The organism is Pseudomonas putida NBRC 14164 (assembly GCF_000412675.1).
Taxonomy (GTDB): domain Bacteria; phylum Pseudomonadota; class Gammaproteobacteria; order Pseudomonadales; family Pseudomonadaceae; genus Aquipseudomonas; species Aquipseudomonas putida.
This window is the reverse complement of sequence record NC_021505.1, coordinates 894,545-952,215: the sequence shown is the minus strand read 5'-3', so window position 1 is coordinate 952,215 and position 57,671 is coordinate 894,545. Positions and strand designations below refer to the sequence as shown.

The following is a 57,671-nucleotide window of genomic DNA, read 5'->3' as shown; positions in this document are numbered from 1 at the left end:
CGCGAGATGGCGTCTTTCATGTCCTTGGCGCTGGTGAACAACGGGATGGTGTTGTCATAGCTCTTGGACATCTTGCGCCCGTCCAGGCCTGGCAACGTGGCCACGCTTTCCTCGATCACCGCCTCCGGCAGGGCGAAGAAGTCCCGGCCCTGGCCGAACAGGTGGTTGAAGCGCTGGCCGATGTCGCGGGCCATTTCCACGTGCTGGATCTGGTCACGGCCGACCGGCACCTTGTGGGCGTTGAACATCAGGATGTCGGCGGCCATCAGTACCGGGTAACTGAACAGGCCCATGGTCACGCCGGCATCCGGGTCTTCGCCGTTCTCGACGTTCTTGTCCACCGAGGCCTTGTAGGCATGCGCGCGGTTCAGCAGGCCCTTGGCGGCAACGCAGGTCAGCAGCCAGGTCAACTCGGGGATTTCCGGGATGTCGGACTGGCGGTAGAAGGTCACCTTGTCCGGGTCCAGGCCACCGGCCAGCCAGGTGGCGGCGATTTCCAGGCGCGAACGCTGGATACGCAGCGGGTCGTCGCACTTGATCAAGGCGTGGTAGTCGGCCAGGAAGTAGAACGAGTCGGCACCGGGCTGCTGGCTGGCACGGATCGCAGGGCGAATGGCGCCGGCGTAGTTGCCCAGGTGCGGAGTGCCGGTGGTGGTGATACCGGTAAGAATGCGCGTGGTCATGGGTGTTCGCTTATTCAGGCTTGGCTCAGTTCGAAAGGCGCGGCAGCAGCAGATCCTTCAGATCGGTCAGCTTGCCATGGAAGAAGTGTCCGCATTCTGCCACTTTCAGCAGCTCATGGGGGCGCGACAGGCTACCGGACCATTCGTAAACCAGCTGCGGCGCGACCACTTCGTCGGCATCTGGCTGCACCACGGTGATCGGGCAGTGCTGTGGCAGCGGGAATTCGACGGTCAGGCGCATGACTGCCGGGGCAATCATGAACAAGTGTTGCAGCGTTACCCCGGCGGCTTCCAGGCGGCCGGCCAGGCTGGTGGCAACGAAACCGCCGAACGAGAAGCCCATGAGCACCAGTGGCAGGTCGGGGTGCCTGGCACGCAGCCAGGCGGCGGCGGCCTCGGCATCGGCCACTTCGCCGGCCCCCATGTCATGGCTACCGGCGCTCTGGCCGACACCACGGTAGTTGAAACGCAGGGTCACATAGCCGGCATCGCGGGCGGTGCGTTGCAGGGTCGAGACCACCTTGTTGAGCATGGTGCCGCCCTGGACCGGGTTGGGGTGGCAGATCAGCACCGCGCCACGGGCATCGGCCACGTCCAGGTACAAGGCTTCCAGCTGGCCGCTGGGGCCATCGATGAACAAGGGGGTTTCGCGGACAAGCAAGGCACTACTCCGTGACCTCGGGAAGGGTCGATTCGTCTAGGTGAGGAATTCTGTTCTGATTTGCGATCGCTCGCGGTATACAGCGCAGGTCTGAGCCGTTAACGTAAAGCAAAGCCGTTTATAGAGGAAGGACTCGTGGAACTCTCGCTCCTTGTTTGGTTGTTGCCAACCCTGGCCCTGGTCATCGGTGTGGCGGTCGGTTTCATTGTTGCCCGCCTGCTGCCCAACGCGGCGCCGAGCAACACCCAGCGCCAACTGGATGACATCCAGAAACGCTTCGACAGCTACCAGAACGAAGTGGTCACCCACTTCAACAGCACCGCCATGCTGGTCAAGAAACTGACCCAGAGCTACCAGGACGTACAGGATCACCTGGCCGAAGGCGCCAACAGCCTGGCCCTCGATGAAGTCACTCGCCAGCGCCTGCTGGCTGCATTGCATTCCGAAGCGCCCCAAGGCCCGCGTGACCGCCTGACCCCACCGAAAGACACCGCCGAAGTGCCGCGCGACTATGCGCCAAAAGCGCCAAATTCGCCGGGCATGCTCGATGAGAGCTACGGGCTCAAGCGTTGATCTGCTGAACATGAAAAAGGCCTCGCAAGAGGCCTTTTTTGTGCTTTGAATCGCCAAGAGAACCCCGCCAGTGCAGGGTTCCCGGTTCAGATCAAGGCTTGCGCCAGGACTGGCCACCCTCATCATCGTCACCGCCACTGCGGCAAATGAACAGGTCGATGTATTTCGGGAATACGGTCATTTTCAAACTCCTCTTGGATAAGCCGGCCAATTCACCAGCTCATCCAAAGTGCCATCGCCTGATCCCGTGAGGCATTGGGCAAGTGTTCCCGATCCTGCAAGGCAAGTTCATGCACACGCCTCCAACGCCACCTCGATATCTGCCAGCAGGTCCTCCACATCCTCCAGCCCCACTGACAACCTCACCAGCCCCTCTGATATCCCGTGATGCGCCCGCTCTTGTGGCGTGTAACTGGAGTGCGTCATGCTCGCCGGGTGCTGTGCCAGCGACTCGGCATCCCCCAGGCTCACCGCACGGGCAAAAAGCTGCAGGGCATTCATGAAGCGCCGCCCGGCCTCGATACCGCCCTTGAGCTCAAAGGCAATCATCCCGCCCGGCAAACGCATCTGCCGCTGTGCCAGTTCGTACTGGGCAAACGACGGCAAGCCCGGGTAGTGGATCAGCTCCACCTGGGGCTGCCCGGCCAGGAACTGCGCGACCTCCAGGGCGTTGGCGCAATGCCGGTCCATGCGCAGCGCCAGGGTCTTGATGCCGCGCATCAACAACGCAGCGTCATGCGGTGACAAGGCTGCCCCGGTCATGTCTTTCAGCCCTTCCAGCCGAATGCGGTCGACCAAAGCCTTGCGCCCCACCACCAGGCCCGCAGTGATGTCGCCATGGCCACTGAGGTACTTGGTCGCCGAATGCACCACCAGGTCTGCCCCCAGTTCCAGTGGCCGCTGCAGGTAGGGCGTGCAGTAGGTGTTGTCGACCACCACAAGCACATCACTCCCCCGCACTGCCTCGACGACCGCCGCTATATCCACCAGTTGCATGTTGGGGTTGGCCGGTGTTTCGAAGTAGATCATCCGCGTTTTGCTGTTGATCGCCGCTTTCAGGGCCTTGGCATCGTTAAGGTCGACATGGTGGATCTTGACCCCGAACTCGCCAATGCCATGGTGCAGGAACGCAAAGGTGCAGCCATACAAGGTGCGCCCCACGATCAGCTCATCACCAGGCCGCAGCAGGGTCCAGAGGGTCGAAGTAATGGCTCCCATCCCCGACGCCAGCGCCAATCCCGCCTCACCACCCTCCAACGAGGCCATGCGTTGCTCGAGCAAGGCCAGGGTGGGGTTGGAGATGCGGCTGTAGAAGTGCCCCGCCTCCTCCCCGGCGAAGCACGCAGCGCCGTATTCGACAGTCGGGAAGGCATAGGTCGCGGTCTGGTACACCGGTGGCACCAAGGCACCACCGTGGGAAAGCGGGTCGTAGCCGTGGTGAATGGCCCGTGTGGAAAAACCGGTGTTGTTATGGGAGTCGCGCATGGCAACAGCCTCTTGTGGTTTGTTATAAGCTTATGCCACCGAGCTGCCCGATTTTTTCCAAAATTGCCCACGCATCTGCGTGCTTGCTGGAACAAAAACAATAATTAACGGACCAGGAGGGCAAAACATGCCTTCAAGCCTCGACCGCACCGACCGCGCCCTGCTCGCCGCCTTGCAGGACAACGCCCGCCTAACCGTCGCCGAACTTGCCGACCAGGTGGCATTGACCACCTCGCCCTGCTGGCGCCGGGTCAAGCTGCTGGAAGACAACGGCTATATCACTGGCTACCAGGCCATCCTCTCGCCCAAGTCGCTGGGGTTCGGCGTGACCGCATTCGTCAGCATCATGATGGACTCGCACACCAAGGACATGGCGCTGGCGTTTGAGCAGCGGCTTATGGAAATCCCCGAAATCGTCGCCTGCCACAACATCTCCGGGCGCTATGATTTTTTGCTGGAGATCCTGGCCCGGGACCTGGAGTCGTTCGGGGAGTTCACCCGCGAAGTGCTGCAGCGGTTGCCGGGGGTGAAGGAGATCTATTCGAGTTTTTCCTACAAGGCGGTGAAGGAGCGGCGGGTGATTCCGGTGTCGGAAAAACATATCTGAACCGGATACGCAGCACCTGCGGGAGCGAGAAATAAAAAACCCCGCCGAAGCGGGGTTTTTCCTGCTGGCCAGCGCTTAGATAGCGCCACGCTGGCGCAGTACGTCCAGCACCAGTTTCACACCTTCGTCCACGCTAGTGGCCTGGGTGTCGATCACAAGGTCTGCATCCAGCGGCACATCGAACGGGAAGCTTTCACCCGGGATGTTTTCGCCACCGGCAGCGTACAGGCCTTGCGGGTCGCGCTCGCGGCAAGCCAGCGGCGAGGCCTGGACGTAAACGGTCACCAGGCGCTCTTTGCCGATCAGGGCCTTGGCCTGTTCGCGGCCTTCGGCATCCGGGGCCACGAACGCAGCCAGGGTCAGCAGGCCGGCTTCGTTGAACTGGCGCGCCACATGGGCGGCGCGGCGCCAGTTTTCGGTGCGACCGGCGCGGTCTTGCGGCAAGCCCTTGTTCAGGTCGTGGCGCAGGTTCTGGCCGTCGAGCACGTATACCGCACGGCCCATGTCGAACAGCTTGCGCTCCACGGCATAGGCCAAGGTGCTCTTGCCAGCGCCGGACAGGCCGCTGAACAGCACGGTGGCCGGCTGCTGGCCGAAGCGCAGGGCGCGCTCTTCGGTAGACACGTGGGCCTGCTTGCCATGCTGGCCGGTGCTGCCGTGTGGCAGAACAGGCGGAGCGATGATCATGCCGGCGCCGACGGTGCCGTTGGTCAGGCGGTCGATCACGATGAACGCACCGGTGGTGCGGTTGCTGTCGTAGCCGTCCAGGGCGATCGAGGCGTCCAGCGCAACCTTCACGCGGCCGATCTCGTTCAGTTGCAGTGCGCTGGCAGCACCCTGCTCCAGGGTGTTCACATCGACCTTGTGGGTGATGCTGGCAATCGAGCCCGGCACGTAGCTGGTGGCGCGCTTGATGTCGTACTTCTTGCCCGGGAGCATTGGCTCTTCGGCCATCCACACCAGCATGGCATCGAACTGGTCGGTCACCGGCGGTACGTTGTCGGCATGTACCAGCAGGTCGCCACGGGAGATGTCGATCTCGTCTTCCATGGTCAGGGTCACGGCCTGGCCTGGGCCGGCGTTTTCCAGTTCACCTTCGTAGGTGACGATGGACTTGACGCGGCTGCTCTTGCCCGACGGCAGCACGACGATTTCATCACCCTTGTGCACTACGCCACTGGCAATGGTGCCGGCGAAGCCGCGGAAGTTCAGGTTCGGGCGGTTCACGTACTGCACCGGGAAGCGCAGGTCGGTGAAGTTGCGGTCGGCCGCAACCTCGACGGTTTCGAGGATTTCCATCAGCGTCGGGCCGGTGTACCACGGCGAGCGCTCGCTGTGGTTGACCACGTTGTCGCCCTTGAGCGCCGACATTGGCACGAACTGCAGGCTGCTCGGGGTCAGGTTGATGGCCTCGGCGAACTGCAGGTAGTCGGCCTTGATCGACTCGAACACGCCCTCATCGAAGCCCTTGAGGTCCATCTTGTTGACCGCGACCACGATGTGCTTGATGCCCAGCAGCGAGGCAATGTAGCTGTGGCGACGGGTCTGGGTCTGCACGCCATAGCGGGCATCGACCAGGATGATCGCCAGGTCGCAGGTGGACGCACCGGTGGCCATGTTGCGGGTGTACTGCTCGTGGCCCGGGGTGTCGGCGATGATGAACTTGCGCTTGGCGGTGGAGAAGTAGCGGTAGGCGACATCGATGGTGATGCCCTGCTCACGCTCGGCCTGAAGGCCGTCGACCAGCAATGCCAGGTCGATTTCTTCGCCGGTGGTGCCGACTTTCTTCGAATCACGGGTGATGGCTTCGAGGTGGTCCTCGTAGATCATCTTCGAATCGTGCAGCAGGCGCCCGATCAGGGTGCTCTTGCCGTCATCCACGTTGCCACAGGTGAGGAAACGCAGCAGTTCTTTGCGCTCGTGCTGAGCCAGATAAGCGAGGATGTCTTCGCTGATCAAATCGGATTGGTGCGACATGGAGTAACCCTGAAAATTAGAAGTAGCCCTGACGTTTTTTGTCTTCCATGGAACCGGCGCCATCGTGGTCGATGACCCGGCCCTGGCGCTCGGAAGTGCGCGTCAGGAGCATTTCCTGAATGATGTCGGTCAGCGTTTCTGCTTCCGACTCGACAGCACCCGTCAACGGGTAGCAACCGAGGGTACGGAAACGCACCTTCTTCTTGACGATACGGGCCTTCTCTTCCTCGGAAAGGTGCTCGAGGATGCGCTCGTCGTCGATCATGATCAGGGTGCCGTTCTTCTCGATGACTTCCCGCTCGGCGGCGAAGTACAGCGGCACGATCGGGATGCCTTCAAGGTAGATGTACTGCCAGATGTCCAGCTCGGTCCAGTTCGACAGCGGGAAGACGCGGATCGACTCGCCCTTGTTGACCTTGCCGTTGTAAACGTTCCAGAGCTCGGGGCGCTGGTTTTTCGGGTCCCAGCGGTGCTTGCTGTCGCGGAACGAGTACACACGCTCTTTGGCCCGCGACTTCTCTTCGTCGCGGCGCGCGCCACCGAAGGCGGCGTCGAAACCATGCTTGTCCAGTGCCTGCTTCAGGCCCTGGGTCTTCATGATGTCGGTGTGCTTGGAGCTGCCATGGGTGAACGGGTTGATGCCCTGCGCCACACCCTCAGGGTTGACGTGGGTGATCAGTTCCAGGCCCATTTCCTCGACCATCTTGTCGCGGAAGCTGTACATCTCCTGGAATTTCCACTGGGTGTCGACGTGCATCACCGGGAACGGCAGTTTGCCCGGGAAGAAGGCCTTGCGCGCCAGGTGCAGCATCACGGCGGAATCCTTGCCGATCGAGTACAGCATCACCGGGTTGTCGAACTCGGCGGCCACCTCGCGGATAATGTGGATGCTTTCCGCCTCCAGCTGTTTCAAGTGCGTCAGTTTGTCGACCATGGCTACTCACGAAAAACGATCTTATGGACGGCCTGCGGGCCGTGTTCGAGCGAGCCACTTTATCACAGCGGCTGCTTCTATTTAGGAGGCGGGCTAGATCGAAAAGGTCTAACGATATGACTGCGGGTTTGGGCTGCCAGGCCCGGCCCTTTCGCGGGCAACGCTGATATCAGATGGGATTGGGGCAATCGATGAACAGGTGCTCAACGGCAAACCGCCGCGCCAGGTAATCGCCCAGCGCCTGCACGCCGTAACGCTCGGTGGCATGATGCCCGGCAGCAATGAAGCTGACGCCATTCTCGCGCGCGCTGTGGTAGGTCTGCTCCGACGCCTCGCCGGTCAGGTACAGGTCCACCCCGGCGGCAATCGCCGTCTCGATGTAACCCTGCCCGCCACCGGTGCACCAGCCGACCCTGCGGATCATCTGCTCGCCGTCCACCAGCAACGGTTCACGCCCCAGCACTTCCTGAACCCGCCGGGCAAAATCGCGCGCAGTCACCGGTTCGGCCAGTGAGCCGACCAACCCCACCACCTTGGGGTTCTCCGGGTCCAGCGGGCCTTCGACGGTGATGTCCAGTTGCCGCGCCAACTGCACGTTGTTGCCCACCTCCGGGTGCACATCCAGCGGCAGGTGAAACGCCAGCAGGCTGATGTCGTTGTTCAGCAAGGTTTTCAGGCGACGCTGGCGGATACCGGTAATGCACGGGTTCTCACCCTTCCAGAAGTAACCATGGTGCACCAGCACCAGGTCGGCCTGGGCCTCGACCGCAGCATCCAGCAACGCCTGGCTGGCAGTAACGCCGCTGACGATACGGCTGACCTGCGGCCGGCCCTCCACTTGCAGGCCATTGGGGCAATAATCCTGGATCTTCGCGCTGCCCAGGTAATGCTCGGCTTCCTCGACCAGGATGTTTAGAGCGACGGCCATGAAAATCTCCTCGAAAACTGCGCTTTTCTCGGGCACAACACCAATGGAACGCCCGTATAATGCCGGCCATTATGGGCCGTCGCCGGCACTGGGGGAACCGGTGTATGATCCCGCGCGCTCATGCCCCACTGCGCGGCCACTGGCCCTCGCTCTTTCCAGGATTCGTTCATGTTCAAGGCTTTGCGTTACTTTGGCTGGCCCCTGCTTACCGGCGTACTGATCGCCATGCTGATCATCCAGCGTTTCCCGGAATGGGTCGGCCTGCCCAGCCAGGACGTCAACCTGCAACAGGCACCGCAGACCACGCGGATCATGCAGGGCCCGGTGTCGTATGCCGACGCCGTGACACTGGCCGCCCCCGCCGTGGTCAACCTGTACACCACCAAAGTGGTGAACAAAAGCGCCCATCCGCTGTTCGAAGACCCGCAGTTCCGCCGTTTCTTCGGCGACAACCTGCCCAAGCAACGCCGTTGGGAATCGAGCCTGGGCTCGGCGGTGATCATGAGCCCCGAGGGCTACCTGCTGACCAACAACCATGTCACCAGCGGCGCCGACCAGATCGTCGTGGCCCTGAAAGATGGCCGCGAAACCCTGGCCCGCGTGATCGGCAGCGACCCGGAAACCGACCTGGCGGTGCTGAAGATCGACCTGAAGAACCTGCCGGCGATCACCATCGGCCGTTCCGACACCATTCACATTGGCGACGTGTCACTGGCCATCGGCAACCCGTTCGGTGTCGGCCAGACCGTGACCATGGGTATCATCAGCGCTACCGGCCGTAACCAGCTGGGCCTCAACAACTACGAAGACTTCATCCAGACCGACGCAGCGATCAACCCCGGCAACTCGGGCGGCGCACTGGTCGATGCCAGTGGCAACCTGGTCGGCATCAACACCGCGATCTTCTCCAAGTCCGGCGGTTCGCAGGGCATCGGCTTCGCCATACCGGTGAAGCTGGCACTGGAGGTGATGAAGTCGATCGTCGAGCACGGCCAGGTGATCCGTGGCTGGCTGGGCATCGAGGTGCAGCCGCTGAGCCAGGAACTGGCCGAATCGTTCGGCATGAAGGACCGCCCGGGTATCGTGGTGGCCGGTATCTTCCGCGAAGGGCCGGCGGCCAAGGCCGGGTTGCAACTGGGTGACGTGATCCTGAGCATCAACGGCGAACCGGCCGGTGACGGGCGCAAGTCGATGAACCAGGTGGCGCGGATCAAGCCCACCGACAAGATCACCATCGAGGTGATGCGCAATGGGCAGCAGCTGAAGCTGATTGCCGAGGTGGGGCTGCGGCCGCCACCGGCGCCGGCTGCCAGCCAGGAAGAGAAATAAACCCAGGGCCGCGTTGCGGCCCTTCGCGGGCACGCCCGCTCCCACAGGAATTACGCAGGCTCCAAAGCCAGCGCTAAACCTGTGGGAGCGGGCGTGCCCGCGAAGGGCTGCCGCGCAGCCCAAACAGCATCAATGCAGGATCTGGCTCAGGAACAACCTGGTCCGGTCACTGCGCGGCCGGTCGAAGAAGTCATCCGGCGCCGCCTGCTCCACGATCTCCCCCTTGTCCATGAAGATCACCCGGTTCGCCACGGTGCGGGCAAAGCCCATCTCGTGGGTCACGCAGAGCATGGTCATGCCGTCTTCGGCCAGGCCCACCATGGTATCGAGCACTTCCTTGACCATTTCCGGGTCCAGCGCCGACGTCGGCTCGTCGAACAGCATGATCTTCGGCTTCATGCACAACGCACGGGCAATGGCCACACGCTGCTGCTGGCCACCCGACAACTGCCCCGGGTACTTGTGTGCCTGCTCGGGAATACGCACACGCTCCAGATAATGCATGGCAATTTCCTCGGCCTTGCGCCGCGGCATCTTGCGCACCCACATGGGCGCCAGGGTGCAGTTTTCCAGAATGCTCAGGTGCGGGAACAGGTTGAAGTGCTGGAACACCATGCCCACTTCGCGGCGGATGGCCTCGATCTGCTTGAGGTCGTTGGTCAGCTCGACGCCATCGACCACGATGCGCCCCTGCTGGTGCTCTTCCAGGCGGTTGAGGCAACGGATGGTGGTGGACTTGCCCGAGCCGGACGGCCCGCACAGCACGATGCGCTCGCCCTGGCGCACGTTCAGGTTGATGTCCTTGAGCACATGGAACTGGCCGTACCACTTGTTCACACCCTGCATCTGGATGATGCCTTCGGGGCCGGCAGGCTGCTTGATCGCTTCACTCATTTCGAAACTCCTAACGCTTGTGGCCAGTGTCCAGCTTGCGCTCCAGGTGCATGGAGTAGCGGGACATACCGAAACAGAAAATCCAGAACACCAGGGCGGCGAACACATAGCCCTCGGTAGCCATGCCCAGCCAGGCCGGGTCGGCGGCGGCTTGCTTGACGCTGTTCAGCAGGTCGAACAGGCCGATGATGATCACCAGGCTGGTGTCCTTGAACAGGGCAATGAAGGTGTTGACGATGCCGGGGATCACCAGCTTGAGCGCCTGCGGCAGAATCACCAGGCCCATCGAGCGCCAGTAGCCCAGGCCCATTGCCGCAGCGGCTTCGTACTGGCCCTTGGGGATGGCCTGCAGACCACCGCGCACCACCTCGGCGATGTACGCCGACTGGAACAGGATCACGCCGATCATTGCCCGCAGCAGCTTGTCGAAGCTCATGCCTTCGGGCAGGAACAACGGCAGCATCACCGACGACATGAACAGCACGGTAATCAACGGCACGCCGCGCCAGAACTCGATGAAGGTCACGCACACCACCTTCACGGCCGGCATCCTCGAACGCCGGCCCAGGGCCAGCAGGATGCCCAGCGGCAAGGCGCCGACAATACCCACGGTGGCGATCACCAGGGTCAGCATCAGCCCGCCCCACTGGCTGGTCGGTACGCTTTCCAGGCCCAGGTACCCTCCGTGCAGCAGGGTGTAGGCCAGTATCGGGTACAGCACCAGGAAGCCCAGGCCGTAGAACGCCTTGCGCGGGAAGCGCTTGATGAACAGCGGCGCAGCGCCGATGACGGCAAGCCACACCGTCAGGTCCACGCGCCAGCGCAGCTCGGCCGGGTAGTAGCCGTACATGAACTGGCCAAAGCGCTGCTGCACGAACACCCAGCAGGCGCCCTCCTTGGTGCAGTCGGCGCGGGTGGTGCCGACCCAGTTGGCGTCGATCAACGCCCACTGCAGCAGCGGTGGCACGATCAGCCATACCAGGTAGATGGCGAGCAGGGTCAACAGCGTGTTGAGCCAGCTGGAGAACAGATTGGCACGCATCCATGCGAGCACGCCGACGGTTTTCACCGGTGGCGGCATATCGGGTTTGAAAACATGGGCATTCACGGGCGTATCCTCACCGCTCGATCAGCGCTATGCGCTTGTTGTACCAGTTCATCAGCAGCGAAATGCTGATGCTGATGGCGAGATAGACACTCATGGTGATCGCAATCACCTCGATGGCCTGGCCGGTCTGATTGAGCACGGTGCCGGCAAACAGCGAGACCATCTCCGGGTAACCGATACCGGCCGCCAGCGACGAGTTCTTCGCCAGGTTCAGGTACTGGCTGGTCAGCGGCGGAATGATCACCCGCAGTGCCTGGGGAATGATCACCTTGCGCAGGGTCGGGCCCTCGCGCAGGCCCAGCGACCGCGCGGCTTCGGTCTGGCCATGGCTGACCGAACGGATGCCGGAACGCACGATTTCAGCAATGAAGGCTGCCGTATAGATAGTCAGCGCCAAGGTCAGCGCCAACAGCTCGGGGATCAGCACCCAGCCACCGACGAAGTTGAAGCCCTTGAGCTGCGGCACTTCCCAGCTGACCGGGCTGCCGAACAACAGCACACTCAGGCCCGGGATGACCAGCAGCAGGGCCAGCCCCACCCAGAACTTGTGGAACGGCACGCCAGTCTCGTCGAAGCGCTTGTTGGCCAGGCGCACCATCACGACAATGGCGACAATGGCCACCACCAGGGCAATGATGAACGGCCAGAAGCCATCGGCCATGGATGCGCCAGGCATGTTCAGGCCACGGTTGCTGATGAAGAACATATCGTCGATGTTGATGCTGCCCCGCGGTCCCGGCAGGGTCAGGAACACGGCGAAGTACCAGAACAGGATCTGCAGCAACGGCGGGATGTTGCGGAAGGTTTCCACATACACGGTCGCCAGTTTGTTGATCATCCAGTTCGGTGACAGGCGAGCCACACCGATGATGAAGCCCAGAATGGTCGCCAGGATGACGCCGATGAAGGTCACCAGCAGGGTATTGAGCAGGCCGATGACGAACACCCGCGCATAGCTGTCGGATTCCACATAGGGGATCAGGTGCTGGGCGATGCCGAAGCCTGCACTGCGGTCGAGGAAGTCGAAGCCTGAGGTGATACCCCGGTGTTGCAGGTTGGTTTGTGTGTTGTGGAACAGGTACCAGCCCAGGCCGACCACGAAGACGATCGTGAGGATCTGGAACAGCCACGCGCGCACACGCGGATCGTTAAGGGACAAGCCCTTGGGTGCGCCGATTTGATTTTGCATGAAGTGCCCCGGACAGTAGGGATTCGAACAGCCTGCGGCGGCGGGATGCCGCCGCAGGGTGCAACCATCAGCGCACAGGTGGCGCGTACTGGATGCCGCCGTTGTTCCACAGGGCGTTCATGCCACGGTCGATCTTCAGGTCGGTGCTCTGGCCCAGGTTCTTCTCGAACACTTCGCCGTAGTTGCCGACCTGCTTGACGATCTGGACTACCCAGTCTTTGGGCAGCTTGAGGTCCTTGCCGTACTCACCATCCGCACCCAGCAGGCGGGCGACGTCCGGGTTTTTGGTGCCTTTGGCTTCGGCCTCGACATTCTTCGAGGTGACGCCCGCCTCTTCGGCGTTGAGCATGGCGAACAGGGTCCACTTGACGATGCTGAACCACTCCTCGTCGCCTTTACGCACCACCGGGCCCAGGGGCTCCTTGGAGATGGTTTCCGGCAGTACCACGTAGTCGGTCGGCGCGGCCAGCTTGGAACGCTGGGCGAACAGCTGCGACTTGTCCGAGGTCAGCACGTCGCAACGGCCCGACTCCAGCGACTTGGCGCTTTCGTCCGAGGTGTCGAAGGTGATCGGGGTGTACTTGAGGTTATTGGCGCGGAAGAAGTCCGACACGTTCAGCTCGGTGGTGGTACCGGCCTGGATACAGATGGTCGCACCATCGAGCTCCTTGGCACTGGAGACACCCAGCTTCTTGTTGACCAGGAAGCCTACACCGTCGTAGTAGGTGACCCCGGCGAACACCAGGCCCATGCCGGCATCGCGCGAGCTGGTCCAGGTGGTGTTGCGCGACAGCACGTCGACCTCGCCCGACTGCAGGGCGGTGAAGCGTTCCTTGGCGTTGAGCTGGCTGAACTTGACCTTGGTCGCATCGCCGAACACGGCGGCGGCCACGGCGCGGCAGACATCGGCGTCGATACCGACGATCTTGCCCTGCGCATCAGGTACCGAGAAGCCCGGAAGACCGTCGCTCACGCCACACTGGACGAAGCCCTTCTTCTTGACCGCATCATAGGTGGCGCCGGCCTGGGCATTGCTCACGGCGCCCAGTGCGGCGGCAGCGGTCAGGACTGCCAGGGTGGTTTTCAACATCTTCATTCACAACCTCCAAATCGCTCTTGTTGTGTCGAGCCGGAATTGCACCGCACCCTTTTGAGGCGTATCCGACCCGTATTGGCTTGTTATTGGGTCAATTGGCGCAATGGACTGTTCTGTGACAGCCTTCGCGTACAAAGGGTGTTACCGTCTCGGCCTGCCCTTTGCATCACAGATTGAATTGCAAAGCGCGTACCAGATTCTGTGGCTGTAGCGTTTAAGCGCTCGTCAAGTAGGGAAAGTTGTATCGTTGCGACATTCTTTTTCCGACAATCATTTCCAGCGCCTTCTTTTCACGCACGCCATAACAAGACCCGCACACTTTCGGAGCAGTCATGACCAACCCGCTGATTCTCGAACCACAGAAAACCGCTGACGCCTGTGTGATCTGGTTGCACGGTCTGGGGGCCGACCGTTACGACTTCCTACCTGTGGCCGAATTCATGCAGGAGCGCCTGCTCAGCACCCGGTTCATCATGCCCCAGGCCCCGACCCGTCCAGTCACCATAAATGGCGGGTATGCCATGCCCAGCTGGTATGACATCAAGGCCATGACCCCGGCCCGCGCCATTGACGAAGCGCAGCTGGAAGCGTCGGCCGAGCAAGTGGTTGCCTTGATCAAGGCCGAGCAGGCCAAAGGCATCAACCTGTCGCGGATCTTCCTGGCTGGCTTCTCCCAGGGTGGCGCGGTGGTGCTGCACACTGCCTATATAAAGTGGCAAGAAGCACTGGGTGGGGTGATCGCCCTGTCCACCTACGCCCCCACCTTCAACGACCAGCACCAGTTGACTGCCTGCCAGCAGCGCACCCCGGCCCTGTGCCTGCATGGTGTGCATGACCCGGTGGTGATCCCGTCCATGGGGCGCACCGCCTTTGAGTACTTGAACACCTGGGGCGTCGCCGCCCGCTGGTACGAATACCCGATGGAACACGAAGTGGTGGTCGAAGAACTGAACGACATCCACAACTGGCTCAGCGAGCAGCTGCAATAGGCTGGCTCTCTTGTAGTTGTGGGAGTATTCCCCTACGCCGCGCCCGGATCTTGCATTACACTGCCCGGCGTACATTCCTTAATCAGTTGATGAGACGATCGTGCTCAAAGCACTCAAGAAAATATTCGGCAAGGGAGACGCCGCGCCACAGGCCGTCGCTCCTGCTGCCAGCGTGACGCCGCCTGCGCGCGCACCCGCCAGCGAGGCCCGGCCCGCAGCAAAACCGGCCGTACCGCGCGCCAACACCGCCCCCGAGGCTGAACAACCCGCAACCGCTACCGCTATGCCACTTGCCGACAAAGCGGCCAAGGACAAACCGCGTCGCGAGCGCAAGCCCAAGCCGCAGGCCAGCCTGTGGAAGCCGGAAGACTTCGTGGTCGAGCCGCAGGAAGGCAAGACCCGCTTCCACGACTTCAAACTGTCCAACGAGCTGATGCACGCCATCCACGACCTGGGCTTCCCGTACTGCACGCCGATCCAGGCGCAGGTGCTGGGTTATACCCTGCGTGGCCAGGACGCCATCGGCCGCGCACAGACCGGTACCGGCAAGACTGCTGCGTTTTTGATTTCGATCATTTCCCAGCTGCAGCAGACGCCACCGCCCAAGGAACGCTACATGGGCGAACCGCGTGCGCTGATCATCGCGCCTACCCGGGAGCTGGTGGTGCAGATTGCCAAGGACGCCGCTGCGCTGACCAAGTACACCGGACTGAACGTCATGAGCTTTGTCGGCGGCATGGACTTCGACAAGCAGCTGAAGGCCCTTGAAGCACGCCACTGCGATATCCTCGTAGCCACCCCAGGCCGCCTGCTGGACTTCAACCAGCGCGGCGAGGTGCACCTGGACATGGTCGAGGTGATGGTGCTGGACGAAGCCGACCGCATGCTCGACATGGGTTTCATCCCCCAGGTGCGCCAGATCATTCGCCAGACACCACCAAAAAGCGAGCGCCAGACCCTGCTGTTCTCCGCCACCTTCACCGACGACGTGATGAACCTGGCGAAGCAATGGACCACCAACCCGGCCATCGTCGAGATCGAACCGGAAAACGTGGCCAGCGAAACGGTCGAGCAGCACGTGTATGCGGTGGCTGGCAGCGACAAGTACAAGCTGCTGTACAACCTGGTAACCCAGAACAACTGGGAACGGGTGATGGTGTTTGCCAACCGCAAGGATGAAGTGCGGCGCATCGAGGAAAAACTGGTGCGCGACGGCATCAATGCCGCCCAGCTGTCGGGCGACGTGCCGCAGCACAAGCGCATCCGCACCCTGGAAAACTTCCGCGAAGGGCGCATCACCGTGCTGGTGGCCACCGACGTGGCCGGGCGTGGCATCCATATCGATGGCATCAGCCACGTGATCAACTTCACCCTGCCGGAAGACCCGGACGACTACGTGCACCGCATTGGCCGTACCGGCCGGGCGGGGGCAAGCGGCGTGTCGATCAGTTTTGCCGGGGAGGATGACTCGTATCAGCTACCAGCGATCGAAGAGCTGCTGGGGCGCAAGATCAAGTGCGAAATGCCACCGGACGAGCTGTTGAAGCCGGTGCCGCGCAAACACCACTGACGCTGGGGCTGCTTTGCAGCCCAATCGCCGGCAAGCCGGCTCCCACAGGTACTGCAAGGCTTCAGTAGCTGCGGATTAGCTGTGGGAGCGGGTTCACCCGCGAACCGGGGCGAAGCCCCGGCCATCAAACCCTCATTTACCAGCGCCCCGCCGCATCCTGGTCACTCTGCTTGCCTTCAACCCACCGCGGCCCTTCCTCGGTATTCTCCTTCTTCCAGAACGGCGCCCGGGTCTTCAGGTAGTCCATGATGAAGTTGCAGGCATCGAACGCCGCCTGCCGATGGGCACTGGCCACACCGACAAACACGATCGGTTCGCCCGGCTCCAGCGCCCCGATGCGGTGCAGCACCTCCACCTTGAGCAACGGCCAGCGCTGCTCGGCCTCGACCACGATCTTGGCCAGCGCCTTTTCGGTCATGCCCGGGTAGTGTTCAAGGAACATCCCCGCTACTTCACGGCCATCGTTGAAATCCCGCACATAGCCGACAAAAGCAACCACCGCGCCCACGCCAACATTGGCCGCATGCATGGCATTCACCTCGGCGCCCGGGTCGAACGCGCCTTGCTGCACTCGCACTGGCATGGTCAGCCTCCAGTCACCGGCGGGAAGAACGCCACTTCATCACCCTCCGCCAGTGGCTCATCAAGCTTGCACAGCTCTTCGTTGCGCGCGCACATCAGGTTCTGCTCAGCCAGCAGCGCATAGTGCCCACCCTTGCCCACCAGGGCCTGGCGCACATCGTCCAGCACCTTGAACGTGCCTTCTACATGCTCGCCATCCACACCCAGCAGTTCGCGGTAGCGGGCGAAGTACATCACCTTGACCTTCATCATGCCTGCACCTTGTAGTGGCCACTCTTGCCGCCGAGCTTTTCCAGCAGGCGCACCTGTTCGATGACCATGCCCTTGTCCACAGCCTTGCACATGTCGTAGATCGTCAGCGCGGCAACGCTGGCAGCGGTCAGTGCTTCCATCTCCACGCCGGTCTGCCCGGCCAGCTTGCAACGGGCGACAATACGCACGGCGTCCTCGCCCTCGGCGCTGAGCTCGACCTTGACGCTGGTCAGCATCAGCGGGTGGCAAAGCGGGATCAGGTCGCTGGTCTTCTTCGCCGCCTGGATCCCGGCAATGCGTGCCACGGCGAACACGTCGCCCTTGGGATGTTCGCCGTCGACGATCATCTGCAGGGTCTGCGGCAACATGCGCACTCGCGCCTCGGCGATGGCCTCACGCTCGGTCACGGCCTTTTCAGTGACGTCGACCATGTTGGCCCGCCCCTGGGAATCAAGATGTGTCAGCACTGCTCTGCTCCTGTGAAGGGAACAGCCAGTGTAAACCTGTGGGTCAGGTTTGAGCAGAGGTATGAGGCATGCACATCACCTGCAGGAGCAGCCTTGTGATGCGAAAGGGCCGGCATGACTGGAAAATAGCTATGCCTGTAATGGCCTCTTCGCAGCACAAGGCTGCTCCTACAAGGGAAGGCCGGGCGGCGAACCGCCCGGCAGTGAAGGTTACAGATGCGACTCGGCGTACTCGGCCAGCACCGAGCGTGGCACGCCCTGCAGGGTGATGTGCACGCCATGGGGGAAGTCCTTGAAGCGCTCGGTCAGGTAGGTCAGGCCCGAGCTGGTCGCGGACAGGTAGGGGGTGTCGATCTGCGCCAGGTTGCCCAGGCAGACCACCTTGGAACCGGAGCCGGCACGGGTGATGATGGTTTTCATCTGGTGCGGCGTCAGGTTCTGGCACTCGTCGATCAGGATCAGGCTTTGCTGGAAGCTACGGCCTCGGATGTAGTTCAGCGACTTGAACTGCAACGGCACGCGCTCAAGGATGTACTCGACGCTGCCATGGGTGCTTTCGTCATCCATGTGCAAGGCTTCGAGGTTGTCGGTGATGGCGCCCAGCCAAGGCTCCATCTTCTCGGCCTCGGTGCCCGGCAGGAAGCCGATTTCCTGGTCCAGCCCCTGCACGCTGCGGGTGGCGATGATGCGCCGGTAGCGCTTGCTGACCATGGTCTGCTCGATGGCCGCGGCCAGGGCCAGGATGGTCTTGCCGGAACCGGCCGCGCCAGTCAGGTTGACCAGGTGGATATCCGGATCGAGCAACGCGAACAGCGCCAGGCTCTGGTGGATATCGCGTGGCTTCAGCCCCCAGGCCTCCTGGTGCAGCAATGGTTCCTGGTGCAGGTCGAGCAGCAGCAGTTCATCGTTGCGGATACCCTTGATCCAGCCGACGAAGCCCTGTTCGTCGATGATGAACTCGTTGATGTGAACCGCAGGCAGGTTGTCGATCATCTGCACCCGATGCCAGGTGCGGCCGCGCTCCTGACGGGTATCGACCTTGCTGACCCGGTCCCAGAACGAGCCGGTGACCGAGTGGTAGCCCTTGGACAGCAAGGACACGTCATCCACCAGCTGGTCGGTGCTGTAGTCCTCGGCCGCAATGCCACAGGCGCGCGCTTTCAAGCGCATGTTGATGTCTTTGGTAACCAGCACCACGTCCAGGTCGGTGCGCCGCGCCCGTACTTCAAGTAGCTGGTTGATGATGATGTTGTCGTTGAGGTTTTCCGGCAGCAGCTTGTTCGGCTCGTTGCGCGGGGTCATCAGGATGGACAGGAAGCCTTTGGGCCCGCTCTTGTTGCGCTGGATCGGCACCCCCTGCTCGACATCGTTGGGCGAGGCGTCGCCCAGGGTCTGGTCGATCAGGCGGATGGCCTGGCGGCATTCGGCGGCGATGGTCTGTTTGCCGGTCTTGAGCTTGTCGAGTTCCTCCAGCACCGTCATCGGGATGGCGACATGGTGCTCCTCGAAGTTCAGTAACGCGTTGGGGTCGTGAATCAGGACGTTGGTATCGAGCACATACAGGATTGGCTTGCTGGAGGAAGGGTTGCGTCCTTGGTCATCCATACTCGGTCACCTTATGTCGAAGCCACACGGCGCGGTCTGTTGCGCCGCAGAGTGACTACCGGTCTCCCCTGCACCGCGTTGTTACGGGCGGGAAGCGAACCTGGCTAGGTGGGCCTGGATGACGCCACCTGTGCTGCAGGAATCGGCTGTCTGGTTTCTTCATACCGCAAAACCGATGAACGAAAAAAGTATTTTTATGTGTTTTGAAGTTTATTTTTCTGATTGATGAAGAAGCCTTGGCGGCGAAGCCAGAGGGGACTACGCTCAGAAGTCATACCCCCTCTTCGCGATAAGCATATTCCCGGCAATCCGCCCAGCCAATGCCACTCTGGGCAGTGTTGCGCAGCAACCACTCCACCGCCGGCTGGGCCTTGGGCAGGCTGTCATGGAGCTGGATCACGCCCTTGCGCCACAGCAGCATCAGGGTCAGCACCCGCTGCGCAGAGGCCTCTGCGCTCAGTGCGCCATCGTCCAGGGCATCGATATCCCACAACGACACCCGCAGCTGCTGGCTGGCCATGAACGCCTCGCCATCGGCACGACGCTGCCCGTAGGGGGGCCGAAACAACGGCACATACTCTGCCGGCAGGTCGGCCTGCACCCGTGCCTGGCTGCGCCGCAACGAGTCCTGCCAGTCCGTCCACTGGGCATGGGAACGGTATTCCCAACCCTGAATGCCCACACACTGGCCGCGGTAGACCTGGCGCAAGGCATTTGCCGCCCCGGCGTCACGGCGTTGCTGTAAGCGGTTCCCCAACACGAAGAAGGTGCCTTCAAGCTTCTGCCGGCGCAGGTAGTCGGCAAGCGAATCGGTGTTGCCACCCTCTGGCCCCGGGCCGCCGACGAAGGTCAGCAGGAACATACGGTCGTTCAGTTCATCGCCATTACGCTCACGCGCAGAAAGGCGCTCCACCTCGCTGCTGGTTTGCGGCAGCAAGGCGGCTTTGCGCAGTTGTTCGTCCAGGTAACGCACATGGAACTGGTGGCTCGGCTCGATCCAGTTTGTATAGAACGTGCCGACATCGGCGGCGAACGTCGCGGATTGCATGCGCAGATCCGCCATTGATGTTACCGGGTAGCAGAATGAGGCATCCTGCTCGCAGCTGCGCTGCGCCTGTTCATACCCTTCCCACAGCCGCTGCCACATGCGCGCACGCACAAGGCGTACCTTCTGCAGGTTGATCTGTCGTAACCCAAGCCGCGCCGCCAACGCCGCGTCGTCCAGCAATTCACTTTCATGCAGCACCTGGGCAAACGAGAGAATCTCGGCCCGCGAGGCGACATCGAACAGCGCCGGGCTGTTCAGTTGCTCGGGCCACAGGCTGCGGTCCAGGCTCACCTGGGGTAAAGGGGCGGCTTGCACGGCCAGGCTCAGCAGAGCGGCCAGCAAGGCAAAGGCAATGCGCACGGTGGAAGGCTCCGTAACGGCAAAACGCGAACTATAGCGCCTGCACCGGGCATGGTCTGTGACTATCGTCGCCATAGTTTGGAGTTGCACCGCCCGGCCCGTAGAATCTGTGGCCAACGATGCCAGGAGCCGACCCGATGCTGACGGTGATTTCCCCCGCCAAGACCCTCGACTACGACACCAAGCCTGTAACCGAGCGTTTCACCCTGCCCCAGTACCTGGACGACTCCCAGGAACTGATCCAGCAACTGCGCGAACTGTCGCCGGCGCAGATCAGCGAACTGATGCACCTGTCCGACAAGCTCGCAGGCCTGAACGCCGCCCGCTTCGGCAGCTGGACCCCGGACTTCACCCCCGCCAATGCCAAGCAGGCCCTGCTGGCGTTCAAGGGTGACGTGTACACCGGCCTTGACGCAGAGAGCCTGGGCGAGGACGACTTCAGCTACGCGCAAGACCACCTGCGCATGCTTTCGGGCCTGTACGGCCTGCTGCGCCCGCTCGACCTGATGCAGCCCTACCGCCTGGAAATGGGCACCAAGCTGGCCAACGCCCGCGGCAAGGACCTGTATGCCTTCTGGGGTACACGCATCAGCGAATGGCTGAACCAGGCCCTGGCCGAACAAGGCGATGACGTGCTGCTGAACCTGGCCAGCAACGAGTACTTCAGTGCAGTGAAACGCAGCGCGCTGAAGGCCCGGGTGATCAATGTCGACTTCAAGGACCTGAAGAACGGCCAGTACAAGATCATCAGCTTCTACGCCAAGAAAGCCCGCGGCATGATGAGCCGCTTCGTCATCCAGCAGCGCATCAGCGACCCGGAACAGCTCAAGCAGTTCGACGTGCAGGGGTACTACTACAGTGCCGAGCACTCCAGGCAGGACCATCTGGTGTTTTTGCGGGATCATCCCTCGGACTGACCCTGTGACGCCCTCTTCGCGGCTAAAGCCGCTCCCACAGGATGCGCGATGAGCTACCGGCCAGCGCCACACCTGTGGAAGCGTCTTTAACTGCGAAGAGACTGCTGCCATGAAACGTCCCCCCGCCCTGCAATGGGGCTCGCTGCAAATTGCCACTATGTCACTATTTCGACGCCAAAAAACCACCACCCACACATTTATCGCCAAACGCCATAAGACCGTTCATACCTTTTTTGACGAATTCTGAAAAATTTTTTCGGATGCTGGCATAAAAATATCTCGTAACAGTTTCACCCTTGATACACGGGGGTGAAACACCCGCGTGCTATCAATTTGAAACTGCCCATAACTGAATAAATATTTAGAAATCTTTCATTCGGGCGAAACCCGCTCAGGAACTTCTCCTGCGGGAGATCGCTCATAGTGCCGTAACGATTTTCCTGCCTACGGGCTGTGAGAGATGACTTACAGATGACAACGGCAGGTATCTACTACCCGCCCTGGTAACTTCGACAGGTAGCACGGGATCCCCCGAAAACCTTGTCCCATGCAGGAGACGCGTCCCTTACACATCGTCCTAGTGGTTGATTTCAAAGGATTTATCCACTTGAAAAAACAAGCACAGCAACGCGCCAAGTAGCGCATTGCAATAAAGACGGCTGCATTTCAGGGCACGTTTTTTAATTACTGGCTTTTTACTGCCAACTTTGAGTGCATAACTTTTTGCGCTCCGGATTTATTTTGCCTGCGCTCGGCGAAGTGTGCATTCGCCATGGACCCGTGCGCCTGAAAACTGATGTTAATCAACCCAGCCCGGCTCTCTGCGGAGGCGCCGGCGTGATAAACACATGAGGTGATAGCGATGCGTATCAGCATCTTTGGTTTGGGTTATGTAGGTGCAGTCTGTGCAGGCTGCCTGACGGCGCGTGGCCATGAAGTGATCGGTGTGGACGTGTCCAGCACCAAGATCGACCTGATCAACCAGGGCAAGTCGCCCATCGTCGAACCTGGCCTGGAAGCACTGCTGCAACAGGGCATCGCCAATGGCCGCCTGCGCGGCACCACCGACTTCGCCGAAGCCATCCGTGCCAGCGACGTGTCGATGATCTGCGTGGGCACGCCCAGCAAGAAGAACGGCGACCTGGGCCTGGAGTACATCGAGTCGGTGTGCCGTGAAATCGGCTACGTACTGCGTGACACCACCCGCCGCCACACCATCGTGGTGCGCAGCACCGTGCTGCCGGGTACCGTCAAGAACGTGGTCATCCCGATCCTCGAAGACTGCTCGGGCAAAAAAGCCGGCGTCGACTTCGGTGTCGCAGTCAACCCGGAATTCCTGCGTGAAAGCACCGCGATCAAGGACTACGACCAGCCACCGATGACCGTCATCGGCGAACTGGACACCGCCAGCGGCGACATCCTGCAAGCCCTGTACGAAGAACTCGACGCCCCGGTCATCCGCAAGCCGATCGAAGTGGCCGAGATGATCAAGTACACCTGCAACGTGTGGCACGCCACCAAGGTCACCTTCGCCAACGAGATCGGCAACATCGCCAAGGCGGTAGGCGTTGATGGGCGTGAAGTGATGGACGTGGTCTGCCAGGACACGGTGCTGAACCTGTCCCAGTACTACATGCGTCCTGGCTTCGCCTTCGGCGGTTCGTGCCTGCCAAAGGATGTGCGCGCCCTCACCTACCGTGCCGCCAGCCTCGACGTGCGTGCACCGCTGCTCGACTCGCTGATGCGCAGTAACGAATCGCAGGTGCAGAACGCCTTCGAGCTGATCGAAGCCCATGACAAGCGCAAGGTCGCCCTCCTCGGCCTGAGCTTCAAGGCCGGTACCGACGACCTGCGCGAAAGCCCCCTGGTAGAGCTGGCCGAGCGTCTGATCGGCAAGGGCTACCAGCTGGACATCTACGACGAGAACGTCCAGTACGCCCGTGTACACGGCGCCAACAAGGACTACATCGAGTCGAAGATCCCGCACGTGTCGTCGCTGCTCAATGCCGACTTCCAGCAGGTGATCGACAACGCCGACATCATCGTCCTCGGCAACCGTGACGAGCAGTTCCGCGCGCTGGCCCAGCAAGCGCCAGCCGGCAAGCAGGTGATCGACCTGGTCGGCTTCATGAGCAAACCGACCTGCACCACCAGCCGTACCGAAGGCATCTGCTGGTAAGCCCTCGGCCGGGCGGTGCAGGCCTCACAGCCTGCGTCGCCCACCCTTTCCCGAATTCTCGACGGATGCTGAACATGCAAAGGCTCCAGACCGTGCTGTTGCAGTGCGCCGGGTGGCTGCTCTACATGAGCCTGCTCATGCTGATCGCCCTGGCCCTGCCAGCCGATATCTTCGACTCGCAGTCGAAGCACTTCATCTTCCTGGTCGGCGCAGTCGGCATCTGGCGCTATTCCATGGGCGCCACCCATTTCATCCGCGGCATGATCTTCCTCTACGGCGTATACCCGTACCTGCGCCGCAAGGTGCAGAAAATGGGCGATGCCACCGACCCGTCGCACGTTTACCTGATGGTGACCAGCTTCCGCATCGAAGCGCTGACCACCGCCCAGGTGTACAGCTCGGTGATCCGCGAGGCGATCAACTGCGGCTTCCCCACCACCGTGGTCTGCTCGCTGGTGGAAATGTCGGATGAACTGCTGGTTAAGAGCCTGTGGGCCAAGTACAACCCGCCGGCCCATGTGAAGCTGGACATCGTGCGCATTGCCGGTACCGGCAAGCGCGATGGCCTGGCCTACGGCTTCCGCGCCATCTCGCGCATGCTGCCGGACGAGAACGCCGTGGTGGCCGTGATCGACGGCGACACCGTGCTGGCCGATGGCGTGGTCCGCAAGACCGTGCCGTGGTTCAAGCTGTTCCCCAACGTTGGCGGCCTGACCACCAACGAGTTCTGCGAAGTACGTGGCGGCTACATCATGAGCGAGTGGCACAAGCTGCGCTTCGCCCAGCGCCACATCAACATGTGCTCTATGGCCCTGTCCAAGCGCGTGCTGACCATGACCGGACGCATGTCGATGTTCCGCGCAAGCGTGGTGACCAACCCCGAGTTCATCGCCGACGTCGAAAGCGATTCGCTGATGCACTGGCGCCTGGGCCGCTTCAAGTTCCTTACCGGTGACGACAAATCCAGCTGGTTTAGCCTGATGCGCCTGGGTTACGACACCTTCTACGTGCCGGACGCCGCCATCAACACGGTCGAGCACCCGCCAGAAAAGAGCTTCTTCAAGGCCAGCCGCAAGCTGATGTACCGCTGGTACGGCAACAACCTGCGGCAGAACTCCCGTGCACTGGGCCTGGGGCTGGGCCGTCTGGGGCTGTTCACCAGCATCGTGCTGTTCGACCAGCGCGTGTCGATGTGGACCAGCCTGCTGGGGCTGACCGTGGCGGTGATCGCCAGCCTCAAGTTCGGCCTGGCCTTCCTGCTGGTGTACCTGCTGTGGATCGGCATCACCCGCCTGATCCTCACCATCATGCTGCTGTGCTCCGGCCACAACGTGGGCCCGGCCTACCCGCTGATTCTCTATTACAACCAGATCATCGGCGCGCTGATGAAGATCTACGTGTTCTTCCGCCTCGACAAGCAGTCCTGGACGCGTCAGCCCACTGCCCTCAAGCGTGACCTCGCCAGCTTTCAACAATGGTTCAACACCTGGTCCTCGCGGACCATGACCTTCTCGGCTGCCAGCATCTTCGTTGCTGTGCTGTTCATGGTCGTGTGAGCCCAACCCGGATCGGATCTAACAGGAACAAACCACCATGAATACCGCCGTGAACGTCAATGTCGTGCATGAGTCCGAAGCCCAGCGCCAACACGCCCGGGTACGCATTCCCGCCAAGCTGCGTTTCCTGGACGCCCAGCGCCAAACCCACGAAGTGAAGGTCGACGACCTTTCCGCCGGTGGCCTGAGCTTCCACACCAAGCAGCCACTGTCGGTGGGCGATGTGCTGCGCGGGCGCCTGCAGTTCGTGGTCGACAACCTGGGCCTGTCGATCGACATCGAGTTCCAGGTGCGCTCGTACAACCCGGACAATGGCCGTACCGGTGCGCAGTTCCAGAACCTTGAACCACGCGACATCGCCACGCTGCGACACATCATCACCAGCCACCTGTCGGGTGAGCTGATCAGCATCGGCGATGTGCTCAGCACCTTGCAGCGCGACAACTTCACCAAGGCACGCAAGCAGAAGGACGGTGGTTCGGGCCTGAGCGCCTTCGGCCGACTCAAGGCGGTTACCGTCACCCTCGGCGTGTTCGTAGTTGGCGTTGCGGCGTTCGGCTTCGTCGCCAAGTCGCTGTACGGCATGTACTTCGTCAGCCACGCCGAAGCCGGTGTGGTCGCGGTACCGACCACCACTATCACCATGCCGCGCGACGGCACTGTGAGCAGCCTGGTCGAAAGCGGTGGGCAGATCGCCAAGGGCGCACCACTTGCCAGCTTCACCACCAGCATGCTGGACATGCTCAAGGGCAACCTGGACGACGCGCAGCTGGAACCGGCGAAGATCGAGGAACTGTTCGGCAAGCAGCTGTCAGGCACCCTCACCAGCCCCTGCGATTGCGTGGTCGCCCGCCAGCTGGTGGACGATGGCCAGTACGCGGCCAAGGGTCAGGCGATCTTCCAGCTGATCCCGCGCACCACCACGCCGATGGTCGAGGCGCGCTTCAGCTACCGCCAGTTCGACGAGGTCAAGCCAGGTACCCGGGTCAACTTCCAGGTCGCCGGCGAAGACGAAGTGCGCACCGGCCAGATCGTCAGCAGCACCAGCCTCAACAGCGAAGACCTGTCCTCCGACATCCGCGTGCAGATCAAGCCTGACAGTGGCATGCCCGCCGAACTCGCCGGCCGCCCGGCAGCGGTCAACAGCGACCGTGGCCCGTCAATGAACTGGCTGATCGACAAAGCCGTGGCCCGTGGGCTGTAAGAGGATCACCGCATGATTCCCTACAAGAAGCGCGCAAACCTGGGCCTGTGTGCCCTTGCTGCTGCCATCACCCTGGCCGGCTGTGCCGGCCTGCCTGACCAGCGCCTGGCCAACGAAGCCCTGAAGCGTGGCGACACGGCATTGGCCGAGCGCAACTACAAGGCCCTGGCCGACCTGGGCTACAGCGAAGCGCAGGTGGGCCTGGCGGATATCAAGGTGGCCACCCGCGACCCGTCGCAAATCAAGGAAGCCGAGGCCACCTACCGCGCCGCGGCCGCCACCTCGCCCCGCGCCCAGGCGCGCCTTGGCCGCCTGCTGGTAGCCAAGCCCGACAGCACCCAGGCCGAACGCGAGGAAGCGGAAACCCTGCTCAAGCAGGCCGCGAAACAGGGCGAAAGCAACACCCTGATTCCGCTGGCCATGCTCTACCTCAGCTACCCGCAGAGCTTCCCCAAGGTCAACGCGCAGCAGCAGATCGACCAGTGGCGCGCCGCCGGCAACCCCGAAGCGGGCCTGGCCCAGGTGCTGCTGTACCGCACCCAGGGCACCTACGACCAGCACTTGGGCGACGTGGAAAAGATCTGCAAGGCCGCGCTGAGCACCACCGACATCTGCTACGTCGAACTGGCCACCGTGTACCAGAAACGTGGCCAGGCCGACCAGCAAGCCGCCCTGCTCGGCCAGCTGAAATCCGCCTACGCCCGTGGCGCCGTACCGGCCACCCGGGTCGACAGCGTTGCCCGGGTACTGGCCGACCGCAGCCTGGGCCAGACCGACGAGAAAACCGCCAAGGACCTGCTCGAACAGGTAGCCCCGGCCAACCCGGCATCCTGGGTCAGCCTGGCGCAACTGGTGTACGACTTCCCCGAACTGGGCGACACCGACCAGTTGCTGGCCTACATCGACAAGGGCCGCGAGGCCGAACAGCCACGCGCCGAACTGTTGCTGGGCCGCCTGTACTACGAAGGCAAGACCCTGCCGGCCGACGCAAAAAAAGCCGAGCAGCACCTGCAAGCCGCCGCCGACGCCGGTGAAATCAGCGCCCATTACTACCTGGGCCAGCTGTACCGCCGCGGCTACCTGGGCAATGTCGAGCCGCAGAAGGCCGTCGACAACCTGCTGGCCGCCGCCCGTGGCGGGCAGAACAGCGCCGACTATGCGCTGGCCCAGTTGTTCAGCGAAGGCCACGGTATTCGGCCGCAACCGGGCAATGCCTGGGTGTTCGCGCAGTTGTCCCAGGCCAACCCGACGCCGCAATCGACAGAAATGCTCCAGCAGCTCGACCAGCAACTGACCCCTGACCAGCGCAGCCAGGCCCAGCAACTGCTGGCGCAAGAGAAACAGGCGCGCGGCAGCATGGCGCAGGGGGCCAACAGCACCCTGGCCATCGAAGCCCTGCAAGACGACGAAAAAGAAGTAGACGGTGAGGACTCGCTATGACGCTTAATCCCTTCGTGAAAGCTGGCATCGGCCTGAGCTTCGCCCTGCTGTGGTCCTGCCCGACCCTGGCGGAAATGACCGCCGAGAAAAACTTCGGCCTGGACGTGAAAATCACCGGCCAGTCGGAAGACGACCGTGACCTGGGCACCCGCCCTGGCGGCGACGTCAACGGCCTGGGCCTGGACCTGCGCCCCTGGGTGTACGGCGAGCGCGGTAACTGGAGTGCCTATGCAATGGGCCAGGCAGTCGCCGCCACCGACACCATCGAAACCGACACCCTGCGCCAGAACGACGACGGCACCAGCACCGAAACCGGTGACGACAGCCGCCAACCTGACAAAAGCTACCTGGCCATGCGCGAGTTCTGGGTCGGCTACAGCGGCCTCACCGCCTACCCAGGCGAGCAACTGCGCCTGGGTCGCCAACGCCTGCGCAGCGACGATGGCATGTGGCGCGACACCAACATCGAAGCGCTGAACTGGACCTTCGACACCACCCTGCTCAAGGCCGACCTGGGCGTGGCCCAGCGCTTCAGCGAGTACCGCACCGACCTCACAGAACTGGCCCCGGAAGACAAGGACCGCACGCACATCTACGGCAACGTAGCCACGCAGTGGACCCCTGGCCACTGGGTAGGCGTACGCGCCCACCACACCCATGACAGCGGCAGCCTGAAGAACCCGGGCGAAACCGTGGATGCGCTGGACAAGACCCGTACCGGTGACCTGACCTGGCTGGGCCTTGAGGCCAACAGTGACGCCTATAACTGGCGCAACGACCACACCGTCAACTACTGGGGCAGCGTCACCTGGCTGACCGGTGACCGCGACACCCTCAGCAGCCAGGCCGTAGGCAACGAGCAGGTTGCCACCGGCAAGCAAAGCGGCGACGTGAATGCCTGGGCCACCGACCTCGGCATCCGCCTGCGCCTGGACCCGCAATGGCAGGTCGGTGCGGCCTACGCCCGTGGCAGCGGCGGCGGTGGCGACGACGGCTCGAACAACTTCGAGCAGACCGGCCTTGAAAGCAACCGCTCCAACTTCACCGGCACCCGCTCGCGCGTGCACCGCTTCGGCGAAGCCTTCCGCGGCGAGCTGGGCAACCTGCAGGCGGCCACCCTGTTCGCCTCGTGGCAGCTGCGCGACGACTACGACGCCAGCCTGATCTACCACAAGTTCTGGCGTGTCGACGGCAACCAGAACATCGGCTCCAGCGGCATCAACGCGGTGGTCAACGACAACGGCGTGAACCGCCCGCTGGTCGATGGCGAAAAAGACCTTGGCCAAGAGATGGACGTGGTCGTGACCAAGTACTTCAAGCAAGGCCTGCTGCCAGCTTCCATGAGCCAGGCCATCGACGAACCGTCCGCCCTGGTGCGCTTGCGTGCCGGTGTATTCAAGCCGGGCGACGCCTACGGCAAGGAAGCGGACTCGTACATGCACCGCGCCTTCGTCGATGTGATCTGGCGCTTCTGAGGCCGGTAGGGGACTGACCGTTATGAACCTTCACCCGCACTTACGTCACAGCCTGCTGGCCAGCGCCTTGCTGCTGGCCAGCGGCCTGGTCGCTGCCGCAGAACCTAAGGTGATCGCCAAGGAGCTGCAGCAGGCCAAGACCTACACCGTGGCCAGCGCACCGATCGAGCCGCTGCAGATGGACCCGCCAAAGCTGCCCGACCTGACCGGCTTCACCGCCGAAGCGGTGCAGAAGAAAATCGACCGCCGCCACAAAGGCAAGGTCAGCCTGCGCCGCATGTTCCAGGAGGACACCCTCAAGGAGTTCGTCGGCGGCGACAACAAGGCAGCCGAGTGGGTGCAGCGCCAGCACGGCATCCCGCAGGCGATCTTCGTCGATGACGGCCATATCGACCTGGTCGAGCTGAGCAAGAAGGTGCCCAAGCAATACCTCAGCGAGGTCGAGCCAGGGGTTTACCTGGCACGTCTGCCGATCGTGGTCGGGCAAAAGGGCATCCTTGAGATCGACGGCAAGGTCAAGCAGCTGCGCCTCTCCCAGGAGGGCGGTTCGTTCCTGGTCAATGACGGCAAGCTATTCGTCACTGACACCCAGGTGACCGGCTGGCGGGAAAAGGACAACGGCCCGGCGACCTTCCGCTCGCCCAAGGAATTCCGCCCGTTCCTGTTGTCGTGGGGCGGTACCGAGACCTACATCGTCAACACGAAGATGGCCAGCTTCGGCTACGCCAAGTCCAAGTCGTATGGCGTGAGCATTTCGCAGTACACGCCGAACATGGCCAAGCGCATGGGCCGCCCGGAACCTACCGGCTGGATCATCGGCTCGGAGTTCAGCGACATGTGGTACGGCTTCTACTGCTACGAGACGCAGGACTTCGTGGTCAAGGACAGCACCTACCGCGACAACATCGTCTACGGCATCGACCCGCACGACCGGTCGCACCGCCTGATCATCGCCGGCAACACCGTGTACGGCACCAAGAAGAAGCACGGCATCATCGTTTCGCGTGAGGTGAACGACAGCTGGATCATCAACAACAAGAGCTACGACAACAAGCTCTCGGGCGTGGTGATCGACCGTAACAGCGTCAACAACCTGATCGCCTACAACCAGATCTACCGCAACCACACCGACGGCATCACCCTGTACGAAAGCGGCGACAACCTGATCTGGGGCAACAAGCTGATCAACAACCGCCGCCACGGCATCCGCGTGCGCAACAGCGTGAACATCCGCCTGTACGAAAACGTCGCCATGGCCAACGGCCTGGTGGGCGTGTACGGCCACATCAAGGACTTGTCCGACACCGACCGCGACATCGCCCTTGACCCGTTCGACACCAAGGTGTCGCTGATCGTGGTGGGTGGCGAGCTGGCGGCCAATGGCTCCGGCCCACTGTCGATCGACTCGCCGCTGTCGGTCGAGCTGTACAAGGTGTCGATGCTCGCCCCGCGCAAGGCCAGCGGCATCAGCCTCAACGGCATCCTCGGCGAGCGCCAGGACGAAATCCTCGACCTGCTGGTGCGCCAGCAAAAGGCTGTGCTGATCGACCCGGTCGAACGCCAGACCGAAATGATCGATTAAGGAAGCCCAGACCATGACTCCACACCTGATGAAACTGCTGGGCCTGTCCGCCGCCCTCCTGGCGATCAGCCAAGGCGTGCGCGCCGAAGAAGTGAAGGCCCCCACCTTCAGCGCCGAGCCCTGCTGCCAGCTGTGCCCCGAAGCGCACGACGCCAGCCGCTACACCACCCGTTACCAGCAGAACTTCACCACGCTGGTGCAGGCCAAGGGCGACTGGCTGTTCCGTACCCGCGAAGACCTGCGCACCGAGTTCAACACCACCCCGGCCGGCTACAAGCGCCTGCAACAAGTGCATGACGCCTTCAAGAAGCGCGGCGTGGAACTGGTGGTGGTGTACCAGCCGACCCGCGGCCTGGTGAACCGCAACATGCTCAACCCGGCCGAGAAAGCCGCCTTCGACTACCAGAAGGCCTTGGGCAACTACCAGGCCATGCTCAAGCGCTTCGCCAGCATGGGCTACAACGTGCCCGACCTGTCGCCGCTGACCAACGAGCAACTGGCCGCCGCCGACCAGGGCAAGGACTTCTACTTCCGTGGCGACCAGCACTGGACGCCATATGGCGCCGAGCGGGCTGCCAAAATCGTGGCCGACACCGTGCACAGGATGCCGGCCTTCGAAGGCATCCCGCGCAAGGAATTCGAAACGAAGAAATCCGGGCGCATGGGCAAGACCGGCACCCTGCACAACGTCGCCGGCCAACTGTGCGGCACCAGCTACGCGGTGCAGTACATGGACCAGTTCGCCACCGAGCCGAAAGGCTCCAGCGGCGGCGACGACCTGTTCGGTGACAGCGGCAACGCGCAGATCACCCTGGTCGGCACCAGCCACAGTGGCAAGAACTACAACTTCTCGGGCTTCCTCGAGCAATACATCGGCGCCGACGTGCTCAACGTCGCCTTCCCTGGCGGCGGTCTGGAAGGCTCGATGATCCAGTACCTGGGCAGCGAGGAATTCCAGAAGAACCCGCCGAAGATCCTGGTGTGGGAATTCTCCCCGCTGTACCGCCTGGACCAGGAAACCATCTGGCGGCAAATCCTTGGCCTGCTTGATGACGGCTGCGACGACCGCCCGGCCCTGATGAGCGCCAGCACCACCCTCAAGCCCGGCAAGAACGAACTGATGGTCAACGGCAAGGGCGGCGTGATCAAAGACCTGATCAACCGCAACCTGCAGATGGACGTCAAGTTCGAAGACCCGTCGGTGAAGGTGTTGCAAGCCACCCTGTGGTACCTCAACGGGCGCCATGAGGACATCAAGCTGGAAAAACCGGAAACCTCCGACACCGACGGCCGCTTTGTCTTCCAGATGCGCGAAGACGAAGACTGGGCCAGCCAGAGCCTGCTGGCGTTCGAGGTACAGGGGCCGGAAAACGGCACCCAGAAGGTCGAGGCCAAGCTCTGCAAACGCAACAACTTCGCCGTGCCTGCGCAAACCGCGCAGGCCGGCCAGTGAGGCGACCCATGACCCATCTGAAGCACATCTTTCGCCCCGCCCTCCTCGCGTTGGCCCTGTTCGGCGGTGCCGCGCACGCCGCGCTGGTACCGCCCCAGGGTTACTACGAGGGGATCGAAAAGCTCAAGACCGGTGACGGCAACTTCCGCTGTGAAGCGGCGCCCAAGCCATACACCGGCGCACTGCAGTTTCGCAGCAAGTACGAAGGCTCGGACAAGGCACGGGCGACGCTCAACGCAGCCTCGGAAAAGGCCTTCCGCAAGTCGACCGAAGACATCACCACCCTTGAGAAAGGCGTGAGCAAGATGGTTGGCCAGTACATGCGCGACGGCCGCCCGGCGCAGCTCGACTGCACCCTGGCGTGGCTGGGCACCTGGGCCCGCGCCGATGCGCTGCTGTCCACCGATTACAACCACACCGGCAAGTCGATGCGCAAATGGGCGCTGGGCAGCATGAGCGGTTCGTGGCTGCGCCTGAAGTTCTCCAATTCGCAGCCACTGGCCGCACACCGGGCCGAGGCCGAGCTGATCGAAAAATGGTTCGCCCGCCTGGCCGAACAGACCGTGCGCGACTGGAGCGACCTGCCGCTGGAGAAGATCAACAACCACAGCTACTGGGCCGCCTGGTCGGTCATGGCTACCGCCGTCGCCACCGACCGCCACGACCTGTTCGACTGGGCCGTGAAGGAATACAAGGTCGGCGCCAACCAGATCGATGACCAAGGCTTCCTGCCCAACGAAATCAAGCGCAAGCAGCGTGCGCTGGCTTACCACAACTACGCCCTGCCGCCGCTGGCGATGATTGCCAGCTTCGCCCAGGCCAATGGCGTCGACCTGCGCGCCGAGAACAACTTCGCCTTGCAGCGCCTGGGTGAAGGCGTGCTGGCCGGTGCCCGCGATCCCAGCCACTTCAAGGCGCGTGCCGGTGAAAAACAGGACATGACCGACCTCAAGGTCGACGGCAAGTACGCCTGGCTCGAGCCCTGGTGTGCGCTGTACCACTGCGTCGGCGACACGCTTGAGCGCAAGCACGACATGCAACCGTTCAACAGCTTCCGGCTGGGGGGCGATGTGACCCGGGTCTACGACCCGAGTGCAGAGACCAAGAAATGAATTGACCCCCATTGCGGGGGCGGAACCTGTGGGAGCGGGCATGCCCGCGAAGAAGCCACCGCGGTGCATGGCAAGGGCTTCGCCCTTGTTCGCGGGCTTGCCCGCTCCCACAGGGATCTAAGTTGCCTTCCAGTCTTGCACTGGGGGGTTTGGGGGGCGCTTTGCCCTGGATGCTGTGAACAAATTAGGAGAACCGGGATGGTCTTCTCGTCCAACGTGTTCCTGTTCCTGTTCTTGCCGATCTTCCTCGGCCTGTATTACTTGAGCGGGCAACGCTATCGCAACCTGCTGCTGCTGGTCGCCAGCTACATCTTCTATGCCTGGTGGCGGGTGGACTTCCTGGCCCTGTTCGCCGGGGTCACCCTGTGGAACTACTGGATCGGCCTGAAAGTGGGTGCCGCCGGCGTACGCACCAAACCCGCCCAGCGCTGGCTGCTGCTCGGCGTGGGCGTCGACCTGGCAATCCTTGGCTACTTCAAGTACGCCAACTTCGGCGTCGACAGCCTGAACGCGATCATGACCTCGTTCGGCCTGGAGCCGTTCATCCTCACCCACGTGCTGCTGCCGATCGGTATCTCGTTCTACATCTTCGAGTCGATCAGCTACATCATCGACGTGTACCGCGGCGACACCCCGGCTACCCGCAACCTCATCGACTTCGCAGCATTCGTGGCGATCTTCCCGCACCTGATCGCCGGCCCCGTACTGCGCTTCAAGGACCTGGTCGACCAGTTCAACAACCGCACCCATACCCTGGACAAGTTCTCCGAAGGCTGCACCCGCTTCATGCAGGGCTTCATCAAGAAAGTGTTCATCGCCGACACCCTGGCCGTGGTCGCCGACCACTGCTTCGCCCTGCAAAATCCGACCACGGGTGACGCCTGGCTGGGCGCGCTGGCCTACACCGCGCAGCTGTACTTCGACTTCAGCGGCTACAGCGACATGGCCATCGGCCTGGGCCTGATGATGGGCTTCCGCTTCATGGAGAACTTCAAGCAGCCGTACATCAGCCAGTCAATCACCGAGTTCTGGCGGCGCTGGCACATCAGCCTGTCGACCTGGCTGCGCGACTACCTGTACATCACCCTGGGTGGTAACCGCAAAGGCACCTTCAACACCTACCGCAACCTGTTCCTGACCATGCTGCTGGGCGGCCTTTGGCACGGTGCCAACTTCACCTACATCATCTGGGGCGCCTGGCACGGCATGTGGCTGGCCATCGAGCGTGCGCTTGGCCTCGACACCAACCCGCAGCGCTTCAACCCGGTCAAATGGGCCTTCACATTCCTGCTGGTAGTGGTCGGCTGGGTGATCTTCCGCGCCGAAAACCTGCACGTGGCCGGCCGTATGTATGGCGCCATGTTCAGCTTCGGCGACTGGCAGTTGTCCGAACTCAACAGCGCCCAGCTGACCGGCCTGCAGGTGGCCACCCTGGTAGTCGCCTATATCTCCCTGGCGTATTTCGGCCTGCGTGATTTCTACCGCAATGCCAAGCCAGCGCCCCAAGCCACGCCGGTGCAGGTCAACAACGACGGCTCGATCGGCCTGGACTGGACCCGGGTGATGACCCGCGCCCTGGTGCTGCTGCTGTTCGTGGCCTCGATCCTCAAGCTTTCGGCGCAAAGCTACTCGCCGTTCCTGTACTTCCAGTTCTGAGGCCGATGACATGAACCGCACATTACGCATTACTTACTCCCTGTCGTTCCTCGGTTTGCTGGTGGGCATGGGCGTGTGGTCCACCGGTGGCCTGCAAAGCTTTCAGCGCACCGAGCAGATGACCCTGCTCAACGGCAAGCTGGCCAAGGCCGCCGAGACCCACTACGACGCCGAGTTCCCGATCAAGCGCCTGGGCACCAACCTTTGGGCGGCCATGGACTTCAAGCTGTTCAACGAGGGCCGCCCCGGTGTGGTGCTGGGCCGCGACCAATGGCTGTTCAGTGACGAAGAGTTCAAGCCCACGGCTGGCGCCGAACAGCTGATGCAGGAAAACCTGGCGCTGATCCGTGGCGTGCGCGACACCTTGCAGCAGCACGGCAGCCAGCTGGTGCTGGCGATCATCCCGGCCAAGGCGCGCCTCTATTCGGAATACCTGGGCAAGGAGCAGCCGGCCAGCCTGCACGATGACCTGTACAACCAGTTCCATGCCCAGGTGCGCCAGGCCAACGTGTTCGCCCCGGACCTGCAAGCGGCCATGGAACAAGCCAAAGCGCGTGGCCAGGTATTCCTGCGCACCGACACCCACTGGACACCGATGGGCGCCGAAGTCGCCGCCCAGGCGCTGGCCGAGGCTGTTAGCCGGCAGAACCTGCTCAACGGTGACCCGCAAACCTTCGTCACCGAAGCCGGCAGCACGGCGCCCTACAAAGGCGACCTGACCAATTTCCTGCCACTGGACCCGCTGTTCAGCAACCTGCTGCCGGCCCCGGACAACCTGCAACAACGCAGCACCCGCCCGGCGCAAGCCGAGGGTGAAGGCGACGATGCACTGTTCGCCAACAACGAGATCCCGGTCGCGCTGGTAGGTACCAGCTACAGCGCCAACCCGCACTGGAACTTCCTTGGCACGCTGCAGCAGGCCCTGCGCAGCGACGTCGCCAACTACGCCGAAGACGGCCACGGCCCATTGCTGCCGATGCTCAAGTACCTGCAAAGCGATGCCTTCAAGAACGCCGCACCGCAAGTGGTGGTGTGGGAATTCCCCGAACGTTATCTGCCGATGAAAAACGACCTCAGCAGCTTCGATCCGCAGTGGATCGCCCAGCTGAAAAACTCCCGTAAATCCGAAGAAAACCTGGCCTTGTCGTCCACCCGGACGAACCACTGAACGATAGAGAGGAAATGCACATGACTACCAAGACTTCCATTGCCAAAGCCCTCACCCTCGCGGCCGGCCTTTCCCTTGCTTCCATGCAGGCCTTCGCCGGTGCCGACGCCGCCCTGTACGGCCCTAGCGCACCGAAAGGCTCGACCTTCGTGCGCCTGTACAACGCAGCCAGCGCACCGGCCGCAGCAAAGGTCGGCAACACCCAGATCAAGCAGGTTGGCGCCCAGGCCAGCAGCGACTTCAGCTTCCTGCCAGGCGGTGACTACACCGCCCAGGTCGGCGGCAAGAGCGTGCCGGTGAAGCTGGCCTCGGACAAGTACTACACCCTGGTCAACAGCGGCACCGGCAACCCGCAGCTGATCGAAGAACCACCGTTCAAGAACAAGCAGAAAGCCCTGGTGCGCGTGCAGAACCTGAGCGACCAGCAGCTGACCCTGAAAACCGCCGACGGCAAGACCGAAGTGGTCAAGCCGGTGGCCGCCAACGGCCGAGGCGAGCGCGAAATCAACCCGGTCAAGGTCAACCTGGCGCTGTACCAAGGTGACAAGAAAGTGGGTGACGTGAAACCCGTCGCTCTGGAGCGCGGCGAAGCCGCCGTGCTGTACGTAACCGGTTCCGGCAACGCCTTGTCGCCGGTGTGGGTAACTCGCCCCGTGGCTAGCAACTGATCCCCCTGCCTTTAACGACTATTGGAGAAACATGATGATCCCGGTAATTCTTTCTGGTGGTAGCGGTTCGCGTCTGTGGCCTCTGTCGCGCAAGCAGTTCCCCAAACAGTTCCTGGCCCTGACCGGCGAACACACCCTGTTCCAGCAAACCATCGAGCGCCTGGCGTTTGAAGGCATGGACACGCCAATCGTGGTCTGCAACAAGGACCATAAATTCATCGTCCAGGAACAGCTGGCTGCGCTGAAGCTGGAAACCCAAGGCATCCTGATGGAGCCGTTCGGCCGTAACACCGCGCCGGCCGTGGCCATGGCCGCCATGAAACTGATCAACGAAGGCCGCGACGAGCTGATGCTGGTGCTGCCCGCCGACCACGTGATCGACGACCAGAAGGCCCTGCAGCGCGCCCTGGCCCTGGCCACCATCGCCGCCGAGCGTGGCGAAATGGTGCTGTTCGGCGTGCCGGCGACCAAGCCGGAAACCGGCTACGGCTACATCCGCTCCAGCCAGGACGCCCTGCTGCCCGAGGGCGTGGCGCGCGTGGCGCAATTTGTTGAAAAACCCGATGAGAAACGCGCCGCCGAGTTTGTCCAGGCCGGTGGCTACTTCTGGAACAGCGGCATGTTCCTGTTCCGCGCCAGCCGCTTCCTCGAAGAGCTGAAAAAGCACGACGGCGATATCTACGACACCTGCGTGCTGGCCCTGGAGCGCAGTGAGGAAGAGGGCGATGTGCTGAGCATCGACGAAGCCACCTTCGCCTGCTGCCCGGACAATTCCATCGACTACGCGGTGATGGAAAAGACCCAGCGCGCCTGCGTGGTGCCGATGTCGGCCGGCTGGAGCGACGTGGGCTGCTGGTCGTCGCTGTGGGATGTGCATGAGAAGGACGACAACGGCAACGTCACCAAGGGCGACGTGGTGGTGCAGGACAGCCGCAACTGCATGATCCACGGCAACGGCAAGCTGGTGTCGGTGATCGGCCTGGAAAACATCGTGGTGGTCGAGACCAAGGACGCCATGATGATTGCCCACAAGGACAAGGTCCAGGGCGTCAAGCAGATGGTCAAGACCCTCGACGAGCAGGGCCGTACTGAAACCCAGAACCACCTGGAAGTGTATCGCCCGTGGGGCTCGTACGACTCGGTGGACATGGGCGGCCGCTTCCAGGTCAAGCACATCACCGTCAAGCCGGGTGCCAGTCTGTCGCTGCAGATGCACCACCACCGCGCAGAGCACTGGATTGTGGTGTCTGGTACTGCCGAGGTCACCTGTGACGAGAACGTGTTCCTGCTGACCGAGAACCAGTCGACCTACATCCCGATCGCTTCGGTGCACCGCCTGCGCAACCCGGGCAAGATCCCGCTGGAGATCATCGAAGTGCAGTCCGGCAGCTACCTGGGCGAGGATGACATCGAGCGCTTCGAAGATGTGTACGGGCGCACTTCCACGCCGGTCGAGCGTGGGGTATCGGTCAAGACCATTGCCCAATAAGTGAACCTTGGGGCCGCTTTGCGGCCCTTTCGCGGGACAAGCCCGCTCCCACAAAGGCTGGGAGCGGGCTTCGCGCTTTTGAGCCCTCCCCCATTTCAGGCTACGATGGTCAGACCCCGCGCATTCAAGGTCTGCAAGCCCCATGATCATCGGTGCCTTCCTCATCCTTACCTGGCTGGTACTGCTGTTGCGCTACCCGGCCAAGGCCCTGCCGATCTCGCTGGCCGCCGTGTTTGGCCTCGGCCTGGTGGCGCTGTTCGTCGCCTGGCAAGACAACCGCGAAACCTCGCAACTGGCCCGGCTGGACCTGCGCCTTGCCTATGCCCCCGAACAATGCCCGGCCGACCGTGCGTTGCAGGTACACATGAAAAACGGCAACAAGGCCCCGCTGACCGAACTGCGCTGGCGAGTGGCAGCATACGCACCAGGCGACACGGTGAACCTGGCCGAAAGCACCTACAACGCCCCGCGCTACCGGGGGCCGGGTGATTTGCAGCCGGGGGCCGAGTGGAAGGACTGCCTGCCGCTGCCCCCCCTGCGCGCCGGGTACCGGCCACAGACCCTGGAATTTCGTGCCGAGCACCTGCAAGGTACATTTGCCAATTGATATATCGCCTGTACCGGCCCTTTCGCGTCTGTGGGGTACCTGTGGGAGCGGGTTCACCCGCGAAGAGGCCGGCACAGGAAAACCAATCCTCCTTACAACAGGCCCCAACCATGCCCACCGTCCTGATCACCGGTTGTTCCAGCGGCATCGGCCGCGCCCTCGCCGACGCCTTTCGCGATGCCGGCCACCACGTCTGGGCCACTGCTCGCAAGGCAGAGGATGTTGAAGTGCTGAACGCCGCCGGCTTCACTGCCCGGCAACTGGATGTGAACGACAGCGAGGCCCTCGCCCGCCTGGCCGAAGAACTCGAAACCCTGGATATCCTGATCAACAATGCCGGCTACGGCGCCATGGGCCCGTTGCTGGACGGTGGTGTGGAGGCCCTGCGCCAACAGTTCGAAACCAACGTGTTCGCCGTGGTCGGCGTGACCCGCGCGCTGTTCCCGCTGCTGCGCCGCTCACGCGCAACGGTGGTGAACATCGGCAGCGTTTCCGGTGTGCTGGTCACGCCATTCGCCGGTGCCTACTGCGCCTCGAAAGCGGCCGTGCATGCGCTGAGCGATGCCTTGCGCCTGGAACTGGCACCGTTCGGTGTGCAGGTGATGGAAGTGCAGCCGGGGGCGATAGACACGCAGTTCGCCAACAATGCCCAGCGCCAGGCCGAGCAGGTACTGGCGGCGGACTCACCATGGTGGCCGTTGCGTGAACATGTCCAGGCGCGGGCGCGGGCTTCGCAGGACAGGCCGACTTCGGCGGCGGTGTTTGCCCAGGGTGTGTTGGCGGCAGTCGGCAAGTCGCCGGTACCGGGGGTGGTGCGGTTGGGGAATGGCAGTACGGCGTTGCCGATGATGGCGAGGTTGCTGCCACGGCGGTTGCTGGATTGGGCACTGCGCAAGCGCTTTGGCCTGCTGCGCCCGCTCTGAGATCTCGGCTGCCCTGGGGCTGCTTTGCAGCCCATCGCGGCACAAGGCCGCTCCTACAGGGGACCGCGATCGCCTGTAGGAGCGGCCTTGTGCCGCGATGGGCCGCAAAGCGGCCCCTGCCTTTACGCTTTCTTCGCGGGCTGCTCGTCAAACGCCTGCCAGCCACCACCCAAGGCCTTGTAAAGCCCCACCAACGCCTGCGACACCGCCGCTGAGCTGTCGATCCACTGCTCCTCGCTGGCCAGCAATGCGCCCTGCACCGTCAGCACATTGAGAAAGTCCACCGCCCCTTCCACATACTGGCGCTGGGCAGTTTCCAGGGCGATGCGGTTCTGCCGCACGGCCTCGGCCAGGTGGTCACGGCGCAACTGGCTGGCGTTGTAGAGGCGAAGCACATCGTCAATTTCATGCCAGGCACCCAGCACCACCTTGCGGTAGTTCAGCGCCGCTTCCTGCTGCTGCGCCTCGCGCAGTTCCAGGGTGCCCTTGAGCCGGCCGCCCTCGAAGATCGGCAGCGACAGCTGCGGCCCGAAGGCAAAACGGCGCGAATCCCAGCCACCGAAATCAGACAACTGCATGGCCTGGAAGCCGACACTGCCCGACAGCCGGATGCTCGGGTAGAAATCCGCCTTGGCCACGCCAATGCTGGCGGTGGCGGCATGCAGGCGGGCTTCGGCCTGGCGGATGTCAGGGCGGCGCTCGGCCAATTCGGACGGCACGCCGATGGCGAACTTCTGCTGCGGCGCGGGCAGCTCGCCGCCCTGCAGCAATTCGGCCTGCAAGCTGCGCGGTGGTTCGGCGGCAAGCAAGCTGAGCGCGTTGATCAGGTCATCACGACGGGCTTCAAGGCTTGGCAATCGCGACTCGATCGAAGCAACCTGGGCGCTGGCCTGGGCCACGTCCAGGCGCGTGGCAACGCCTTCGGCCTGGCGGTTCTGGGAAAGCTTCAGGCTGTGCTGGGCAACCTTCAGGTTGTCCTGCGTCACATCCAGTGTGTGCTGCACGGCGCGCAGCTGGATGTAATTGCCGGCGGTTTCCGAAAGCAGGGCCAGCAGCACTCCCCGGCGGTCGTTCTCGGCCACTTCGACGGTGGCATCGGCAGCCTCGACCTGGCGCCGCACGCGCCCCCACAGGTCCAGCTCCCAACCGGCCACCAGGTCGCCCTGCCAAAGGTTGTACGCCGCTTTGCCCGCCTTGCCAGACGGATCGCTCAGGCCTTCGGCGCTGTTGCGGGCGCGGCTGTAGCCGGCGTTTGCATCCACCGACGGCACTTCATCGGCGGCCACGGTACTGCGCAGGGCGCGGCTTTGCAGCAACCGTGCACTGGCCATTTGCAGGTCGAGGTTGCGCTCGGCAACGCGCTGGATCAAGGCACTGAGCTGTGCGTCATGGAAGGTTTCCCACCAGCGCAGTTCCAGCGGTTCGGCCTGCGGCTGGCTGGCCGCCGCTTCGCCTTGCAGCGGCGCCCACTGCTGCGGTGCCTGGCTGTCGGGGCGCAAGAAGTCCGGGCCCATGGTGCAGCCGGCCAGCAACACGGCCAGCAGCAACGGGCTCAAGCGTAATGCCGGTTTCATCGTGCGCTCACCTCTTTGCCGTCCAGCTTGTCGCCATGGGTATCGATGGTCGCTTCTACCGACATGCCCACACGCAGGCGGGTGAGCAGCGGCTGGCCGTCATCGAAGACGATCTTCACCGGAATGCGCTGCACCACCTTGGTGAAGTTGCCAGTGGCGTTGTCCGGTTTGACGGCGGCGAAGGTGACGCCGGTGGCCGGGGCGATGCTTTCCACATGGCCTTGCAGCTTTTCGCCGGAGAAGGTGTCGACGCTGATGCTCACCGGCTGGCCAGGCTGCACGTGGGTCAGCTGGGTTTCCTGGAAGTTGCCGACCACATAGGCCTGTTGCAACGGCACCACCGACAGCAGGCGGGCACCCGGGTTGACGTAGGCGCCTATGCGCAGTGCGCGCTCGCCCACCATGCCGTCCACCGGCGCAGTAATGCGTGTGTAGGACAGGTCGAGCTGGGCCTTTTCCACGCCCGCTTCGGCACGTTTCAGCTGGCCATCGGCGCTGGCCACTTGGGCCGTGAGAATGTCCACCTGCTTGCGCGCCGCCACTAACGCTGCCTGGGCATTTGCCAGGCGTGCACGGGCCTGGTCTACACCGCTGCGCGCCTGCTGGGCGTTCTGCACGGTACCGGCGCCCTGCTCGGCCAGGCGGCTGTAGCGGTTGACCTCGTGGTCGGCGAACGCCGCTTCGGCCTGGGCGGCTTTGACAGCAGCCTCGGCCTGGGCAATCAACGATGCCTGGCGCTCAAGGGTGGCGCGGGCATCGGCGCTTTGCGCCTGGGCCACCAGCAACTGCGCCTGTGCGGCGTCCAGGGCGGCCTGGTAATCGCGGGGGTCGATGGTCGCCAGCAACTGGCCGGCCGTAACCTGCTGGTTGTCCTCCACCAGCACTTCCTTGATAAAGCCGGCCACCTTGGGCGCGACCACGGTGTAGTCGGCGATCACATAGGCGTCGTTGGTGCTCTGGCGATGGTCGCTGCCAAACATCCAGGGGCCGACGATGCCAGCCAGCACGGCCACGGCCAGCACCGAGCCGATGAACAGGGTTTTGCGGTTGTTGGTCATTTCAGATGTTCTCGAATTCATCCAGGGTTCAGGCCACCGCACGCGGCGGATAGACCCGGGTAGGCACGAAAGGAATCAGGCAGATCAGGGCCACGGCAATGCAGGCCATGACCAGGTACAGGTCGGCGGAAGTGAGTACCAGCGCCTGGTCGTGGATGCGCCTGGCCAGGCCGGCAGCGCTGTCGTCAACCAGCGGGGCATTGCCCAGGCTGTCCACCAGGTGGTTGGAATGGAAATGCCGGCGCAAGGTGCCAAGGGCATCCAGCAGGCCACCGGCGATCACTGCGGCCAGGCCTTTCACGGTGTTGAACCAGCTGGAGGCGAACGGACCTTCCTGCGGGGTCATGCCGTTGGTGGACAGCATCAGCAACGGCAGCACCGCCATTGGCTGGCCGAACACCTGCAGCAGGTAGAACGGGTAGAAGTCGCCACGGATCCACTCGCTGGTCATCAGGCTGCTGCCGATACAGGACACCGCCAGCATCGCCAGGCCGATGCCCAGCACCCAGCGGCAGTCCACCGCGCGGATGTTGCACAGCGCTGCGGTCAGCGGCAGGGCGATCAGCTGCGGCATGGCCACCAGCATCATCAGCGGGCTGGTCTGCGCAGGGCGGTAGCCCTGGATCTGCGCCAGGTAGGCCGAGGGGATGCTGCCCACACCCGACAGTACGATCAGCACACCGGCCAGGGTCACCAGGGCAAAACTCAGGTTGCGCCGCTTTAGCATGCGCAACTGGAAGAACGGCAGCGGCTCGGACCACTCGTTGTACATGAACAGCACCAGCAACAGCAGGCCACCGCCCAGCAGCCAGCAGATCAGCGGCGAATCGAACCAGCCCCAGCGGTCGCCCAGCGACAGGCCCAGCACGATGGAACTGATGGCCGGCAGCCCGAGCAGTACGCCACGCCAGTCAAACTGCTTGAAACGCTCCAGACGCAGCGGGTCTTGCGGCAGGCCCCAGCCGACGCAGACGATGGCCAGCAGCGAGGGCAGGATGATCTGCCAGAACGCCCATTGCCAGCCGACGTACTCGGTCCACAGCCCCGCCAGCGGCGTGCCGAGGTTGGGGCCGAAGGTGGCGGTCAGGGCATAGCAGGCCAGGCCGTAAACCTTTATACCCGGCGGCAAAAAGCGCAGGGCCACGCTCATCAGCATCGGTGGCAAGGCCCCCGAGGCAAAGCCCTGCAGCACCCGCAGCAACATCAGGCTGTGCAGGTTGGGGGCGAACGGTTGCAGCAGGCCAAGTACGGCAAACAGGGCGATGGCGCTCATGGTGAAGCGCCGCAGCGAGAAGGTGGTGGCCAGCCACGGCGCAAAGGCCATGGCCGAGACCGAGGCGGCGCTGTACACCGCCAGCAACCAGGCGCCTTCGTCGGCACCGATGCCCATTGCACCGCGGATATCGGCAAGGGAAATCTTGGTGACCGACTCGTTGAGGCCTGCACACAGCACGGCCAGCAACACACCGAACAGCCCGACCACCACCTGCAGGCCAAACGCCGTCTGCGCAGGCGCGGCCGGCGCGGGGGCGGCGGCCAGCGCCGCAGAGGGCGCCGTCAGGGAAGTCATGAGAATACATCTCCAGCAACAATTTCAGGGCTGGGGCAAGTTTAAGAAGGTCGAATGCTGACGAAAACTGACTTGTCGGTAGTTGTATATTGCGTCAGACGCAATCCATGCCTGAATCACGGATCGATGCGGCCACAGGCTTTCAACGTCTGGCGCAACCAACGGTGCGCGGGGTCGTTGTCGAAGCGCGGGTGCCACGCCTGCATCACATTGACCTTCTCCAACGGCACCGGGATCTCGAACGAGCGCAATGGCAACTTCAACCGCTGCACACTGTTGAGGATATTGGCGGGTATCGGCAGGATCAGGTCCGAATCCGGCAGCGAGAACATCGCCGAGTGGAAGCTGGTGGTGATCAGGGCCACGCGCCGCTCCACCTTGTGGTTGGCCAACGCCACATCGATCGGCCCGTTGGCACGGCCGCGTCGAGACACGCTGATCTGCGGGTAGGCGGCAAAACGCTCAGGGGTGATCGGGGCGTCGAAGATCGGGTGGCCCACACGCGCCAGGCCTACAAAGTAAGTATTGAACAGGCTCTGCACCTTGATTTCCGGGCCCAGCTCAATGGCTGAGCTGATGATCAGGTCGATATGCCCGTTGCGCAGCACTGCATCATCGTCACCACTGCCCTCCGGGACAAACCGCAACACCGTACGCGGCGCCTGGGCCAGCATCATGCGCAGCAGCTGGGCGCCGTAAAGGGCAATGAACAAATCATTGGTGCGGATGTTGAAGGCACGGTCCAGGTTCACCAGGTCGACATCGTCACGGCTGCGGAACACCTGCCCGGCCTGCTCCACCAGGCCATGCACCTGCTCGCGCAGGGCCAACGCACGGGGCGTAGGCACCAGGCCACGGCCGGCGCGCACCAGAATCGGGTCACCCAAGGCATCGCGGATACGCCCCAATGTCCGGCTCATGGCCGCCGGGCTCAGGTTCATGCGCTGCGCTGCGCCCACCACGCTGCCCTCGTCGAGCAAGGCATCGAGGGCGACGAGCAGGTTCATGTCCGGGAGTTGCATGGCCGTTTTCCGTTACAGCTGCGAGAAACGCGATGGTAGCAGGTTGGTGGATTGCATCAGACGCAATGCGCTCTTGCGTGGTGGGGCATTTATTCACTGAGTGGACTGAGCCAAGAATGTGGCATGGCAGGTTCACCCTCTTCGCGGGTAAACCCGCTCCCACAGGGACGGCGCAGGTTTGAAATACTGTGGAATAACTGTGGGAGCGGGTTTACCCGCGAAGAGGCTAGAACAGGCACCCATTCAGCCAGCCTTGTACAAGGATCCCCAATGCCCAGCCCCGTCCTGATCGCCATCGACGCCTCCCCCGCTTCCAGCGCCCTGCTCACCCTCGCCCGCCGCTACTGCCGCCCCGGTGAACACGAACTGCACGTGCTGCTGGCCATCGATTCCACCTTCGCCGTGCATGAGCAACCTGCGCCCTACACCGCCGAGGAACTGGAAGAATACCCCGCCGCCTGCGAGGAACAGCAGCATGCCGACCACGCCGTAGCCGAGGCCGTACGGGAGCTGCAGCACGCCGGCTTCACCAGCCAGGGCTGCATGGTGGCCGGCCAGCCGGTCGAAGCGATTGTGGCCAAAGCGCGGGAATTGAACTGCGAACTGATCATCATGGGCCACCGCCACCTGTCGCGGTTGGGGCGGTTGCTGGACCCGTCAATCAGCGCGAAGGTGATTGACCGGGTAGACATGCCAGTGTTGGTGGGCTCTGCCTGACCGCTCATCACCGTGGTAATGCACCTGCATTGACGAGGCAATGCAATCGCATTACCTTGCACTGTATCGCTGTCACCCACAGGACATTACCCATGGCTGCCACCTTCGACGTCGAGTCCACGCTGACCGATCGCTATCAAACCACTGTTCCCGAAACGGTGCGGCGCGCCTTGGGCTTGAAAAAACGTGACAAGATCCATTATTCGATTCGCCCCGACGGTGGGGTGATACTCACCCGCGCAGAGGCAACCGAGGACGATCCGGTACTGGGCAAATTTCTGGATTTCCTGGCGCACGATATCGCTACCAACCCTCAACGGCTGCAGGTTGTCGATGCTGGCCTCATCGCGCGCCTCGACAAGCTTGTCGGCGACGCGGAGGTCGACCTGGATCAACCTCTGTCGGCGGACGATGAATGAGTGATGCGAGCAGGAAGCCTCTGGTTATTCATGGATGGACTGTCATTGCCCACCCGCTGTTCCTGGCCAAACTGGACGCGCTAAGCGCTCAAGTCGAGGCTCAACGGGACAAAGACCCAACGGGTTATACGAGAAGAAATGCCTTTAAAAGGCTGGCCGCCATCCGGCGGTTGGCGTTCGATGTAATCCCTCAAGACCCGACCAAACCCGAATACCGGCAAGGGGCAACACTTGGCGGTGACCACAAGCACTGGTTCAGAGCAAAGTTCTTCCAGCAGTACCGGTTGTTCTTCCGCTACCACACCCCCAGCAGGATCATCGTGCTGGCCTGGGTCAATGACGAGTCGAGCAAGCGGGCCTGCGAAAGTAGCGACGATGCTTACAAGGTCTTTCAAAAGATGTTGCATGGCGGCCACCCACCGGACGATTGGGACCAGTTGCTGCAAGAGGCTGCCGCAGATTGAGCCGACTGGCTAATACGCATGCATCAGCAGGGCTCCCACAGATGATGCGGGAGGCCGGGATGGTTGCGAAGGTCAACCTTCGCCAGGCTTGACTACCACCGTGCACGTCGTCCCCGCCGCCAGCAAAAACCCTTCCGGCACTTCATCGATGTGAATACGTACCGGCACCCGCTGCGCCAGGCGCACCCAGTTGAAGGTGGGGTTCACGTCGGCGATCAGCTCGCGGCTTTGTGGGTTGTCGCGGTCATAGATACCACGGGCGATGCTCTCTACATGCCCTTTGATGCGCTCGCCGCTCATCATCTGCAACTCGGCCTGGTCACCCACCTTCACGTGGGGCAGCTTGGTTTCCTCGAAGAACCCGTAGACCCAGAACGAATTTTCGTCGACCACCGCCATCACCGCCTCACCCGTGCGCGCATAGTCGCCCCTGTGGATGTTCAGGTTGGTCACGTAGCCATCCACCGTGGCGACGATATGGGTGCGCTTGAGGTTCAGCTCGGCTGCAGCCAGTTCGGCAAGGGCTTGCTGGTAATCGGCCTGGGCGGAGTTGGCGATATTGCTGGCGTCGTCGCGGTTTTCCTTGGAGATCACCAGGTTGTCCATGTCGGCACGGCGCTTGGCGTTGACCTTGCGCATTTCCCAGGTGGCCTTGCGCGAGGCGACCATGGCTTTGGCCTGGTCGACCGCCAGTTGGTAGTGCTCGGGGTCGATCTGGATCAGCAGGTCGCCCTTCTTCACCCGCTGGTTGTCCTTGACCGGCACATCCACCACGTAACCCGGTACGTCGGCGGCGACGTTGATGATGTCGGCGCGCACGCGACCGTCGCGGGTCCATGGCGTGGTCATGTAGTGCAGCCACAGCTGGCGACCGATGGCCACGGCAGCGACCAGCACCAGCAGGGTGGCGATCAGGCTGAAGAACTTTTTCATCGAAGGTTTCTCACCAGTAGACAGTAAGCGCCATGGCGCCGAACAGGCAGACGAACAGGCTCAGGCGCAACAGCGCCGGGTGCCAGAAGAAGCGGTAGCCATCATGGCTGGCGATGAACCGGTCCAGGCCCCAGGCCAGGCCAAGGGCGAACAGGAACATCAAGGTCATGGTGGGCATGTACACGCCATGGAAGGCGATTTCACGGGGCATGGTGCAATCCTTTCGCCGGTGCCAGTGGCGACTGTGGGTCCAGCAAGGAGGAACGGATGAAGTGCAGGTAGCTTTGCGCGCGGCGCAGTACCGAGGTGTCGAAGTGCCGGGCGAACGGTTCGTCGGTGGCCTGCACGCGGGCAATGGCATGGTCCACGGCGACCAGGGCGCGTTCGTGGTTGCTCGCACTGGGCTGCAAGAACAACCGCGTCAAGGCACGGCCCATGACGCGGATGGCCTGGCGCCACGGCTGCGACTCGGCGTAGGCCGGGTGCACCGGTGCGCGGGCTTGTTCCTTGCGCAGCTCGATCACGGCGTGGCCGATTTCCAGCACGGTGAACATCCAGCCCATCAGCTGGCTCTGCACCTGCGGCTTGCCGGCCGCCAGGCCATAGGCCTGGTGCAACAGGTCGCGGGTGCGGCTTTCGAAGGCCGTGCCGATGCCGCGCAGGCGCCCGCTGATGGCAAACAGCACCTGCTCGCGCAGCTCTTGCTCCAGGCGGCTCCACAACCAGCGGCTGTTGGGCGGCAGGATGATCGCCCCGGCGGCGGCGCAGACAAACATGCCGATGACCATGCCGATGTAGTCGTTGATGAAGGTGTACGGGTCATACACAGTGAGGTTGTTCGGCACCGAGCCAATCGCAAAGAACACCAGCAGGCCGATGCCGTAACCGGCATAGGCCGGGCGTGACGAGAGAAACGCGCCCAGCACGAACACCGGCGCCAGCACCATGCACAGCAGCGGGAAGCCGTCGATCCAGGGGAACACGAAGAAGGTTTCGAAAAAGCCGATGAAAGCTCCGATGGCGGTGCCGCAGGCCATCTGGAACGACATGCGCTTAGGGTTCGGCGAGGCCGCCGAGAGGCCCACGGTGACGGTGGCGATCAGGGTCATCATGGCGCCACTGGGCCAGTCACTGAGCAGCCAGTAGCTGCCCAGCAGCAACAGCACCGCCGAAGCGCGGATACCTGCAGCCAACGACACCAGCCAGCTGGTCTGCGCCACGTAGGGCTCGTCCCACTGCTCGCGTTCGTGCTTGTGCGCAGCCAGCGAGGCGTGGGTTTCGGCGTAGCTGTACATCTCGTCGACGAAGCGGTACAGCAGTTCGAACGCAGTGTGGAAGTCGAGCAGGTCGGATTCGCTGGGCTCGGTCGCCAGGTACTCGGCGCGCAGCCCGCGCACCTGGGCTTGCAGGCCTTCCTTGTAGGCCGCCAGCTCCAGGGTCAGGCGCAGTGCATCGGCGTCGGTCAACGCCCGGCCCACGTAAGGCTGCAGCAGCTCCACCAGGGTGTTCAGGCCCGGTTCGATGGCGCTGACGATCTGCAATGGGCCACGTGCGCGCAGGCGTTCGAGCAACCGGTGCAGGGCGTTGAAGCGCGTGGTGATGGCCATGAACTCGCTGTTCATCCGTACCAGCCGGCCACTGCGGCGACGCATGTGCGGGTCTTCGAAGGCGGTGACGTTGCGCAGGCTCTCAAGGCCCACGGCCTCGGCAACGAAGCGCACGTTGCTGCTCTCGAAACGGTCCTTCTGGCTATCGCCACGCAGGGCCTCGACCACCACCCCGGCGAACACGCCAAAGCGCTGGTACAAAGCGTTGCGCATGGCAGCACTGGCCGACTGCGGCAGGATTGCGGCGCTGACGAAGGTCGACACCAGAATCCCCAGGGCAATTTCCAGCACCCGCCATACCGCGGCCATGAATGCCTGGTCAGGGTGCTGCAGCACTGGCAGGCCGATCATCGCAGCGGTGTAGCCGGCCAGCACAAAGCCATAGGCGCGGAAGGTGCGGTAGCGCATGGCGCCGGCCGAGCACAGGCCCACCCACAGCGCCAGGCTAGGCAGGAACAGCTCGGTGTTCTGCGGGAAGATGGCGATCAGGGCCACCATCATCGCCGAGCCGGCCAGGGTGCCGAGCACCCGGTAGAAGCTCTTGGCGAACACATGCCCGCTTTGCGGCTGCATGACGATGAACACGGTGATCATGGCTGTGCGCGGTTGCGGCAGCTCCAGGCGCATGGCCAGCCACAGGGTGATGAACGCGGCGGCCAGCACCTTGAAGATGTACACCCAGGTCACGCCGTCGGTGCGTGCCCAGGCAAAGAAGCCCCGGCGCCACTCCAGGCTTTGCAGCCAGCGCACGGGCAAACTGGAAGTGCTCATTCGGCGTTATCCGGCTTCTTGTCGAAAATGGCCAGGGTGGCCGGGGTTTTCGGCGCGGCCTGGCGTTCCTCTTTCGGCGCATCCTGACCGGCCTGCAGGCCACCACCCAGGGCGGTCACCAGCTCGGCATGGGCGATCAGACGGGCGGCCTGCACCTGCTGCTGCACCTGTTGCTGGCGGAACAGCAAGGTCTGCGCGTTGAGCACGTTCAGGTAGTCGGTAAGGCCGCGCTGAAAGGCGACCATGGCGATGTCATAGGTTTTCTGCGCGGCGGCAACCGACTCGGCAGCGAAGTGCGACTGTTCTTTCATCGACTCGCGGCGGATCAACTGGTCGGAGATGTTCTTCAGTGCCCCCACCACGGTCTGGTTGTAACGGGCCACAGCCACGTCATACCCCGCCGAGGCCACACCCAGTTCCGAGCGCAGGCGGCCACCGTCGAAGATCGGCAAGCTGATGGCCGGCCCGACGTTGTAGTTGAACTTGCGCCCGGTCAAGAATTCCAGCGGGCCACCGCCGGTGGCCATGAAGCCGAGGCTGCCAACCAGGTCGACGTTGGGGAAAAAGCCGGCGTGGGCGACGTCGATACCTCGCGCCTGGGCGGCCACCTGCCAGCGGCTGGCGACCACGTCGGGACGCTGGCCGACCAGTTCGGCAGGCAGGTTCGATGGCAGTTTCAACGGCGCGGCCAAGGCCAGGGCCGGGCGCTGCAATTGCGCGCCCTCCCCCGGGCCCTTGCCGGCCAGTGCGGCCAGCTGGTTGCGGGTCAGGGCAATGTCTTCGTTCAGGCTGTCGAGCTGGCGGTGGGTTTCCGGCAGCGGCGCTTCGGCCTGGCTGACTTCGAAATGGGTACCGATGCCGGCATCCAGGCGGCGTTTGGCCAGGGCCAGGATCTGCTCCTGCTGCTCCAGTTCGGCCTTGACGATATCGCGCTGGGCAAAATGCAGGCTCAGCTGGATATAGGCGCGCACCACGTTGTTCTGTAGCTCCAGCTGCGCCTGGCGGGCTTCGGCCACGCTCATGTGTGCCTGGTCGACGGCCTGCTCGCTGGCATTGCGTTCGCGGCCCCAGAGGTCGAGGGCGTAGCTGAAGCCGATGGCGGCGTTGTTGTCCCAGGTGTTGGCGCCCGACAGCGCGCCCGGGCCGTAGAACTGGTCTTCAGGCCAGTTGTGGCGCTTGAGGGTGGCCTGGCCGTTGGCCTGGAGCTTTTCCGCCGACTCGACCACGCCGGCCATGGCCTTGGCCTCACGTACCCGCGCTGCTGCCATCGCCAGGCTCGGGCTGCCGGCCACGGCCAGGGTAATCCAGCGATCCAGCTGCGGGTCGCCATAGGCGTGCCACCACTGCTGGTCGGGCCAATGGGCGTCGGTCGCGGCTTCGCGTATGGCCGCGTCGGTGGTCAAGGTATTGGCTTGCAGCGTCTTGCTTTGCGGGGCGATGCCCCAGGTTCCGATACAGCCACTCAAGGTGAGGGCAAGGGCACAGGCACTGAACGCATTGAGCGTTCTGATGATGCGACGCGGCACAGCTGCGATTTCCCGAGGAAGAGGTGAAGGGGGCTGGGCAATTCTAGGGGGCGGCAGCACTGGCGATAAGCGCAGATTCCTGCGAATCTTTGTTACCAAAACAGCGATAATCCGCCTTTGGTCGAAGGCAACTTTTCAGCTTTTCTGCGTTACTTCGTGACACAATTTTGTCCTCTACATCGAGAGTGACCCATGGACACCCTGCAAAACATGCGTGCTTTCAGTTGCGTAGCCCAGCTTGGCAGCTTTACCGCTGCTGCCGCGCAACTCGATACGACCACCGCGAACGTGTCGCGGGCGGTCTCCAACCTGGAAGCCCATCTGCAAACAAGGCTGCTCAACCGTACCACCCGCCGCATTGCGCTGACCGAGGCCGGCAAGCGCTACCTGATGCGCTGCGAACAGATTCTTACCTATGTGGAAGAAGCCGAAGCCGAAGCCAGCGATGCCCATGCCCGCCCGGCCGGGCAGCTGAAGGTGCACTCGATGACCGGGGTGGGCCAGCACTTCGTGGTCGATGCCATTGCCCGCTACCGCGAATCGCACCCGGACGTCACCTTCGACCTGACCATGGCCAACCGCGTGCCCGACCTGCTTGACGAGGGCTATGACGTGTCCATCGTGCTGGCCACCGAACTGCCCGACTCCGGGTTCGTGTCGCAGCGCCTGGGCATCACCTACAGCATCGTCTGCGCCTCGCCCGACTACATCGCTCGCCACGGCAGTGCGCAAAAGCCCGCCGACCTGCTCAAGCACGCCTGCCTGCGCATGGTCAGCCCGGTGATCCCGCTGGAAAAATGGCTGTTCGACGGCCCGGAAGGCCAGGAGATGGTCAACATCACCAGTTCGCCGTTCATGGTCAATACAGCTGATGCCATGAAGACTGCCATCCGCAGCGGCATGGGCGTAGGCGTGCTGCCGATCTATTCGGCCATCGACGGCCTGCGGGATGGCAGCCTGGTGCGGGTGCTGCCCGAATACCGCCTGCAGGAGCTGAACCTGTACGCCATCTACCCGTCGCGGCAGTACCTGGATGCCAAGATCAAGACGTGGGTCGAGTACCTGCGCAACTCGCTACCGGAGATTCTCGCGGCCCATGAGGCGGACCTGAAAACCCATCAGGTGCTGATCGCCAACTAAAAAGCTGCTGCATTGCGGGGGTGGACAATGGTAGGTTGCTAACCATTACCTACCCCCGCCTTGCAGAGAAGTTGCCCGATGAAAAAGACCGTCCTGGCCTTCAGCCGTATCACCCCGGCCATGGCCGAGCGCCTGCAGCAAGACTTCAACGTGATTTTGCCCAACCCCAAGCTGGGCGACATCAACGCCCAGTTCAACGAGGCCCTGCCGGAGGCCCACGGTCTGATCGGTGTCGGGCGCAAGCTGGGCCGTGCGCAGCTTGAAGGCGCGGCCAGGCTGGAGGTGGTGTCCAGTGTGTCGGTCGGCTACGACAACTACGACCTGGACTACTTCAACGAACGCGGCATCGCCCTGACCAACACCCCCGATGTACTCACCGAAAGCACCGCCGACCTGGGCTTCTCGCTGGTCATGGGCTGCGCCCGCCGCACTGCCGAACTGGATGCCTGGACCAAGGCCGGCAACTGGCAGGCCACCGTGGGCCCGGCCCTCTTCGGCAGCGATGTGCATGGCAAGACGCTGGGTATCGTCGGTATGGGCAACATCGGAGCCGCCATTGCCCGTCGCGGCCGGTTCGGCTTCAACATGCCGGTCATCTACGCGGGCAACAGCCGCAAGACCGCGCTGGAGCAAGAGCTGGGCGCGCAGTTCCGCAGCCTGGAGCAGTTGCTGGCAGAAGCGGACTTCGTCGTCATTGTGGTGCCATTGTCCGACGCCACCCGCAAGTTGATCAGTGCGCGTGAACTGAAGCTGATGAAACCAAGCGCGTTCCTGATCAACATCGCACGCGGGCCGGTGGTGGACGAAGCCGCGCTGATCGAAGCGCTGCAGAACGGCACCATTCGTGGGGCAGGCCTGGATGTGTACGAGAAAGAGCCGCTGAGCGATTCGCCGCTGTTCAAACTGCCCAACGCGCTGACCTTGCCGCACATCGGTTCGGCCACTGCCGAAACCCGTGAGGCCATGGCCAACCGCGCGATGGAGAACCTGCGCGCGGCTCTGCTGGGTGAACGGCCGCGGGACCTGGTGAACCCGCAGGTGTGGAAGGGCTGATAGTTATTCGTTGCCTGCACCGGCCTCTTCGCGGGTAAACCCGCTCCCACAGGTACCCCACAGCCCTCAGGACCTGTGCAATACCTGTGGGAGCGGGTTTACCCGCGAAGAGGCCGGTACAGGCAACAGATTATCTATTTGGCCACCAAAATACCGTCAGCCACCTTGGCCTTGGACTTGCGAAACACCAGCACATTCCCCGCCATCACCGTCACCAGCCCCAACAAGGCCGGCGCCGTCCACTGATACCCCTCGGCCACCGCCGACACATTCAACGCCACCAACGGGAACAGCACCGTGCAATAGGCTGCCCGCTCCGGCCCCATGCGCCCGACCAGGGTCAGGTAGGCAGTGAAGCCGATCACCGAACCCGGAATCACCAGGTACATCAGCGAACCGATGTAGCGGGTGTTCCACTCCATGGTGAAAGGAATGCCGCTGAACAGGCAATAAACCATCAGCATGGCGGCCCCGTAGACCATGCCCCAGGCATTGGTAGTCATGGGCTTGAGCCCGGCCTTCTGCTGCATGCTCGACAGCATGTTGCCTGCCGAGAAACACAGCGTGCCGAGCAGGGCAAGGCCGAGCCCGAACAGGGTCTCGCGGCTGGCGGCATGGTGGGACAGCTCTGGCCAGAACAGCAGCCCCAGGCCGAGCAGGCCCAGGGCACCGCCGCCCAGTACATTGGCGGCGATCTTCTGGCCGAAGAAGACCCGCGCGTTAAGTGCGTTCCACAGGGTTGCAGTGGAGAACACCACGGCGATCAGGCCACTGGCAATCCACTGGCTGGCAGTGAGGAAGCACATGAAATTGACGCAGAACAGGCACAAGCCCTGAGCCAGGCAGATCTGGTGGCCGCGGCGGTTCATGGGCTGCAGGCGGCGGGTGAGCAGCAGGATGGCGAACAGGATGAGGCCGGCCAGGGCGAAGCGATAGACGATCGAGACCGGGATGGCGACAACGCCCAGCTGGAGCTTCAAGGCGATCCAGGTGGTGCCCCAGATCAGGACGGTAAGCAGGTAGAGTGACAGGTTCATGGGTAGGGCTCCTCAAGCGGTCGTCCATTCACACCGGGGCCGCTTCGCGACCCATCGCCGGCAAGCCAGCTCCCACAGGTACAGTGCCCGGCTTGAGGCAGGTGCTGTACCTGTGGGAGCTGGCTTGCCGGCGATCGAGGGTGCAGCCCTCGCCAGTGCCACCAGTGTTTGCCCTGTGCGGCGCCTGGCGCTTGCACAAACTTGCGCTTTTCCTTTGCCGGTAGCTGTCACTCGATGCAAGGCGCAGTAGGATGGCTGGCAAGAGGAGCCCCCCATGACGCCACTCACCCAACTGCAAGTGTTCAACGCCATGCATGCCTCGCCCCACGCCAGGCTGGAGCTGAGCGCGCACCTGGGCGATGGGCTGGCGGCGGCGCTGTGGAGCAACCGCGACGATGCCCGCGACTATCAGGCCCCGACCCACCACACCCTGTCGTGCTACATCGCCGACGGTACCGGCACCTTTCGCCGCCAGCGCCCGGCCGACAAGGGCGCGCCCGGCAAGCTGTGCGTGATGCCAGCCGGGCAGGAGTCGAACTGGGTGGTCAATGGTGCAATCCGCCTGGCGCACCTGTATGTCAGCGAGGCGCAGTTCGCCCTGGGTTGTGTGCGCCTGCTCGACCGGGAACCGCGTGAACTGCAGTTGCAGGAAGCGACTTTTCTCGACGACCCGCAACAGGCCGTGCGCTTTCGCCAACTGATCCAGCTGGACTGGGACGAGCCCGGCGAGCGCTTGCTGGCCAGCAGCCTGGCCCACGAGATCGTCGACCATGCGCTGCTCAACCAGGTCGGGCTGCGCCAGGGCCTGCGCCTGAAAGGCGGGCTGGCGCCGAACCTGCGCCGGCAGCTGGTCGATTACATCGAGGTGCACCTGGACCAGCCGATTACCCTGGGCGAACTGGCCTTGCGCTGCAACCTGTCCGAATACCACTTTGCGCGCATGTTCCGCAGCAGTTTCGGCCTACCGCCGCACCAGTATTTGCTGGCCCGGCGACTGCACCGGGCCTGCCAACTGCTGCAGCTGGGCGTAATGCCGCTGGGGGAGATTGCGCTGCTGTGCGGGTTTGCCAGTGCCAGCCATTTCAGTAACCGGTTCAGGCAGGCGCTTGGTGCAACACCCGGGGAATACCGTTCGGCATTCAAGTCGTGAAACGGGGCCGCTTTGCGACCCCAAATACCTAGAATTCGAAGGTGCTGGACAGGCTCACCTGCCGCGCATCCCCGATAGCCACGAAGTACTGGTTCACCGCCGAGCTGTAGTAAACCTTGTCGAACAGGTTCTTTACGTTCAGCTGCAAACGCACGTTGTGCTCATCCAGCTTGGTCTCGTAGCTGGCGAACGCATCGGCCACGGTGTACGACGGCAGGTCGAAGGTGTTGGTCGAGTTGCCCGCCCGTTCACCCACATAACGCGCGCCTGCACCTACACGCAGCTTGTCGCCACCGAACAGGCTGCCGAAGTCGTACACAGCCGACAGCGAACCACTGTGTTTGGCAACGTTCTGCAAACGGTTGCCCTCAAGGTCCGGGTCTTTTGTAACCTTGGCATCGGTGAAGGCATAGCTGCCGATCAAGCTCCAGTGATCGCTGAGCTGGCCGGTCAGGTCAAGCTCCACACCTCTTGAATTGACCTCACCGGCATTGCTGTAGACCGTCTCGCCAGTCCCGCTGTCGAAATTGGCAACCAGCACATTACGCTTGGTGATATCGAACAGCGCCAGCGTACCGGTCAGCCGACCGGGCATGTCCAGCTTGGCGCCCAACTCCCACGACTTGCCTTCCTCAGGTGCAACGGACGCGTCCAGCACCACACCGCCAGTCAGCGGCGCAATGCTGGAGTTGGGCTTGAACGACTCGCTGTAACTGCCGTAGAACGACAGCTGCTCATCAAGCTTGTAGACGATGCCGGCATGCGGCACCCAGGCCTGGCCGCTGTTATCGGTATTGGCCGTGAACGGGCGGCCGCGGCCGGCGTACTGGTCGAACTGCTGGAAGCGTGCGCCGGCCACCAGGATCCAGTGGTCATCCAGGTGCAATGCGTCCTGCACGAACAGTGCATCGGTGCGCAGCTTGTCGGTCTGGTCGCTGTCGCTGGCACGCACCGTGCTGCCTTCCACTTCCTGGCCGTAGACCGGGTCCACATAGCTGAAAGTGGACTTGGCAGTCTGGCGAATCAGGTCGCCGCGATACACCTTGCGGTCTTCATGGTCGACGCCGAACAACAGGTCATTCTGCAGGCCGGCCAACTCCACATTACCGGCCAGGCTCAGGGTAGCGAACTGGTCACGGCTCATGGCGTTGTGGGTGCCATCGATGCTGCGTGTCAGCGTGCCTTTGGCTTCATTGACGCCGGTCACCCGTACCTGGCTGGCATCATAGGTCTCGCGGTTGAAGCTGTAGCCAAAGTGCAGCTTCCAGTCATCGGCCAGCTGATGGTCGACTTCCAGGCGATACAGGTCGGAGCGCCCTTCCATGTCGTTGAACGGCTCGTCCAGGCGGCGCGTGGCGGGGATGTTCAGCGGGTGGCCATTGCTGCCGAACGCTGTGCCCCGGTCGAAGGGGTAGAGAAACTCGCGGTGCTCGTAGGCCAGTACCACCTGGGTGTCTTCGCCCAGCCAGGCCAGCGACGGCGCCACCAGCGATTCGCGGTGCACGCCGTAGTTGCGCCAGTAGTCTTCGTCTTCATGGTCGACGATCAAGCGGTAAGCGAAGTTGCTGTCGCCCAGCGCACCGGTACTGTCGAGCCCGCCGCCACTGCCATTCTTGCCGCTGCCGTAGGTCGAGCCGCGCACGTTCAGGGCGTTGTACTGCTGTAGTTGCGGGCGCTTGCTGACCACGTTGATCACCCCGCCCGGATCCTGGATGCCGTACAGCAGCGAGGCCGGGCCCTTGAGCACTTCAACCCGCTCGGTGCTGGCGTTGAGGCTACGCCCCTGCACGATGGGCATGCCATCGCGCATGATCGAGCCGTCGCGGTTGTCGCCAAAGCCGCGCTTCATCACCGTGTCGGACGT

Annotated in this window: 52 protein-coding genes (2 of these 52 running past the window's edge); 27 read left to right on the top strand and 25 right to left on the bottom strand. The window is 62.9% G+C overall.

All coding sequences use genetic code 11. The features are described from left to right. Positions 1-683: the 5' portion of a tryptophan--tRNA ligase gene (locus PP4_RS04190; protein ID WP_016498029.1), read on the bottom strand. 667 nt of this gene lie to the left of the window's left edge; 683 of the gene's 1,350 nt are visible here — the first part of the coding sequence; the start codon lies at positions 681-683; the stop codon falls past the left edge of the window. 25 nt (positions 684-708) lie between these two features. Further along, on the bottom strand, positions 709-1,344 hold the full coding sequence (locus PP4_RS04185) for an alpha/beta hydrolase (protein ID WP_016498028.1): 636 nt from the start codon (positions 1,342-1,344) through the stop codon (positions 709-711). A gap of 135 nt (positions 1,345-1,479) precedes the next feature. On the opposite strand from PP4_RS04185, the gene PP4_RS04180 reads away from it, so the two are divergent. Next, positions 1,480-1,917: a YhcB family protein gene (locus tag PP4_RS04180; RefSeq protein WP_016488987.1), complete on the top strand. Its 438-nt coding sequence runs from the start codon at positions 1,480-1,482 to the stop codon at positions 1,915-1,917. Between the two features lie 288 nt (positions 1,918-2,205). Here the strand turns inward: PP4_RS04180 and PP4_RS04175 are convergent, their stop codons facing one another. Continuing rightward, positions 2,206-3,402, bottom strand: coding sequence for a methionine gamma-lyase (locus PP4_RS04175; RefSeq protein ID WP_016498027.1), 1,197 nt, complete (start codon positions 3,400-3,402; stop codon positions 2,206-2,208). A 127-nt stretch (positions 3,403-3,529) separates the two neighbouring features. On the opposite strand from PP4_RS04175, the gene PP4_RS04170 reads away from it, so the two are divergent. Continuing rightward, positions 3,530-4,009 (top strand): Lrp/AsnC family transcriptional regulator, encoded by a 480-nt coding sequence (locus PP4_RS04170; protein WP_016498026.1) that lies wholly within the window; start codon positions 3,530-3,532, stop codon positions 4,007-4,009. A 75-nt stretch (positions 4,010-4,084) separates the two neighbouring features. Here PP4_RS04170 and cysN read toward each other — a convergent pair whose 3' ends face one another. From cysN to PP4_RS04155, 3 genes are all read right to left on the bottom strand, one after another. Beyond that, positions 4,085-5,986: a sulfate adenylyltransferase subunit CysN gene (cysN, locus tag PP4_RS04165; RefSeq protein WP_016498025.1), complete on the bottom strand. Its 1,902-nt coding sequence runs from the start codon at positions 5,984-5,986 to the stop codon at positions 4,085-4,087. A 16-nt stretch (positions 5,987-6,002) separates the two neighbouring features. Beyond that, positions 6,003-6,920 (bottom strand): sulfate adenylyltransferase subunit CysD, encoded by a 918-nt coding sequence (gene cysD, locus PP4_RS04160; RefSeq protein ID WP_003251799.1) that lies wholly within the window; start codon positions 6,918-6,920, stop codon positions 6,003-6,005. A 169-nt stretch (positions 6,921-7,089) separates the two neighbouring features. Further along, complete coding sequence (locus tag PP4_RS04155; RefSeq protein WP_016498024.1) at positions 7,090-7,848, bottom strand: Nif3-like dinuclear metal center hexameric protein; 759 nt, start codon at positions 7,846-7,848, stop codon at positions 7,090-7,092. A 168-nt stretch (positions 7,849-8,016) separates the two neighbouring features. On the opposite strand from PP4_RS04155, the gene algW reads away from it, so the two are divergent. Continuing rightward, entirely contained in the window at positions 8,017-9,177 is a 1,161-nt protein-coding gene (gene algW / locus PP4_RS04150) for a Do family serine endopeptidase AlgW (protein WP_016498023.1), read from the top strand. A gap of 129 nt (positions 9,178-9,306) precedes the next feature. Here algW and PP4_RS04145 read toward each other — a convergent pair whose 3' ends face one another. The 4 genes from PP4_RS04145 to PP4_RS04130 form a co-directional block, all read right to left on the bottom strand. Continuing rightward, positions 9,307-10,071: an amino acid ABC transporter ATP-binding protein gene (locus tag PP4_RS04145; protein ID WP_016498022.1), complete on the bottom strand. Its 765-nt coding sequence runs from the start codon at positions 10,069-10,071 to the stop codon at positions 9,307-9,309. 10 nt (positions 10,072-10,081) lie between these two features. After that, positions 10,082-11,179 (bottom strand): amino acid ABC transporter permease, encoded by a 1,098-nt coding sequence (locus PP4_RS04140; RefSeq protein ID WP_016498021.1) that lies wholly within the window; start codon positions 11,177-11,179, stop codon positions 10,082-10,084. Positions 11,180-11,189: 10 nt separating this feature from the next. Continuing rightward, a complete protein-coding gene (locus PP4_RS04135; RefSeq protein WP_016498020.1) occupies positions 11,190-12,368 on the bottom strand; it encodes an amino acid ABC transporter permease in 1,179 nt (392 codons plus the stop codon). A 67-nt stretch (positions 12,369-12,435) separates the two neighbouring features. Next, the gene (locus PP4_RS04130) at positions 12,436-13,464 is read right to left on the bottom strand and encodes an amino acid ABC transporter substrate-binding protein (RefSeq protein WP_016498019.1); all 1,029 of its coding nucleotides are present in this window, start codon (positions 13,462-13,464) and stop codon (positions 12,436-12,438) included. Between the two features lie 332 nt (positions 13,465-13,796). On the opposite strand from PP4_RS04130, the gene PP4_RS04125 reads away from it, so the two are divergent. Both PP4_RS04125 and rhlB read left to right on the top strand, forming a co-directional pair. Further along, positions 13,797-14,453 (top strand): alpha/beta hydrolase, encoded by a 657-nt coding sequence (locus tag PP4_RS04125; protein ID WP_016498018.1) that lies wholly within the window; start codon positions 13,797-13,799, stop codon positions 14,451-14,453. A 100-nt stretch (positions 14,454-14,553) separates the two neighbouring features. After that, positions 14,554-16,023: an ATP-dependent RNA helicase RhlB gene (gene rhlB / locus PP4_RS04120; RefSeq protein WP_016498017.1), complete on the top strand. Its 1,470-nt coding sequence runs from the start codon at positions 14,554-14,556 to the stop codon at positions 16,021-16,023. Between the two features lie 136 nt (positions 16,024-16,159). Here rhlB and moaE read toward each other — a convergent pair whose 3' ends face one another. From moaE to PP4_RS04095, 5 genes are all read right to left on the bottom strand, one after another. Further along, positions 16,160-16,606 (bottom strand): molybdopterin synthase catalytic subunit MoaE, encoded by a 447-nt coding sequence (moaE, locus tag PP4_RS04115; protein WP_016498016.1) that lies wholly within the window; start codon positions 16,604-16,606, stop codon positions 16,160-16,162. A gap of 2 nt (positions 16,607-16,608) precedes the next feature. Further along, positions 16,609-16,854 carry a MoaD/ThiS family protein gene (locus tag PP4_RS04110; RefSeq protein WP_016498015.1) on the bottom strand — a complete coding sequence of 82 codons (246 nt, stop codon included), beginning with the start codon at positions 16,852-16,854 and terminating at the stop codon, positions 16,609-16,611. Then, complete coding sequence (moaC, locus tag PP4_RS04105; RefSeq protein WP_016498014.1) at positions 16,854-17,324, bottom strand: cyclic pyranopterin monophosphate synthase MoaC; 471 nt, start codon at positions 17,322-17,324, stop codon at positions 16,854-16,856. The genes PP4_RS04110 and moaC overlap by 1 nt, the downstream gene beginning before the upstream one ends. A 210-nt stretch (positions 17,325-17,534) precedes the next feature. Next, positions 17,535-18,929 carry a PhoH family protein gene (locus PP4_RS04100; protein WP_016498013.1) on the bottom strand — a complete coding sequence of 465 codons (1,395 nt, stop codon included), beginning with the start codon at positions 18,927-18,929 and terminating at the stop codon, positions 17,535-17,537. Between the two features lie 271 nt (positions 18,930-19,200). Continuing rightward, on the bottom strand, positions 19,201-20,337 hold the full coding sequence (locus PP4_RS04095; RefSeq protein ID WP_016498012.1) for a polysaccharide deacetylase family protein: 1,137 nt from the start codon (positions 20,335-20,337) through the stop codon (positions 19,201-19,203). A 137-nt stretch (positions 20,338-20,474) separates the two neighbouring features. Between PP4_RS04095 and yaaA the strand changes: the two genes are divergently transcribed. From yaaA to PP4_RS04020, 16 genes are all read left to right on the top strand, one after another. After that, positions 20,475-21,254, top strand: coding sequence for a peroxide stress protein YaaA (gene yaaA, locus PP4_RS04090; protein ID WP_016498011.1), 780 nt, complete (start codon positions 20,475-20,477; stop codon positions 21,252-21,254). Between the two features lie 109 nt (positions 21,255-21,363). Continuing rightward, a complete protein-coding gene (locus PP4_RS29255) occupies positions 21,364-21,501 on the top strand; it encodes a hypothetical protein (protein ID WP_158490995.1) in 138 nt (45 codons plus the stop codon). Between the two features lie 615 nt (positions 21,502-22,116). After that, on the top strand, positions 22,117-23,433 hold the full coding sequence (locus tag PP4_RS04085; RefSeq protein WP_016498010.1) for a nucleotide sugar dehydrogenase: 1,317 nt from the start codon (positions 22,117-22,119) through the stop codon (positions 23,431-23,433). Between the two features lie 74 nt (positions 23,434-23,507). Next, on the top strand, positions 23,508-24,989 hold the full coding sequence (locus PP4_RS04080) for a glycosyltransferase family 2 protein (RefSeq protein WP_016498009.1): 1,482 nt from the start codon (positions 23,508-23,510) through the stop codon (positions 24,987-24,989). A gap of 37 nt (positions 24,990-25,026) precedes the next feature. After that, on the top strand, positions 25,027-26,193 hold the full coding sequence (locus tag PP4_RS04075) for an alginate biosynthesis protein Alg44 (protein ID WP_016498008.1): 1,167 nt from the start codon (positions 25,027-25,029) through the stop codon (positions 26,191-26,193). A gap of 12 nt (positions 26,194-26,205) precedes the next feature. Beyond that, a complete protein-coding gene (gene algK / locus PP4_RS04070) occupies positions 26,206-27,633 on the top strand; it encodes an alginate biosynthesis TPR repeat lipoprotein AlgK (RefSeq protein ID WP_016498007.1) in 1,428 nt (475 codons plus the stop codon). Continuing rightward, positions 27,630-29,108, top strand: a complete 1,479-nt coding sequence (locus tag PP4_RS04065; protein WP_016498006.1) for an alginate export family protein — start codon at positions 27,630-27,632, stop codon at positions 29,106-29,108. The genes algK and PP4_RS04065 overlap by 4 nt, the downstream gene beginning before the upstream one ends. A gap of 22 nt (positions 29,109-29,130) precedes the next feature. Next, a complete protein-coding gene (gene algG, locus PP4_RS04060; RefSeq protein ID WP_016498005.1) occupies positions 29,131-30,690 on the top strand; it encodes a mannuronan 5-epimerase AlgG in 1,560 nt (519 codons plus the stop codon). A 13-nt stretch (positions 30,691-30,703) separates the two neighbouring features. Beyond that, entirely contained in the window at positions 30,704-32,143 is a 1,440-nt protein-coding gene (locus PP4_RS04055; RefSeq protein ID WP_016498004.1) for an alginate O-acetyltransferase, read from the top strand. Positions 32,144-32,151: 8 nt separating this feature from the next. Next, positions 32,152-33,255 carry a mannuronate-specific alginate lyase gene (locus PP4_RS04050; protein WP_016498003.1) on the top strand — a complete coding sequence of 368 codons (1,104 nt, stop codon included), beginning with the start codon at positions 32,152-32,154 and terminating at the stop codon, positions 33,253-33,255. Between the two features lie 198 nt (positions 33,256-33,453). Next, complete coding sequence (locus PP4_RS04045) at positions 33,454-34,911, top strand: MBOAT family O-acyltransferase (RefSeq protein WP_016498002.1); 1,458 nt, start codon at positions 33,454-33,456, stop codon at positions 34,909-34,911. Positions 34,912-34,921: 10 nt separating this feature from the next. Beyond that, complete coding sequence (locus tag PP4_RS04040) at positions 34,922-36,079, top strand: alginate O-acetyltransferase (RefSeq protein ID WP_016498001.1); 1,158 nt, start codon at positions 34,922-34,924, stop codon at positions 36,077-36,079. A gap of 20 nt (positions 36,080-36,099) precedes the next feature. Continuing rightward, positions 36,100-36,747: an alginate O-acetyltransferase AlgF gene (locus PP4_RS04035; protein WP_041167561.1), complete on the top strand. Its 648-nt coding sequence runs from the start codon at positions 36,100-36,102 to the stop codon at positions 36,745-36,747. Between the two features lie 34 nt (positions 36,748-36,781). Next, positions 36,782-38,236 carry a mannose-1-phosphate guanylyltransferase/mannose-6-phosphate isomerase gene (locus tag PP4_RS04030; protein WP_016497999.1) on the top strand — a complete coding sequence of 485 codons (1,455 nt, stop codon included), beginning with the start codon at positions 36,782-36,784 and terminating at the stop codon, positions 38,234-38,236. A gap of 142 nt (positions 38,237-38,378) precedes the next feature. Next, positions 38,379-38,843, top strand: coding sequence for a hypothetical protein (locus tag PP4_RS04025; protein ID WP_016497998.1), 465 nt, complete (start codon positions 38,379-38,381; stop codon positions 38,841-38,843). Positions 38,844-38,953: 110 nt separating this feature from the next. Then, the gene (locus PP4_RS04020; protein ID WP_016497997.1) at positions 38,954-39,766 is read left to right on the top strand and encodes an SDR family oxidoreductase; all 813 of its coding nucleotides are present in this window, start codon (positions 38,954-38,956) and stop codon (positions 39,764-39,766) included. Between the two features lie 122 nt (positions 39,767-39,888). Here the strand turns inward: PP4_RS04020 and PP4_RS04015 are convergent, their stop codons facing one another. The 4 genes from PP4_RS04015 to PP4_RS04000 all read right to left on the bottom strand — a co-directional run bounded on the left by PP4_RS04015 (position 39,889) and on the right by PP4_RS04000 (position 44,990). Beyond that, entirely contained in the window at positions 39,889-41,340 is a 1,452-nt protein-coding gene (locus PP4_RS04015; RefSeq protein WP_016497996.1) for an efflux transporter outer membrane subunit, read from the bottom strand. Further along, on the bottom strand, positions 41,337-42,398 hold the full coding sequence (locus tag PP4_RS04010; RefSeq protein WP_016497995.1) for an HlyD family secretion protein: 1,062 nt from the start codon (positions 42,396-42,398) through the stop codon (positions 41,337-41,339). The genes PP4_RS04015 and PP4_RS04010 overlap by 4 nt, the downstream gene beginning before the upstream one ends. 28 nt (positions 42,399-42,426) lie before the next feature. Continuing rightward, positions 42,427-43,968 (bottom strand): MFS transporter, encoded by a 1,542-nt coding sequence (locus PP4_RS04005; RefSeq protein ID WP_016497994.1) that lies wholly within the window; start codon positions 43,966-43,968, stop codon positions 42,427-42,429. A gap of 116 nt (positions 43,969-44,084) precedes the next feature. Beyond that, complete coding sequence (locus PP4_RS04000; RefSeq protein ID WP_016497993.1) at positions 44,085-44,990, bottom strand: LysR family transcriptional regulator; 906 nt, start codon at positions 44,988-44,990, stop codon at positions 44,085-44,087. Positions 44,991-45,260: 270 nt separating this feature from the next. On the opposite strand from PP4_RS04000, the gene PP4_RS03995 reads away from it, so the two are divergent. The 3 genes from PP4_RS03995 (at position 45,261) to PP4_RS03985 (ending at position 46,590) form a co-directional block, all read left to right on the top strand. Continuing rightward, positions 45,261-45,707 (top strand): universal stress protein, encoded by a 447-nt coding sequence (locus tag PP4_RS03995; RefSeq protein ID WP_016497992.1) that lies wholly within the window; start codon positions 45,261-45,263, stop codon positions 45,705-45,707. A 92-nt stretch (positions 45,708-45,799) separates the two neighbouring features. Continuing rightward, the gene (locus PP4_RS03990) at positions 45,800-46,126 is read left to right on the top strand and encodes a type II toxin-antitoxin system PrlF family antitoxin (protein ID WP_014859917.1); all 327 of its coding nucleotides are present in this window, start codon (positions 45,800-45,802) and stop codon (positions 46,124-46,126) included. Further along, complete coding sequence (locus tag PP4_RS03985; protein WP_016497991.1) at positions 46,123-46,590, top strand: type II toxin-antitoxin system YhaV family toxin; 468 nt, start codon at positions 46,123-46,125, stop codon at positions 46,588-46,590. Before PP4_RS03990 ends, PP4_RS03985 begins: the two co-directional genes overlap by 4 nt. Positions 46,591-46,662: 72 nt before the next feature. On the opposite strand, the gene PP4_RS03980 is transcribed toward PP4_RS03985, so the two are convergent. The 4 genes from PP4_RS03980 to PP4_RS03965 are packed head-to-tail and all read right to left on the bottom strand — an operon-like array spanning position 46,663 to position 51,427. Beyond that, positions 46,663-47,523, bottom strand: coding sequence for an efflux RND transporter periplasmic adaptor subunit (locus tag PP4_RS03980; protein ID WP_016497990.1), 861 nt, complete (start codon positions 47,521-47,523; stop codon positions 46,663-46,665). A 10-nt stretch (positions 47,524-47,533) separates the two neighbouring features. Next, on the bottom strand, positions 47,534-47,734 hold the full coding sequence (locus PP4_RS03975; RefSeq protein ID WP_009685040.1) for a DUF1656 domain-containing protein: 201 nt from the start codon (positions 47,732-47,734) through the stop codon (positions 47,534-47,536). Further along, positions 47,724-49,901 carry an FUSC family protein gene (locus tag PP4_RS03970; protein ID WP_041167558.1) on the bottom strand — a complete coding sequence of 726 codons (2,178 nt, stop codon included), beginning with the start codon at positions 49,899-49,901 and terminating at the stop codon, positions 47,724-47,726. Before PP4_RS03970 ends, PP4_RS03975 begins: the two co-directional genes overlap by 11 nt. Further along, complete coding sequence (locus PP4_RS03965; protein ID WP_016497988.1) at positions 49,898-51,427, bottom strand: efflux transporter outer membrane subunit; 1,530 nt, start codon at positions 51,425-51,427, stop codon at positions 49,898-49,900. Before PP4_RS03965 ends, PP4_RS03970 begins: the two co-directional genes overlap by 4 nt. Positions 51,428-51,619: 192 nt before the next feature. Here PP4_RS03965 and PP4_RS03960 point away from each other — a divergent pair, with 192 nt between their 5' ends. Both PP4_RS03960 and PP4_RS03955 read left to right on the top strand, forming a co-directional pair. Next, positions 51,620-52,567 carry a LysR family transcriptional regulator gene (locus PP4_RS03960; RefSeq protein ID WP_016497987.1) on the top strand — a complete coding sequence of 316 codons (948 nt, stop codon included), beginning with the start codon at positions 51,620-51,622 and terminating at the stop codon, positions 52,565-52,567. 78 nt (positions 52,568-52,645) lie between these two features. Continuing rightward, positions 52,646-53,620 carry a 2-hydroxyacid dehydrogenase gene (locus PP4_RS03955; RefSeq protein WP_016497986.1) on the top strand — a complete coding sequence of 325 codons (975 nt, stop codon included), beginning with the start codon at positions 52,646-52,648 and terminating at the stop codon, positions 53,618-53,620. A 134-nt stretch (positions 53,621-53,754) separates the two neighbouring features. Here the strand turns inward: PP4_RS03955 and PP4_RS03950 are convergent, their stop codons facing one another. Next, the gene (locus PP4_RS03950; protein ID WP_016497985.1) at positions 53,755-54,657 is read right to left on the bottom strand and encodes a DMT family transporter; all 903 of its coding nucleotides are present in this window, start codon (positions 54,655-54,657) and stop codon (positions 53,755-53,757) included. A 274-nt stretch (positions 54,658-54,931) separates the two neighbouring features. Here PP4_RS03950 and PP4_RS03945 point away from each other — a divergent pair, with 274 nt between their 5' ends. Further along, complete coding sequence (locus PP4_RS03945; RefSeq protein ID WP_016497984.1) at positions 54,932-55,807, top strand: helix-turn-helix transcriptional regulator; 876 nt, start codon at positions 54,932-54,934, stop codon at positions 55,805-55,807. A 28-nt stretch (positions 55,808-55,835) separates the two neighbouring features. Here PP4_RS03945 and PP4_RS03940 read toward each other — a convergent pair whose 3' ends face one another. Continuing rightward, on the bottom strand, positions 55,836-57,671 hold the 3' portion of the coding sequence (locus tag PP4_RS03940) for a TonB-dependent siderophore receptor (protein ID WP_016497983.1). Its footprint extends 555 nt past the window's final position; only the last 1,836 of its 2,391 coding nucleotides appear in the window; its start codon lies off the right edge, out of view — the gene reads right to left on this strand; the stop codon is at positions 55,836-55,838.

Coding starts and splice junctions, on each gene's coding strand:
- PP4_RS04175 (WP_016498027.1), bottom strand. CDS start 3,402: ATGCGCGACTCCCATAACAACACCGGTTTTTCCACACGGGCCATTCAC.
- PP4_RS04170 (WP_016498026.1), top strand. CDS start 3,530: ATGCCTTCAAGCCTCGACCGCACCGACCGCGCCCTGCTCGCCGCCTTG.
- cysN (WP_016498025.1), bottom strand. CDS start 5,986: ATGTCGCACCAATCCGATTTGATCAGCGAAGACATCCTCGCTTATCTG.
- cysD (WP_003251799.1), bottom strand. CDS start 6,920: ATGGTCGACAAACTGACGCACTTGAAACAGCTGGAGGCGGAAAGCATC.
- PP4_RS04155 (WP_016498024.1), bottom strand. CDS start 7,848: ATGGCCGTCGCTCTAAACATCCTGGTCGAGGAAGCCGAGCATTACCTG.
- algW (WP_016498023.1), top strand. CDS start 8,017: ATGTTCAAGGCTTTGCGTTACTTTGGCTGGCCCCTGCTTACCGGCGTA.
- PP4_RS04145 (WP_016498022.1), bottom strand. CDS start 10,071: ATGAGTGAAGCGATCAAGCAGCCTGCCGGCCCCGAAGGCATCATCCAG.
- PP4_RS04135 (WP_016498020.1), bottom strand. CDS start 12,368: ATGCAAAATCAAATCGGCGCACCCAAGGGCTTGTCCCTTAACGATCCG.
- PP4_RS04130 (WP_016498019.1), bottom strand. CDS start 13,464: ATGAAGATGTTGAAAACCACCCTGGCAGTCCTGACCGCTGCCGCCGCA.
- PP4_RS04125 (WP_016498018.1), top strand. CDS start 13,797: ATGACCAACCCGCTGATTCTCGAACCACAGAAAACCGCTGACGCCTGT.
- moaE (WP_016498016.1), bottom strand. CDS start 16,606: ATGCCAGTGCGAGTGCAGCAAGGCGCGTTCGACCCGGGCGCCGAGGTG.
- PP4_RS04110 (WP_016498015.1), bottom strand. CDS start 16,854: ATGAAGGTCAAGGTGATGTACTTCGCCCGCTACCGCGAACTGCTGGGT.
- PP4_RS04100 (WP_016498013.1), bottom strand. CDS start 18,929: ATGGATGACCAAGGACGCAACCCTTCCTCCAGCAAGCCAATCCTGTAT.
- yaaA (WP_016498011.1), top strand. CDS start 20,475: ATGCTGACGGTGATTTCCCCCGCCAAGACCCTCGACTACGACACCAAG.
- PP4_RS29255 (WP_158490995.1), top strand. CDS start 21,364: ATGAAACGTCCCCCCGCCCTGCAATGGGGCTCGCTGCAAATTGCCACT.
- PP4_RS04085 (WP_016498010.1), top strand. CDS start 22,117: ATGCGTATCAGCATCTTTGGTTTGGGTTATGTAGGTGCAGTCTGTGCA.
- PP4_RS04080 (WP_016498009.1), top strand. CDS start 23,508: ATGCAAAGGCTCCAGACCGTGCTGTTGCAGTGCGCCGGGTGGCTGCTC.
- PP4_RS04075 (WP_016498008.1), top strand. CDS start 25,027: ATGAATACCGCCGTGAACGTCAATGTCGTGCATGAGTCCGAAGCCCAG.
- algK (WP_016498007.1), top strand. CDS start 26,206: ATGATTCCCTACAAGAAGCGCGCAAACCTGGGCCTGTGTGCCCTTGCT.
- PP4_RS04065 (WP_016498006.1), top strand. CDS start 27,630: ATGACGCTTAATCCCTTCGTGAAAGCTGGCATCGGCCTGAGCTTCGCC.
- algG (WP_016498005.1), top strand. CDS start 29,131: ATGAACCTTCACCCGCACTTACGTCACAGCCTGCTGGCCAGCGCCTTG.
- PP4_RS04055 (WP_016498004.1), top strand. CDS start 30,704: ATGACTCCACACCTGATGAAACTGCTGGGCCTGTCCGCCGCCCTCCTG.
- PP4_RS04050 (WP_016498003.1), top strand. CDS start 32,152: ATGACCCATCTGAAGCACATCTTTCGCCCCGCCCTCCTCGCGTTGGCC.
- PP4_RS04045 (WP_016498002.1), top strand. CDS start 33,454: ATGGTCTTCTCGTCCAACGTGTTCCTGTTCCTGTTCTTGCCGATCTTC.
- PP4_RS04040 (WP_016498001.1), top strand. CDS start 34,922: ATGAACCGCACATTACGCATTACTTACTCCCTGTCGTTCCTCGGTTTG.
- PP4_RS04035 (WP_041167561.1), top strand. CDS start 36,100: ATGACTACCAAGACTTCCATTGCCAAAGCCCTCACCCTCGCGGCCGGC.
- PP4_RS04030 (WP_016497999.1), top strand. CDS start 36,782: ATGATCCCGGTAATTCTTTCTGGTGGTAGCGGTTCGCGTCTGTGGCCT.
- PP4_RS04025 (WP_016497998.1), top strand. CDS start 38,379: ATGATCATCGGTGCCTTCCTCATCCTTACCTGGCTGGTACTGCTGTTG.
- PP4_RS04020 (WP_016497997.1), top strand. CDS start 38,954: ATGCCCACCGTCCTGATCACCGGTTGTTCCAGCGGCATCGGCCGCGCC.
- PP4_RS04015 (WP_016497996.1), bottom strand. CDS start 41,340: ATGAAACCGGCATTACGCTTGAGCCCGTTGCTGCTGGCCGTGTTGCTG.
- PP4_RS04010 (WP_016497995.1), bottom strand. CDS start 42,398: ATGACCAACAACCGCAAAACCCTGTTCATCGGCTCGGTGCTGGCCGTG.
- PP4_RS04005 (WP_016497994.1), bottom strand. CDS start 43,968: ATGACTTCCCTGACGGCGCCCTCTGCGGCGCTGGCCGCCGCCCCCGCG.
- PP4_RS04000 (WP_016497993.1), bottom strand. CDS start 44,990: ATGCAACTCCCGGACATGAACCTGCTCGTCGCCCTCGATGCCTTGCTC.
- PP4_RS03995 (WP_016497992.1), top strand. CDS start 45,261: ATGCCCAGCCCCGTCCTGATCGCCATCGACGCCTCCCCCGCTTCCAGC.
- PP4_RS03990 (WP_014859917.1), top strand. CDS start 45,800: ATGGCTGCCACCTTCGACGTCGAGTCCACGCTGACCGATCGCTATCAA.
- PP4_RS03985 (WP_016497991.1), top strand. CDS start 46,123: ATGAGTGATGCGAGCAGGAAGCCTCTGGTTATTCATGGATGGACTGTC.
- PP4_RS03980 (WP_016497990.1), bottom strand. CDS start 47,523: ATGAAAAAGTTCTTCAGCCTGATCGCCACCCTGCTGGTGCTGGTCGCT.
- PP4_RS03975 (WP_009685040.1), bottom strand. CDS start 47,734: ATGCCCCGTGAAATCGCCTTCCATGGCGTGTACATGCCCACCATGACC.
- PP4_RS03970 (WP_041167558.1), bottom strand. CDS start 49,901: ATGAGCACTTCCAGTTTGCCCGTGCGCTGGCTGCAAAGCCTGGAGTGG.
- PP4_RS03960 (WP_016497987.1), top strand. CDS start 51,620: ATGGACACCCTGCAAAACATGCGTGCTTTCAGTTGCGTAGCCCAGCTT.
- PP4_RS03955 (WP_016497986.1), top strand. CDS start 52,646: ATGAAAAAGACCGTCCTGGCCTTCAGCCGTATCACCCCGGCCATGGCC.
- PP4_RS03950 (WP_016497985.1), bottom strand. CDS start 54,657: ATGAACCTGTCACTCTACCTGCTTACCGTCCTGATCTGGGGCACCACC.
- PP4_RS03945 (WP_016497984.1), top strand. CDS start 54,932: ATGACGCCACTCACCCAACTGCAAGTGTTCAACGCCATGCATGCCTCG.